The organism is Nocardia sp. NPDC051787 (assembly GCF_040681325.1).
Lineage (GTDB): Bacteria > Actinomycetota > Actinomycetes > Mycobacteriales > Mycobacteriaceae > Nocardia.
Genome location: NZ_JBFAYO010000004.1, coordinates 283655 through 330997, shown reverse-complemented (window position 1 = coordinate 330997; position 47343 = coordinate 283655). Strand labels below are relative to the sequence as shown.

The window sequence follows — 47343 nt, the reverse complement described above, 5'->3', positions numbered from 1 at the left end:
CCATTCCGAACCCGGAAGCTAAGCCTGCCAGCGCCGATGGTACTGCACTCGACAGGGTGTGGGAGAGTAGGACACCGCCGGAACATCCTTCACGAAAGGCCCTCGACACAGTCGAGGGCCTTTCGTCGTTTACCGGGAAAGCAATGGTTTGATGCGGTCGCGTCCACTGATCCTCGTTTACCCGTTTCGCCCGGCAGTCAGCGCGGCCGTCAAATCGCGCGCCGTCGCACGAGTCGCCTCGATGAAATCATCCCGTTCGCGTCGAGTCGTCGCCGTACGCAATGGTCCGAGCTGAACCTCGTACGCCGCACTGCCGTTCGCATCGAAAACCGGCGCCGCGAGATAACTCAGCGGCAGCACCTCATCCGAATCCAGCTCTGCCCGGCTGAACGGTCGTGACGTGAGTGCCGCGAGCTGACGAAGAGCGCGAGTACGTAGATGCGGTTGCAACAGCTCGGATCCCACCGCGCCGAGCAGGTCGGCGAGCAAGTCGACCATGCCCGCGTCGTCGGCGCGGGGTCGGAACACGGCGACGCCGCGATCGCGCACCAGTGCCAGCAGAGCGCCGGCGATGCGCCGATCCGTGTCGGTCGCGGTGCCAAGCCACGTGTTCTGCTCGCTGGCCGAACGCCACGGCATCACACTCGCCCCCGCCGGGAACTGCAACGGAATGCGATGTCCCACCGGGATTCCGGGCACCACGCGGTCGGAACCATGTCGTACGTCGAGCACGGTGAGCCGATCGGGCTCGATGCGGCTGAACGTCGCGCCATACCCGGTGCGGGCGGCCAGGGCGCCGAGGATGTCGCCGACGCCGCGGGGCAGCGCCGCACCGTGCAATCCCGCCAGCGCGGGTCCGACGCCGTAGCCACGAGCAGGGTCGCGCACCACCCAGCCCGCCGCGTCCAACTCGGTCAGGATCGCGGTCGCGGTCGCCCTGGCGATGCCGAGCCGCTCGGCGATGCCCGCGACGCTGATCGGCTCACCGGAGGTCGCCAGCAGCGAGACGATGTCGACGACTCGCCGTGTCGGCGGCGACGCGGAGCGATCAGGCATGGCGAAACCTCTTGTCCCAGCTCTGGCGAGCGGCTTACGATGACGAATATTAGATCACGAGCTGTCGAATATTCGACGGGTAGGGAGCCTGGATGATTCTGGATCGGTTCCGGATCGATGGACAGGTCGCCATCGTCACCGGCGCGGGCCGAGGTCTCGGCGCGGCGATCGCCGTCGCGTTCGCGGAGGCGGGCGCGGACGTCGTCATCGCCGCGCGGACCAAGAGCCAGCTCGACGAGGTCGCCGAGCGCGTTGCCGCCGCCGGACGGCAGGCCCACGTGGTGCCCGCGGACCTGAGCGACATCGACGCCACGGCGGCTCTCGCCGCGACGGCGGTCGAACGCTTCGGGCGGCTGGATATCGTGGTCAACAACGTGGGCGGCGCACTGCCGTGCCCGCTGCTGGACACGACACCTGAAGCACTGACCGATGCGTTCACCTTCAACGTCACCAATGCGCATGCCTTGGTTCGTGCCGCGGTGCCGCGGATGCTGGAAACCGCTGGTGGCGGTTCGATCGTGAACATCACCTCCACCATGGGTCGCCTACCCGGGCGAGCCTTCGCCGCGTACGGCACCGCCAAGGCGGCCCTTGCCCACTACACCAAGCTCGCCGCACTCGACCTGAACCCGCGTATCCGGGTGAACGCGATAGCGCCCGGCGCGATCCTGACCTCGGCGCTGGAGATCGTCGCCGGCAACGACGCGATGCGGACCGAGCTGGAATCCAAGACCCCGCTGCACCGCATCGGCGAACCCGACGACATCGCCGCCGCCGCGCTCTATCTGGTTTCGCCCGCGGGGAAGTACCTCACGGGCAAGATTCTCGAGCCCGACGGCGGCTTGATCATCCCGAACCTCGACCTCCCCATCCCGGATCTGTGACATGACATATCGCGTAGTGCAATGGGGTACCGGCAATGTCGGCAGGCATGCTTTGGCGGGCGTCATCGCCCACCCCGACCTGGAATTGACCGGCGTATGGGTCTCCGGTCCCGCCAAAGACGGAGTGGACGCGGGAACGCTTGCGGGCCTGGATCGTTCGGTGGGCGTCACCGCGACGACCGATGCCGAGACCTTGCTCGCGTCGCGGCCGGACTGCGTCGTCTACTGCTCGATGACCGACAACCGGCTGTTCGAGGCCGTGCAGGATCTGCAGCGCATTCTCGCCGCGGGAATCAATGTCGTCGCCTGTGCCCCGGTGTTCTTCCAGTACCCCTATGGCGTGCTTCCGGACGAACTGCTGAAACCCGTGCAGGAGGCTGCCGCCCAAGGGAACTCGTCGCTGTGGGTCAACGGCATCGATCCGGGTTTCGCCAACGACTTGCTTCCGCTCGCGCTCGCTGGCACCTGCCTGCGCATCGACCAGGTGCGTTGCCTGGAAATCGTCGATTACGCCAGCTACGACAATCGCGAGGTCATGTTCGACATCATGGGCTTCGGCAAGCCCGTCGACGACATCCCGATGCTGTTGCAACCCGGCGTGCTCTCCCTGGCTTGGGGCGGCACGGTCCGCCAGCTCGCCGCGGGAATCGGCGTCACCCTCGACGCCGTCACCGAGACGTACGAGCGTATCCCCGCGCCGGCGTCGTTCGATATCGCGACCGGGCATATCGCCGAAGGCACCGCTGCCGCCTTGCGTTTCGAAGTGCGCGGCATGGTCGGCGACGCGCCCGTCACGGTGCTGGAGCACGTGACCCGCCTGCGGCCCGACCTGTGCCCGGACTGGCCGCAGCCGGCCCACCCCGAGGGCTCTTACCGGGTCGAGATCACCGGCGAGCCCAGCTACGCGATGGACCTGGTGGCCTCGAGCCGGAACGGTGACCACAACTACGCGACCCTGCTGGCCACCGGCATGCGCATCGTCAACGCCGTTCCCGCCGTAATCACGGCGCCGCCCGGGATCCTGACCGCACTCGACCTCCCATTGATCACCGCACCGGCGGACCGCCCGAGCCGTTGAACCGCACGGGCTGTGCCGGGTGATTCGGCACGCCCGGTTCCCTCGTCCGCCTGCCTGGCGAGCAGCGCCGATGACAGGTCCGGCGCACAGCGCGCGCTTTCGGACTATCCGGCGGCTAACGCGGACAGTGCCCGTTCGACGTCGTCGGTGCTGTTGTAGAAGTGGAAGGCGAACCGCAGCCCGCCTGCCCGCGCTGAGGCGATCACATTCGCCTCCTCCAGCCGCGCTGCCGCATTTGCCGCGCCGGGCACGGAGACGATGGGGGAGCGCGCCACGACGGGCTGGAATCCGAGTTCACGCAGGCCTTCGCGGAATCGGTCGGCCAGCTCCAGGTTGTGCGCGCCGATCTTGTCCATGGTGAGTTCCTCGATCAGCGACAGTCCTGCCAGCGCGGCGATGACGCCGAGCCAGTCCGGGGTCGCGTCGAAGCGCCGTGCCGTCGGAGGCAACGCGACCGGACGATAGAGCTCGGCCCAGCGGTTCTCGGCGGCGTACCAGCTGGACCCGACCGGCCGCAGTTCGGTGACGAACTCCGGCGCCGTGGCGAAGAACGCGACGCTGCGCGCACCGATCAACCACTTGAAACTGGCGCAGACCCAATAGTCCGCGTCGGCGAATCGCAGCGGCAGCCAGCCCGCGGCCTGAGTGGCGTCCACCAGCAGCCGCGCGCCATTGGCCCGGGTGGCAGCGCACAGCTCTGCCAGATCGGTGACGCGGCCGTCCGCGGACTGGACCACGCTCACCGCGACCAGCGCGGTCTCCGGTCGCACCTGCGCGGCCAACTCCGGCAACGGAACGAAGCGCACGACGAGATCGCCGCGATACACGAAGGGCATGGAAACCGAAGAGAATTCGCCCTCCGGCAACAGCACCTCGGCCCCCGGCGGCAGTGCCGCGGCCACCGGAGCGATCAGGCCCGCGATACCGCCGCCGAGCGCGATGTCGTCGGCGGTCGCGCCGTCGAGCAGGCGGGCGAACCCGGCCCGCAGGTCGGGCACCAGGAGATCCAGCGACGACCCCGGCCCGCTTCGGCCCGTGGCCCAGCCGGCGCCGGCGTCGCGCACGGCGGTGAGCGCTCGGGCGGAGGGCAGACCGTAGGAGGCCGTGTTGAGGTAGGTGGTTTCGAGCGTGTACTCGTCAGGCGCTAGGGAGGGCATGTCCGCAGCATCCGCCCGGCGCACCGGTGCCGTCCAGCGCCACCGCCGGGATAGTGGACCGATTTTCCGGCTCGGCGCGCCCGCTATTTCTCGGATGCCCACATGTTGGATAGCAACTGGAAGCTGGGTATGTCCGACAGTGCCTGCATGGATTCGTAGATGCGCTCGTACCCGGTGGAGGTGATACGCCACCGGCCATCGGCGTCCCGGCGGTAGGTGTCGGTGTAGTACCCGGCTCCCCTGATCAGCACGCCGTACTCGGTGGCGATCACGGTATCTTCGAAAGCCCATGAGCCTGTGGCAGTTTCGCCGTCGACACGGATCTCCGGATGGTTGGCGACGTGCACCGTGACGACCGAGGGCCCGAGATTCTCCCGCATGAACGCGGTGATGGCGTTGCGGCCGTCGAGGTGCAACGGCCGGCCCATGGCGTGGGTGCCGTAGCGTCCGGTCGCGTCCGCGGCGAGGGTGTCGGCGAACTCGTCCCACTTCTTGAGATCGAGGGTGCGAAAGTAGCGGTACTTCAGCTGGCGGACGGCTTCGATGACGTCGAGATCCATCCGTCGAGCCTGGCACGCGGGGCCACGTCAGACAAGAACGCGTTCTATTGCTCGGCGTCCGCCGGAGTGTCGAAGCCGGGAGTGATCCGGCCGGTGTCGAATCGGCACGATCGGGTACCCGGATCATGGGCGCCGTCGTGCGGCCACGAGGGCGTCCGTGGAGCCGACCTCGTCACACAACCAGGGGAACTCGTGATGACCCACCGTCCCACCACCCACGACGCACACCGGGACACCACCATTGATCAGGACCTCGCCCTGAAAGCGGCCGCCGAGCGCTTGGAGGACGAATTCGACGGCGTGGTCAGCGAAGCGGCGATCGAGGATCACCTCCACTCGTCGTACGACCATTTCGCCGATCACGCCTCCGTCAGGAATTACTTGCCGCTGCTCGCCGAGCGTTACACCCGCGAGTGCCTTGTTCAACCTTGCGGAGTCCGCACAGGGATCCGATTAGCCGCGGGCAGGTCCGTACCCTGCACCGACCGCTGGGCGTAGCCGTCCGATCGCTGGTGGCTCGTCGAAATGATCCGTGAATCGCCCCTGCGCGAGGCGATTACTTCTAAGCTCTACGCGAGCGCGTGTGGAGGTTGGTTATGGCGGTCGAGGCGACGACCGAGCCCGAGTCCGAGGAATTATCGACCGGATCAGGACCGGTCCCGGCCAGGACCGGCCAGCCTCCGGTGTCGATGATCGAGCGGATGACGCTGATACTGGACGCTTTCGACGGCGCGACGCCGACGCTCACCCTCGTGGGACTCGCCGAGCGCACCGGGCTGCCGCGGTCTACGGTGCACCGCATCCTGGACCAGCTGATCCGGTTGCGCTGGCTGGCGCACGCACCCGGCGGTTATCGGCTCGGCATGCGTACGCTCGAACTGGGTGGACTTGCCGCCGATCACAACGAGATCCGTGATGTGGTGAATCCGCTGCTGCACGATCTGAGTCAGCAGACCGGCATGGTCGGTCACCTCGGCGTCCTGGACGGGCTCGAGGTGCTGTACCTGGACAAGGTCGGCCGGTTTGCCGCGACCGTGCCCACACGGCTCGGCGGCCGGATGCCCGCGCACAGTACGGCACTCGGCAAAGCGTTGCTGGCCACGCTGGAACCGAGCATCGTGGAGGCGTCCTTCCGTGATCGCCTCCCGCAGCTGACCGCTCGTACCCTGGCCGACCGTGCCGAACTACACCGCGAACTCGGCCGCATCCGCAATCGCCAGGGTATCGCCGTTGACAATGAGGAGTCGGTTCCGGGTATCGCGTGTGTGGCCGTGCCGATTCGGCGGCGCGGTGCGGCCGTGGCGGCGGTGTCGTTATCGGGTCGGATCGACCGGACGACGTTGGATACCGCGTGGCTGGCCCAGGTGCTGGTCGAGGTAGCCCACGAAGCGGGACGCTTGCTGTTTCCCCGGCACGTGCGCTGGCGTTAGCGTTCCTGGGCTCGGCCGGAAGAGTGGCGGCCAGAGTTCTTCCGAATCATTTCCGATCGACAGCGATGCCGTGGGGCGAAATGCTCGAAATTTGCCTGTCACTTGCTGAACGGTGTGTCTTTCACTGTGAAGAATTTTCGTTCGCGGTGTGTGCGGGCGGCGGGACTGCTTTCCTGGAGAAGTCAGGATCGACAGTCCGCGAGTAGGTGAGCCGGAGTCGGGGAGCGATGCACCGGATACCGATCCAACAGCGACCATTCCGATCCGAATGGCTATGGTTCGCGGCAGGTGTGCTGGGCACCGTCGCCGCCGTGGTCTGGCTGGCGCGGCCGTCGGCGCCCGGGTGCGGCGCCAACCACGAGGCGGCTGCGACGTCGCGATTACCCGTGGTAGCCGTCACTTTTGCGCCGGTGGTGTCCGGCGAGGAACGGTACTCCGAGTTCGGCCGGACGGTGTGTTGGCTCCGCGACCTGCCGACGGACAGCTCCCATGCCGGAGTGTCGACCGCGGAGTACGGCCGCGCCGATCGGTGTGGCGGGTATCTCGACCTCCAGGCTCGGCACGGGCACGTGCCTTCGCTCGTCGGCGGCTGCTCTGAATGCGCTGCGAACCAACGGGATGCGAGTGCGTCGACCTTCGTGCGGATCGCCGATTTCTCCGACGGTGTGGCCGGAGTCCGGTACCGCTCGGTGGGCGACCCCCGACCGGCGCCGGACCCGAGCTACCAGATGGCGCCGGACTCGTCCGCCTTCTGGTTCGCCGTCCTGTTCGGCGGCACGGAAAACGGCGGGAGATGATTCGGCCTCAGGCCAGTTTCGCGGCCAGCGCACGCCCGGCGGCGCGGCCGGAGAAGATGCACCCGCCGAGGAAGGTGCCCTCCAGCGCGTTGTAACCGTGCACACCGCCGCCGCCGAACCCGGCGACCTCACCCGCGGCGTACAGGCCGGGGAATGCGGTGCCGTCCGGCTTGATCACCTGCGAATCCAGATCGGTCTGCAAGCCGCCGAGGGTTTTCCGGGTGAGGATGTTCAGCCGCACGGCGATCAGCGGACCGGCGGCCGGATCGAGGATCCGGTGCGGTTTGGCCACCCGGCCCGCCTTGTCGCCGAAGTACCGGCGCGCGTTGGTGATCGCCATCAGCTGACTGTCCTTGGTGTACTTGTTGGACAGTTCCCGGTCGCGGGCGATGATCTGGCGTTCCAGGTCGTCGTAGTCCAGCTGAGGTCCGCGAGCGATCTTGTTCATGCCGTCGACCAGCTCGCGCAGCGTGTCCGCGACGACGAAGTCCACACCGTGCTGTTTGAACGCCTCCACCGGCCCCGGTGCGCCTTTGGCGACTCGGCTCTTCAGCGTGAGTTTGAGGTCCTTGCCGGTGATGTCCGGGTTCTGCTCGGAGCCCGAGAGCGCGAATTCCTTCTCGATGATCGACTGGGTGAGCACGAACCAGGAGTAGTCGTAGCCCGACTTCAGGATCTCCTTCATCGTGGTGGTGGTGTCGAATCCGGGAAAGCACGGGGCCGGCAGGCGTTTTCCGTTCGCGTCGAACCACATCGAGGACGGGCCCGGGATGATCCGGATGGCGTGGTCGGGCCAGATCGGGTCCCAGTTGACGATGCCCTCGGTGTAGTGCCACATCCGGTCCCGGTTGACGATGGCGCCGCCCGCCGCCTCGGTGATGCCCAGCATCCGCCCGTCGACATGCGCGGGCACTCCGGAGATCAGCGTCTCCGGGCATGGGCCGAGCCGCTCGGCGGGCCAGTTGCGCCGGATCAGCTCGTGGTTGTGACCGATCCCGCCGGAGGCCACGATCACGGCCTTCGCGCGGAACTCGAACTCGCCCACTTTGTTCCGGGACGAAGCACGGCCCCGCTCCAGATCGGTGTCCTCGAGCGCGGTGCCGCGTACGCCGACTACCGCGTCGTCGGCCACGATCAGCTCGTCCACCTGGTGGCGGAAGCTGAACTGGACCAGCCCGCGGCGCTCGGCCTCGAGCACCGGCTCGGCGAAGACCCGGACCACTTCGGGGCCGGTACCCCAGGTCAGGTGGAAGCGCGGCACCGAGTTGCCGTGCCCGTGGGCCAGGCCGCCGCCGCGTTCGGCCCACCCGACCAGCGGCGTCACGCGCAGGCCGAGCTCACGCAGGTAGTCCCGCTTCTCGGTGGCCGCGAACCGCACGTACGCCTGCGCCCACTGCCTGGCCCAGTGATCCTCGTCGTCGCGGTCGAACCCGGCCGAGCCGAGCCAGTCCTGCAGGGCGAGATCGTAGGAATCCTTGATGCCGAGGCGGCGCTGCTCGGGACTGTCGACGAAGAACAGCCCGCCCAGCGACCAGAACGCCTGGCCACCGAGATTGTTGCGGTTCTCCTGGTCGAGCACATGCACGGAGCGACCGGCCTTGACCAGTTCGTGAGTGGCGACCAGGCCGGCCAGCCCGGCGCCGACGACGAGGACATCGGCCTCCGGCGCCACATCGGGACTGCTGTGGGACATGTTCATCCTTCGGTTGCGGTGCTGTAGGCCAGCACGACGTGGTGGAAGAGTTCGGTGCGCCGCTCCCGCGCGACGCGGCTGTCCGGCTCCAGCAGCACCTGCACGCTGGTGCCGTCGTGGACGGCGATGAGCGCCTGGCCGAACGCGTCCGGGTCCGGCACCGTGCGGCCGCTGCGCGCGAGCGCCGCGACGATCGTCGGCATGAGGGCGGCGACGATCGCCTCTTCGCGCGCGGCCATCACCCGGCGCAGTGCGGGAGTGCGCAGCGCGTGCGCGGTGAACTCGGCGGTGATCCGGTACCAGCCGTCGTCGATCGGCACCGCTCGTTCCAATCGTTCGACGGCGGTGCGGACATCGTCGGTGCCGTCTACCGCGATCTGGTCGAGGATGGCCCGCGCCTGGGCGAGCATCGCCGTCGAGCGATCCTCCCACATAGCCAGGAACAGCTCGTCCAGCGAGCTGAAGTTGGAGTAGAACGCGCCACGGGTGAAACCGGCGCGATCGCAGACCCGCTCCACGGTGGCGCGGCCGAATCCCTCTTCGGCGAAGGCCTCGTAGGCGGCGGTGAGCAGCCGGTTCCTGGTTTCCGCGCGCCGGCGGGTGGCCCGGGCGGGGGCGGCCCGTACGGCATCGGACGTCATCGGGCACCTCCTCGGGTCGCCGGAACCGGCCACTGGATACACAAATGTATTCGATACGGAAACGTATCAGACTTGGTTACAGGGTGGGACCGAAATCGCCGAGTAGGGTGAGTCCGGCGTATCCGGCCTGGTCGGATGCCCCTTCCTGGTGGAGTCGATCGTGGGAGGTGATCCGACGATGAGCGAGCGAACGATCAGCACAGCCGAGCACTTGCTTGTAGCGGAGCAGAGCGTTGGGGAGGTGCGGGCATGAGTGAGCGCAGCGAGCGAACGTCGGACGCGGCCGAGCGCTCGCTGGTGGCGGAGCCGAGCGTCGGCGAGGTGCCCCAATGAGCGAGGTTCGCGGCGGTGCTGCCGAGATGCGCTGCTGGCGGGTGCGCAGACCCGGGCCGATCGCCGCCGGACCGTTGGACGCGGAGCGCGCACCGATCCCGGAACCGGCCCGCGGCGAGCTACTGGTCCGTGTGCTCGCCTGTGGTGTGTGCCGGACCGACTTGCATGTGGCGGAGGGTGACCTGCCGGTGCGCCGTGCGGGGGTGGTGCCGGGGCACGAGGTGGTCGCCGAAGTCGTCGCGCTCGGGGTGGCGGCCGAAGGGGAGGGGTTCGCCGTCGGGGATCGGGTTGGCATCGCCTGGCTGCGGCATACCTGCGGGGAATGCAAGTTCTGCCTGCGCGGGGCCGAGAACCTCTGTCCGCGTTCGGCCTACACCGGCTGGGACGCCGACGGCGGCTACGCGGAGTTCGCCTGCGTGCCCGCGGCGTACGCGCTGCGTCTGCCCGCCGGTTACACCGATGCCGACACCGCGCCGCTGCTGTGCGCGGGCATCATCGGGTATCGGGCCCTGCTGCGGGCGTCCGTGCCGCCGGGCGGGCGGCTGGGGATCTACGGCTTCGGCGGCAGCGCTCACATCGCGGCCCAGGTCGCCGCCGCGCGTGGCGCCGAGGTGCACGTGATGACGCGCGATGCCGCCGCGCGCGAACTCGCCACCGCCCTCGGCGCAGCATCGGTGCAGGGCGCGGCCGATCCGCCCCCGGTGCAACTCGACTCGGCGATCCTGTTCGCACCGGTCGGGGAGCTGGTGCCGCCCGCGCTGGCGGCGCTCGATCGCGGCGGGGTTCTCGCCATCGCGGGTATCCATCTCAGCGATATCCCTCCGCTGAACTACCAGCGGCATCTGTTCCAGGAGCGGGAGATTCGCTCGGTGACCGCCAACACCCGCGCCGACGCCCGCGAATTCCTCGCTTTCGCAGGAGAACACCGGATACATCTGACCACGCACGGGTACTCCCTGGATATGGCGGATCGGGCGCTGACCGATCTCGCGCACGGACGATTCACGGGCGCAGCGGTTCTCGTTCCGTAAGTGGGCAGAACACGATTCGGCGCTGAGTCCGTATCGGTCGGGTCGCATTCCTTGACGGGGTTTGGAGACGTTCTTACCTTCGCGTATATAGCCGAGCAATAGTCACTGACAACAGTCACTCGGCTATCTCACAACGGCGTGAGTGTAGGTGAGTACGATGGCCAACCGGAAGGTAATTCATTTCGAAAAGTGGCGTGTGGTAAGGGCATTCGCTGTGCTGCTGCTCGTCGCGGGGTTCGGAGCGGCGACCGGATTGCACGCATGGGCGATGCCATGTGCGGCAGTCGATGTCGTCGTCGCCAGGGGCACCCATGAACCCGGGCATCTGGGTTCGGTGGTGGGCGACCCGCTCTATGCCACACTCCGGCAAGCACTTCCGGTGAGTTCGGAGTCCTACCGGGTGAACTATCCCGCGGATCTGCTCGATCCGTCCTCGATCAGCCGGGGCACCCAGGACATGACCGCCCACCTGCTGTGGCAGGCCGAGATGTGCCCGGGCCAGCGGTTCGTCCTGGTCGGCTTCTCGCAAGGGGCCGTCGTGACGCACGGGGTACTCGGCACGGGCATCGTGACCGCGCTCGGTGGCATCCACTCGCTTCCAGGGGAGCTGGAATCCCGGGTGGCGGCGGTGCTGCTGTTCGGCGACCCCGTCCATCTGCTCGGGTGGGGCGTTCCCGGGCACTACGCTTGGCGGACCGGAAACTACTGCACCAGCGGTGATCCCGTCTGCGAGGGCGGCATCCATCCGGCCGCGCATACGAACTACGGGTGGGCGATGTGGCCCGCCGTGCAGTTCGCGGCGTCCCGGGTGTGAATCCGCGGAATCGGGGATGCGCGGTTGGGGGCCGCCCTCGGGCGGCCCCCAACCATGGCATAGCCAACTCAGCCGGGACGCTTACCTCTTCCGCACGCGGGTGGCCTGGAAGCGGAAGCTGTCCTGTTGGGCGGCCTCGTAGTCGAACTCCATGGCCTACCTACCACTGCAACCCGGGGACGACGCGGGCGACGCGCGCCGCGGGCGTGGGCAGGGCCATGAGCGGCATGAACACCGGGGCCAGTACGGACAGCGGGCTGCGGTCCGGCGCGGTGTCGGAGTCGGCGGGTGCTGCACCCGCGGGCGCGTGCTTGTTCTCGCCTTGCGCGGCACGCGATTCCCCGAACATGCGGAAGCCTTGGTGCATGATCTGCCGCTTGACCGACGGCATGAGCAGCTCGACCGCTTGGGCGAAGGTGCCGACCGGCGTGTCGATGCGGTGCGGGCGATCCTCCAGCGCGCGGATCACGATGGCGGCGGCCTGCTCCGGGTCTGGAACCGGAAGCGAGCGGTACAGGTCGGTGGGCGCGATCATCGGCGTGCGCACCAGCGGCATCCGCACCGAGGTGAACGTGATTCCGGCATCCCGATTCTCGACCGCGGCGATCTCGCTGAAGTTGTCCAGCGCCGACTTGCTCGCCACGTACGCGGCGAACCGTGGCACCTTGGTCTGCACCGCGATCGAGGAGATGTTGACCACGTGCCCGAACCGGCGCGCCCGCATGGACGGCAGCAGGCCGAGGATGAGCCGCACGGCGCCGAAGTAGTTCACCGCCATGGTGCGCTCGAAATCGTGCATCCGGTCGGTGGAGTTGAGCACCGAGCGGCGGATCGAGCGGCCCGCGTTGTTCACCAGGTAGTCGACGTGACCGTGGTCGTCGAGCACGCACTGCACGAGCTTCTCGACCGCTTCGGAATCGGTGATGTCGCACGGATAGGTATGTGCCACACCGCCTTCCGCGCGCACGGCCTCGGCGGCAGCGGCCAAGTCGTCGTGTCCGCGGGCGACCATGAGCACGGTGGCGCCGCGCCGGGCGACCGCGTGCGCGGTGGCCAGTCCGATCCCGGAGGACGCGCCGGTGATCAGCACGACGCGGCCGGCGAGCGGGTCACCCTTGATCGACACGCGACCGCGCTGCGGATCGAGGTGCTCACGCCAGTACTGCCACAGGCGCTCGGCGTAGCTGTCGAACGACGGCACGGTCAGGCCGGCGGCGCGCAGCTGGGCGCGGGTGGAGTCGCTGATGAACTCGGCGGAGAACGAGGTGTGCGGAGCGACCTCGGCCGGAATGCCCAACTGCTCCAGCAGGAAATCGCGCACGGCGGGCAAGCCCGGGATCTGCGCCAGCCCGCTGAGCGCCAGCCCGCTGCCCGGCACCGTGCCGACGCCGGTCGGCGCACCCGCCGCCGCGGCGAGCGCGCCGTAGATCTCGCTGAACGGCTGCGGCTCCGGGTTGACCAGGTGGAATGTGCGCCCGTCCAGGCCGGGACGGCGGATCAGTTCGACCATGGCGGCCGAAACGTAATCGACCGGAACGATATTGGTCGCGCCGAGATCGGGCAGCGGCATCGGCAGGTCGGACGGCAGCGCGCCGAGTTTCGCGATGGCGCTGAAGAAGTAGTACGGGCCGTCGATCTTGTCCATCTCGCCGGTGCGGGAATCGCCCACGATGATGGCGGGCCGGTACACCCGCCACCGCACGCCGCGCGCCTGGCGCACGAGCTTCTCGGCGGCGAACTTGGTGCGGTGGTACGGCGAGGTCAGTCGCTGTCCGAGGTCGAAGTCCTCTTCGAAGAACTTGCCTTTGTGGTCGCCCGCGACGGCGACGGATGAGACGTGGTGCAGCACCGCGCCCAGCTCGCGGGCCAGCGCCAGCACCGAGCGGGTGCCGGTGACGTTGGCGGCGTGGGCGGTGTCCTCGTCGGCGGTCATGTCGTAGACGGCGCCCAGGTGGATGACGTGGTCGGCGCGCGGCGCTTCGGAGGCCAGTCCGAGGCCCTCGGCGGTGAGATCGCCGATCAGCGCGTAGACCCGTTCCGCGCCGCGCCAGCCCCCGGCCAGCTCGGTGAACTTCGCCAGGGAGGTCTCGCGCACCAGCACGTGGACGATCGCTTCGGGGTCGTGATCCAGCAGATCTTGAACGACCCGCCTCCCCAAGAATCCGGTTCCGCCCGTCACGATGTAGGTCGCCATCGCACTTCTCCTGCCGTTCACTCGAACCATGTTGTCGCACAAGTCATCCGGCATGCGGCAGTGAATGCGGAGAGCTGTGATCCGGCCCCCGGTGAAGTCGTCGGGCCGAAAGTAGGAACACCTTCGTCCTGACTTATTACTGAACAGTAATCGACCGCGTGGGCAACCGGCAAGCGATCATGGTCTGTTCAACCTGTGGGACTGGTCACCGTCTGCCCAGGTCAAACGGTATGTGTTACAAAGATTTCCAGTTACCGCGATTCTGGTCAAGTGTCCAGCAACTTGGTAGCGTCCGGTGTGGCTACTTCCACTCGGCTACTTCTTCTCGACGCGGGCGGTCGGCGCCTGCAGCGGCGGCTTGTCGCGTAGGAAGGTTTCGAAGGCGTCCACGTCGGCCGGCCCCGCGGCGGTGTCGGTGCCTTCGGTGAAGACGGTGAACCCGTCGCCGCCGGAGGCGAGGAAGCTGTTGGTCGTGATGCGATAGGTGGCGACGGGATCGAGCGGCCGGCCCGCGACGCGAACGCTGTCCGCGATCACTTTCCGGCCTGGGGGAGCGGTGTCGGAATAGGCGTAGGTGAGACCAGCGGTGGACAGGACGGTCGGCTTGCCGGGATTGTTCCACTGCTGTTCCAGCAGGCGCAGGATCTGGCTGCCGGTCAGCGTGAGCGTGACGACCTGGTTGCCGAATGGTTGAACGGTGAAGATGTCGCCGTAGGTGATGGGACCCTGCTTCAGATCGGCGCGCACACCGCCGGGGTTCATGAACGCGGCGACGGCCGCGGCCGGGCCTGCGGTCACCGACAACATGGAATCGGCGATCACGTCGCCCAGCGGCGAGGTACCTGCGGGGCCCGGGCCGTGCGGGAGGGCGTCGGCGGTCGCGCCGACGACTCGGCCGGCGCGCGGCCGTGCCTGCTCGGTGTAGAAGTCGATGAGCGCGTTCGTCCGATCGTCCGGCGTCACCTCCCGCGACACCACTCGGTTGACCGCCGAAGCCTGGACGCCGTCGGCGTCGAAACGTAAGGTGATGTCGCTGATCAGCCGTCCGTACGAGGCCGCCTGGGTGACCACCTTGCCGCCGATGACGCACACATAGGGCTGATGGCTGTGGCCGGTGATCACCGCACGCACCGCCGGGTCGACCCGTTCGGCCAGCCCGGTGACGTTCGGCGTGATGTTCGCGCATCCGTTGTAGTCCAGCGGCGCGTCCCGCTCCGGCCGCTGGGAGCCGCCGTCGTGCACGAGCGCCACGATCGCCTCGGCGCCCGCGGCCTTCATCTCCGGCACGTAGCGGTTGACGGCGGCCGCTTGGTCGCCGAACAAATATCCCCGAATGCCCTCGGGCAGCACGATTTGCGCCGTTTCCGGCGTGACCGTTCCGATCACGCCGATCTTGTGCCCGCCGACTTCGAGCAATGTCCATGGGCGCAGCGCGGGCGGCAGGTTGCCCCGGGCGTCGGCGACGTTCGCGGCCAGGTACGGGAATCTCGCGCCGGTGAACGGCGCGCCGGGAGAACATCCGTCCAGAGCGCAGCCGCCCTGCTGCAGCCGCGCCAATTCCAGGACGCCGGCGTCGAATTCGTGATTGCCGACCGCGGATGCGGCCACTCCGGCGTTGTTGAGGAAGGTGATCGTGGGCTCGTCGTGGAACAACCCGGAGACCAAGGGGCTGGCTCCGATGTTGTCTCCGGCCGCCAGCACGACGCTCGCCGGATAGGCGGCCTTCAGACGCGCCAGATGGGTGGCGAGATAGGCCGCGCCGCCCGCGTCGTATCCCGTGACCTTGCCCGTGGACCCGGTCGGCGGCTGCAAGTGTCCGTGCAGGTCGTTGAAGCCGAACAGGTGCACCTCGTCCGGTTGCGCGGGACGCAGATCGTTCGTCGAGATCAGCGGCACGATCGGTGGTGCAGACGAGGCGGGACCCGCACTCGGATCGGACGCTGCGCCACAGCCCCCGAGCAGACCGATACCAACAAGACCGGCAAGAATCACGGCGATGCGACGGCGCGCTCTCATGCCACGACTGTCCCATGTCTCGCGCGTCCGCGCAGGGGAGCCGGAAGTCCCAGCGGCGCACGGCAATGCGGATGAGGCTACTGGGCGGCCGGGAACTCCTCGGCGAGCTCCTGGAAGACCGCGGTGTTCATCGCGAAGGCACGCTTGCCCTCGTCGAGCACGCGGCGGCGTTCCAGATCGTCGAGCGGGAGGCGGTCGAGCAGGCCGCGGTACTCCCGCTTGAACGCCGCGGGATTGCCGACGCCGTCGAAGACGTAGAAGCGGACGCCGTCGCCGCGGTGCGGCAGATTCCACAACTTCTCCGCGGTGCCGCGGATGACCTGTCCGCCGGACAGATCGCCGAGGTAGCGGGTGTAGTGGTGGGCGATATAGCCCGCGGGCCAGTCGCGGGCGCACTCGTCGATGCGCTCGGCGTAGGCCGCGGTCGCGGGCAGCGGTTCCAGGCCGGTGCGCCAGCCGGGACCGATGAGATGGGTGAGGTCGCGCTCGAGTTCGGCGGTGCGGGCGAGCTCGGGCCGGATGAACGGTCCGGCGGTCGGGTCGTCGGCCAAGATGTCCCAGCGCCGCTCGAGCGCGCGGTAGATGAACCAGAGTTGACCGGTGTAGCGGTGATAGGAGTCGACGCCGAGCGCTCCGCCGAGCATGTCGCTCATGAACCGCGAACTCTCGGCCTCGGCATGCTGATCCGCGGTGGCGGTGCGGATCTGCGTCGAGAACGGTACTGCTTCCGACATGCCGAACCACCTCACCTCAGACCGGGGCCGCTGTCGAATTCGGCTACCCTGACCAACTCGATTAGAGGGTACCGGCCGTGCGCTGGGCGCGCAGTCACCTCGCGGCTCACAGCGTGGGAGCCGGGCGGCGGCGACGCCGGACGATCGGGCGCCGCAGCGAGCCGAACCGGCGCAGTATCCGCGGTCTGCGTACGGTGCGGTCGAACCACTCGCCGAGGGTGACACCCGCCGCCAGCGCGCAGCCGATGCCGAATGCCGAGAGCAACTGATTGGCTCCGATCAGCAGCTCGTCGTTGAGTAACGCGTAGAGACCGCGGTAGACCTTGAGGCCGGGGAGCAGCGGGGTGATGCCCGCGACCGCGACGACCAGCGGGGGAGTCAGCGCCCGGCGGGCCATCAGGCCTCCGGCCAGGCCGACCAGCGTCGCGGCGACACCGGTGGAGATCACCGGACCGAATCCGGCGTCCTGCGCGAGCTCGAAGCAGATGGTGCCCGCCGCGCCGCTGCCCGCGGCCGCGGCGAGCGCACGGCGTTCGGCGTAGCAGGCGAGCGCGAACGCCAGCGCCGCCAAGGCGCCCGCCACGATCTTCACGGGCAGGTCGGTGATATCCCGCGCGGAGGTGAGGTAGACCGGCGGCACCGTGGCGTCGACGAGATCGGCGATGCGCAGCGTCAGCGCGATGCCCGCGATGATGCCGCCGGTCATCATCATCACCTCGAGCATGCGGGCCGTCGCGGTGATGGGGGCGCCGGTGATCGCGTCCTGCACCGCGCCGACCAGTTGTAATCCACTGAGCAGCACGGTGATTCCCGCCGCGATGATCAGCGTGGGGTCGACGTCGATGCGCAGCCGCGCCGCGAGACCGGCCAGCACGATCGCCGGAATCGCCGCGATCGCGCCGCCCACCATGTGCTGGAAGAAGAACGGCAGTCCGTAGCGATTGAGGACGCGATTGGTGCGGTCGATCGCCGCGGTGGTGGCGAAGCTGACCGCGGCGACGACCGCGCCGGCGCCGAGCAGCGCGGCGATCGCCGCCGCCATGAGCGACCACGCGGCGGTGGCGGTCCACCGGTGGTAGGGGTGCGGCGCCGAGGTGATCGCATCGAGCGCGGCGCGCGCCTGGCCCGGTGGGACCACCTCGTTGCGGATCCGGCGGGTGAGCCGGTCCACGGCGGCGAGCCGGGTGAAGTCCAGGGCGCGGTAGTGCACGATCCGCATGGTGCTGGCCGGCGGTAGCTGGGGTCCGCGGTCGGCCCAGATCCGGATGGCGTCGTAGGTGACGTCGACGCTGCATCGGGACAGGCCGTAGGTGGCGGCGATGAAACGGACCGTCGTGGTGGTGTCCACCACACCGGTGCCCGAGGCGAGCACCACCTCGCCGACCCGGACCGCGAGGTCGAGGACCTCGGCGACCCGGGCGTCGTCGGCGAGATCGATCGGCTGCAACGGCGCCGGCGCCGTGACGATGGTGTCCGCGGTCGCCTGGCGGTCCGCGACCAGCAGGCCGACGGCTTGGCTGACAACGGGGATCGGGCGGGCGCGCCGCAGGCGCAACCCGCGCCGCCAGCCGAGGTGATCCACCCGGTCGGTGGTGACATCGCCTCCGGTAGGTGCATCAGTAGCCATGGACGCGAACCTAGTCACCCGGCGTGTCGTTGGCATCCGCGCGTTCCGGGGCGGGCGTGTCGGTCCTGGCCGAGCCCTTGGCCGGACCGGCGAGCCGTGATAGAACTTGTTCTAATTTCGGCGATGGGAGCGCGTACCGTGCGGTACGGAATCGTGTTGTTCACCAGCGATCGGGGCATCACCCCCGCGGATGCGGCCGCGGCCGCCGAACGTGCCGGTTTCGACACGTTCTATGTGCCCGAGCACACCCACATCCCGGTGGTCCGGGCGGCGGCGCACCCGCGCACCGGTGACGCGAGCCTGCCCGACGACCGGTATCTGCGCACCCTCGACCCGTGGGTCGCGCTCGGCACGGCGGCTGCGGTGACCGAGCGCATCGGTTTGTCCACCGCCGTGGCGCTGCCTGCCGAACACCATCCGATCACGCTGGCCAAGACCATTGCCTCGCTGGACCATCTGTCCGGCGGCCGGGTGAGCCTGGGTGTCGGATTCGGCTGGAACACCGACGAATTAGCCCATCACGGCGTGCCCGCGGGCAAGCGCAGGACCGTGCTGCGCGAGCATCTGGACGCCATGCGTGCCCTCTGGACCGAGGAGGAGGCCGCGTTCGACGGCGAGTTCGTGACCTTCGGCGCCAGCTGGTCCTGGCCGAAGCCGGTGCGGAAGCGGATTCCGGTGCTGCTCGGCGCGGCGGGCACGGAAAAGAACTTCACCTGGCTGGCGAAGCACGCAGACGGATGGATCACCACCCCCACCGAGGACGGTCTGGACACGAAAATCGCGCTGCTGCACCGAGTCTGGCGCGAGCACGAGCGCGCGGACACGCCAGAGATCATCGCGCTCGCCGGTCGCCACGACCCCGGGCAGCTGGCGCGATGGGCCGGATCCGGGGTCACCGAAGCGGTTTTCGGACTGCCTGACCGCCCGGTGGACGACGTCCGCGCCTACCTCACCCGACTGGCCGGGAAGCTGGGTATCGAGCACACCCCGTGACGCGGTGTGCGCACCACCGCGTGTGCGGCGTCCGTTGCGACCGGACAAGCCACACCTCACCCGGAGGTTCTCGCTACCTCGACCGAGACAACACCACGAACCTGATGGCCGGGTGCAGCTAGCCGCGTCTGCGCAGCACGAGCAGGCCCACGATGGTGCCGACCACGACGACGGCTGCTGCGCCGAGACCCGCGACCAGCAGCCATTGACCGCGCGACCCGGTTTCCGCGTCGTCGGCGGCGGCCACGGCGTCCGTCTGGTGCGTGACGCGCGGTGCGGACGCCTTCTCCCCGAAGACGCCGTCGGCGACGCCGGAGGAGTACGTCGGTCCCGGTTCCTGCGCGCCGGTGACGGTCAGATCCAGCTGGATCGGCACCGGCGCCGCGTTGCCCTCTTCGAAGGTCGAGCCGACCTTCACCGCGATGTAGTACCAGCCCGGCACCGATTGCCTGCGGGCCTTGATGTCGTCGGCGGTCCGGTTGGCGTAGCGGATCGGGACCGTCGCGGCCGCGTCCTTGCTCGGCAGCACCGTGCCGGTGCCGGTGTAGGCGCCGGAGTCGAAGCCGATCTCCTCGCGGATCGGGCTGTAGAGCCCGGTGCGGACATTGGAGAGGTTGTCCAGGCCGCGTCCGCCGTTACCGCCGAAGTGCACCCGGTAGGCCAAGCCCTGGCCCCAGTCCAGCCGGACGCGGTAGAACACGAACTCGCCTTGCCGCAGGGTGTCGGTGTAGCGGCCGCTACCGGCGAGCGGCGCGGCCACATTGAACGATCCGCCGCCGGTCACCGGGGTGCCGGAACCGGTCGGCTCGGAGAAAGCCGTGAGGGTCGTCGTGGGGGCTTTGCCCGGATCGGCCGCCGGGGGCTCGATGCCGACCAGCAGTTCGATCGGCAGTCGCTCCGGGACGCCCGAGGAGACCTTGTCCCAGGTCAGGGCGAAGGAGTAGCGGCCACCGCCGCGGCATTTGTCGCCGCTGGCGCTGCCGGTCCGCTCCTTTGTCGCGCCGTCGAAGGCCTTGGCGACGGTAAGTGCCTCGCCGTCACTGGATTTGGTGGTCAGCTCGGATTCGAAGACGTGGCAGTCCTGACCGTCCGCGCCGTACACGCGCAGTTGGAGGGTGTTGAGGTCATCGGTCGGCCCGACGTCCGGGACGCGCGGAAACGACACCGTGCCACTGAAATAGGCGGTCGCCCCCGCGGGCACGTCCACCGCCCAATACCGGGTCTCCTTCTGGCCGATGGTGTCGAGATACTGGCCAGGGGAGGCGACCGGCGCGGTCTCATGACTGCCGGTGCCGGTGATGGGCGTTCCCGCGGCGCGGTAGTTGCGCAGGGCCGCGGCACTCACTCGCGGCAGGACACGTTCCAGCGCGCGACCGTCGGCCGCGTCGGTGTAGGTGCCGCCGGTGGCCTGCGCCATGCAGGTCAGCTGGGCGCGGGCCTTCGCGTCCACCGCGAAGCCGATCGCGTGCATCACCAGATCTATGCCGCGCTGCTTCACCTCACGCGCGACCTCGCACGGGTCGGGCGGGGCGCAGGTGTCGTCGCCATCGGAGACCAGCACGACCGAGCGCGGGCCGGCGCCGGGCAGGGCGTCGGCGGCCTGCCGCAGGGCGGTGCCCATGGGGGTCCAGCCGCGGGCCTGGATGCCGTCGGCGGCGGTGGTCAGCGCTGCCTTGTCGAGTGCGTCGGCGGGCCGCAGCAGCCGCACGTCCCGGCATCCGGTGATCTTCTCCGCCTCGGTGTTCCCGGTGCTCGTGCCGTAGGTCATGAGGCCGACCTTCGACTCGGCGGGCGCGGCCTCGACGAACGAGCGGACCGCGGTCTTGGCGGCGTCCATCATGGTGCCCGCCGGATCCGGTCGTTGCATGGACCCGGACGCGTCCAGGATCAGCATGGTCGGCGCGTACTGCGGCGGCTGTTCGGCGCGGTCCGGCTGTGCCGATACCCCGGGGGCGGCAAGTGCCGCGCCGATCAGGGCGGTGGCGAGCACGGCGGTGAACTTGGTGAATCTCGGCATGGTCCTTGTCAATGTGTTCGCCATATCGCAATGGCACGTAGGTACATCGTTCCTGTACACCGTATTGGGCAAACACTCCGCGAAGCGATCCGAACTGCCCCGCCACGGGAAGTGGCCCGCGCGAGGACGTTCGCGCGGGCCACGGGTGATGTGGATCAGTGCAGGTCGCGCCTGCGGAACGCGGCGATGCCGACGGCGACCAGAGCGGCGGCGATGCCGAGCAGCCACAGCACCGGCTCCGCCTGGAACTGCGCGCCGGGCAATTTCGGCGGATGGACGAACGGCACCAGATCGACCATCCACTGCGGCAGTCCGTCCAGCGAACCGACGAAGAAGATCACCACCATGGCACTGAGCACGGCCCAGGCGACCGGCGCGAACCGCGGCACGACACCGTACAGGGCCACCGCGATGCCGGTGACCACCCAGACCGCGGGCAGCTGCACGGCCGCGGCGGCGATCGACTGCGGCAGCCGCGCGCCGAGGTCGCCGTCGGAGGCGCCGTAGACGACGCCGATCGCCGCACCGGAGAGCAGTAGTGCCGCCGCGGGACCCAGCAGCGCGAAACCGATGTGGCTCAGCGCGTAGCGGGCGCGCCCTACCGCACCGGACAGCGTGGACTCGGCTCGGGTGCTGGACTCCTCGTCGTGCAGGCGCAGCGCCGCCGAAATCGAGTAGGCCGCCGCGGCCGCGGCCAGCATCGTGATCGCGTAGGTGATGAACGACTCCTGCAACTCCTGCGAACCGCCCATCCGGGTGACCATGTCGCGGACGGCCGCGCTGCCGTCGAGCATGTCACCGACGCTGTTCACCGCGCCGCCGATCAGCAGGCCGTACAGCGCGAAGCCGACCGTCCACGCCACGAGGGTGCCGCGCTGCAGCCGCCAGGCCAGCCCGAGCGGACCGGCCAGGCCCGCGCTCGCCATCGACGGTCCCGTACGTTCCGCGATCAGTCCCGAGCCGGTGTCGCGGTTGCCGAGCAACACATACGCTGCCGCGGTGGCGAGCACCGCGACGGCGGAGAGCGGGATCAGCACCCACCAGCGTTCCTCGGCGTACGGGCGGATCTGCAGACACCATCCGATCGGCGAGAACCAGGACAGCACGCCGTTTCCGGCGTCGCCGACCGCCCGCAGGGCGAACGCGGCACCGAGCGCGCCGAACGCGACGCCGCGCGCCACCCGTGCCCCCGCGCTCACCTGGGCGGCCACCGCGGCGATGGAGCCCCACAGGATGCCCGAGGTCGCCAGCGCGGCCCCGAAGGCCACCGACCCCGCACCGGGCAGGTCGGCGCCGTACAGCGCCAGGGCACAGGCGATCCCGGCGAGCAGCGCGCCCGCGTAGGTCATGATGAGGGTGGCGGTGAGGCCGGCGAAGCGGCCGATGCTGGTGGCGCCCACCAGTTCCGCGCGTCCGGTCTCCTCCTCGACCCTGGTGTGCCGGATGACCGTGAGCACCGTGGCGATGGCGATCATGCTGTACATGGCGCCTGCTTTCCAGGTGCCGATCGAGCCGAGTTCGGAGCTGAACACCGGGCCGTACATGGCGATCAGCGCCGGGCTGTCGGCGGTGGTCGCCGCGAAGCGGTCCAGATCGGCCTGGGCGCTGTACAGATCTTTGACGCTGACCACCTGCAAGGCGGGCATCAGGCCGATCAGCAGCGTCCACAGTGGCAGCACCACCCGGTCCCGCCGCAGATACAGGCGCAGCATCCTGGCGGTCCCCGCGAAGTCTCCGCCGCCGAATGCCGGTGCCGCGGCGGCGCGGTCGGCGATGGCGGTGGTCATGCTCGCACCTTCTCCCCGGTGGTCGTGGCGGACTCGGCGCTGTCGCCGTCGACGTGGTAGTGCCGCAGGAACAGCTCTTCCAGCGTCGGTGGCGCGCTGGTGAGACTGCGAACGCCGGTGTCGCCCAGCACCCGGATCAGCTCTCCGAGGTGCTCGCCCTCGACTTGGCAGCGCAGCGTGGCGCCGTCGAGCTCGATGTCCTCCACACCCGGGATACGGCTCAGATCGCCTGGGTCGCCGAGCAATTCGGCGGTGATCGAGGTGCGCGAGAGATGGCGGAGCTCGGACAGCGACCCGCTCTCCACCGTGCGCCCGGCACGGATGATGGTCACCCGGTCGCACAGCGCTTCGACCTCGGACAGGATGTGACTGGACAGCAGGACAGTTGTGCCGCGCTCCCGCGCCTCGTGCACGCACTCCCGGAAGACCTGCTCCATCAGCGGGTCCAGACCCGAGGTCGGCTCGTCGAGCAGCAGCAGCCGGACGTCGGAGGCCAGCGCGGAGATCAGGGCCACCTTTTGGCGGTTGCCCTTGGAGTAGGTACGCGCCTTCTTGCGGGGGTCGAGGTCGAAGCGCTCGATGAGCTCGGCGCGCCGCTGCTCGTTGATGGCGCCGCGCATCCTGGCCAGCAGGTCGATGGTCTCGCCCCCGGACAAGGATGGCCAGAGCGTCACATCGCCCGGGACATAGGCCAATTCGCGATGCAGGGCGACAGCGTCGGTCCATGGGTCACGACCGAAGAGCCGAACGCGCCCTCCTGTCGCCCGGAGGATGCCCAGCAACACCCGGATGGTGGTGGACTTGCCCGCGCCGTTAGGGCCGAGGAAGCCGTGGATCTCGCCCTCGGTGACCGTGAGGTTCAGTCCGTCCAATGCGGTGACATGGCCGAAGGTCTTGCGGAGGTCGCGGACCTCGATGATGTCGGACATCAGTTCTCCTTGGTGAATGTGTCCAAGATCGTGGAATCGGTGAGCAGACCCTGGGTGTAGAACTCCAGAGCCGGTGGAGTGAGTTCTTCGGTGAGTTCGCGAATCGCCTTGCGATAGTCGATCTGTTCGCCACGGTTCTGGCGGAGCTGCATGTACAGCAGGGTCGCGCCGACGTTCAGCATCATGAGGTATCTGGCGCGTGCCGCGGGGTCGCGGCTCGGTTTGATCGTGCCTGCCTCGACCGCTTTCTCGAGATACATCTCGGCGTCGGCGGCCATGTGCTCGAACAGTGATTCCGCCATCGGTCCGCCCGCCTGGAGGCTGCGCACCATGTAGGCCACCAGTGGTGCGTACGACTCGACTTCGGCGAGAGCGTTGAGCATGCCCGACGCGACGGAGGGGGCGGTGATCGCCTTGATCTTCTCGTCTCGGATCAGCTGCAGCACTCGGTCGTCGCAGGCGGCGCGCAGGCCGTCCTTCGAACCGAAGTGATGGTTGACCAATCCGGGGGAGACACCGGCGGCGGCGGCGATTTTTCGGACTCCGACTTGGAATCCGTGCTCGCCGAACACCTCGATCGCGGTATCGCGAATGCGGGCCGCGGTGCTCAGGTCCTCGGCGGATCCTTGCGGAACGGGCTGTCGGTCAAACACATGTTCAGTATATTAAACAGGTGTTCAATGTCTGGCAAGAGGTCCCGCGGACATGTCGCGTCAACCGTTTGGGCGCTGGGCACCGGGCTATCGTCGAGTTATGGCTACCGGCACGGAAACAACGGCGGATCACCTACGCGCGGCACTGGACGGCCCCTGGGCGGCGGTCCGGGAAGAAGCTCGAATCCTGCTGGCGGGCGATGAGTTCACCGCGGACCCCTACCTGGACTACAAGGCCGCGCGGGCGCGGGTGCTCGACCAGATGCGGGCCATCGCCACGATGGGATTGGCCGAGCGGGGATTCCGCCGGGAGCACGGCGGAACCGGCGAGCCGGGTGCGGCGGTGGTCGGGCTGGAGATGCTGGCCTACGCGGATCTGTCGCTGTGGGTGAAATCGGGTGTGCAGTGGGGACTGTTCGGCGGCGCGGTGGAGAATCTCGGCACCGAACGACACCGGGAGTACATCAAGCAGTTGATCTCGCTGGATCTGCTCGGGTGCTTCGCCATGACCGAATCCGGGCACGGCAGCGACGTCGCGAACCTGGAGACCACGGCGACCTACGATCCGGCGACCCAGGAGTTCGTGGTGCACTCGCCAACGCCGTCAGCGCGTAAGGACTACATCGGGGGCGCGGCCGAACATGCCAGGATGGCAGCGGTTTTCGCGCAGCTGATCACCAACGGCGGCAACCAGGGCGTGCATTGCCTGCTGGTGCCGATCCGGGACGAGAACGGTGCCGACCTGCCCGGCGTGACCACCTTCGACGACGGCCTCAAGGGCGGTCTGCCGGGAGTGGACAACGGGCGCATCGTGTTCGATCACGTGCGGGTGCCGCGGGAGAACCTGCTCAACCGCTACGCCGACGTCGCACCGGATGGCACCTACAGTTCCGAGATCGATAACCCCAGCCGCAGGTTCTTCACCACGCTCGGCACGCTGGTGCGCGGCCGGGTCAGCGTCGGCGGCGCCGCGTCGGCCGGTGCGCGGGTCGCGCTGAGCATCGCGGTGCGCTATGCGCTGAGGCGCCGCCAGTTCGCCGACCCCGACACCGGGGTGGAGACGGTGTTGCTGGACTACCGCAGCCATCAGCGCCGGTTGCTGCCGCTGCTCGCGAAGTCGTACGCGCTCGCGTTCGCGCAGAACGACCTGGTGCGCCGGATGCATCTGGTGCAAACCGGTCACGATCTCGAACCGGGCGCGCAGCGCGCGCTGGAGAAGCGCGCCGCGGGCCTGAAGGTCGCGCAGACCAGGCACGCCACCCGCGCCATCCAGGAATGCCGCGAGGCATGCGGCGGCGCGGGCTACCTCACGGAGAACCGGCTGGTCACGCTGAAAGCCGACACCGACGTGTTCACCACGTTCGAGGGTGACAACGTCGTGCTCACCCAGCTGGTGGCCAAGGAATTGCTCACCGCCTATGCCGACGAGGTGCGCGACCTGGACGCCTTGGGCTGGGTGCGTTTCGCCGCCACCATGGCCGGTGACGTGGTGCGCAAACGATCGGGTGTGCGCCAGCTGATCCAGACCCTCCGAGACCGCAGTGGCGAGTCCGTCGACGACGGTGACCTGTCGCGCCGGGCGGTGCAGCTGCAGCTGTTCGCCGACCGCGAGGACTACCTGGTCCGGACCGCGGCACACCGGCTGCGCGCCAGGGCCAAGGACACCCGCCCGTTCGAGGCTTTCAACAACGCCCAGGATCACATCCTTGCCGCGGGCTCGGCGCACATCGACCGCTTGGTGCTGGAGGCGTTCATCGAGGGCATCGCGGGCATCGACGATCCGGACGCGCGCGAACTCGCCGGATCGATGTGTGATCTGTACGTCTACTCCACCATCGAGGAGAACCAGGCCTGGTTCATCATGCACCGGTTCATGTCGGTGGAGCGGGCCAAGGCGGTGCGCCGCGGTGTGAACGAACTGGTCGACCGGCTGCGCCCGCACGCGCTGACCCTGGTCGAGGCCATGGGCGTACCCGAGTCGATGCTGCGCGCGGCAATGCTCGACGACGCCAGCGTGTACGACCGGACCTGATGGCGCGGCCGGGAACCTGTCCTCGGGTCGTGCCGCGGCCGACGAATTCGGCGGCCCAGCACAGCGATATCACCATTGTGATCGCCGCCGCGATGCCGCCGAGAACATCGGTCGGATGGTGATAGCCGAGGCCGACCATACCGACCGCTGCCGCCGGCATCGCCACGCCCGCCACCGCACAGACCACGCGCCGTGCGTGCGCCAGGTCCGACAGCAGCACGAAGGTGGCCGCGATCGCGACCAAGTGGACCGTGTGCCCGCTCGGGTAGGCGAGATAGTCGTGCCACTGTCGCCCCCATAGTGGTTTCAGCAGCCAGGTATTGATCGCAACGGCCAGCTCCGGCACGACGAGCATCGTCGCGGCGCGTCGTAGATCGCCACGGCGAGCGAACCGAACGCAAGCCAGGACCAGCAGCGGAAGCAGGATGTACTCATTGCTCGGGACGACCAGCGCTTCGTAGATACCTGCTCGCGCGTCGAGTGCCGAGTGGATGGGATCGGCGATTGCGCGATCGAGTGCGGAGGGTCCTCCGTCGGAGGGAAGAGTCGCAGGAACCGCCGCGGTGGCGACAGCGCCCGTGGCGGCGACACCGGCGCGGGCGGTTACTACGGGAGCGATCTTTCCTCGACCGGTCTGCCTGACTGCGAGCACCGGTCGACGATAGCGAGCCGGCGACCCGCACCAGCTGCCGAACCGGGTGGCGGCGCGGTGGGCCCTTCGATCGCTCAGCCGGGTCCGTAGGTCGTGATCGCAGTGACGACGAACCACAGGACCCAGACGAAAACGATGACCATGCCGATCGCCAGGACGGTGCGCATCACCGCGCGCCCGAAATCGAGATCGCCCGGCTCCCGCGGATACAGCTTCCACGGGCTGTACCAGGGCGCCCGGACGACGAAGGCGGAGGCCTGTGCGTCCCGTTCCAACTGCGCGAGCTCCTCGGCGTACGCCTCCGCCTGTGCCTGGTTGGGGCCGCCGTGCCACAGCTTGATGTCGATCGGACCGAGGAAGCCCTCGGCGAGCAGGTCCTGCGGGGCGGGCAGGAAGGGCAGGATGCCCAGCCCACGGAACGCGATGGCGACGTCGTTGGCGGTCCAGAGGAATTTCTCCTCCGCGGCGAGCGCGTCGAAATAGTGCCGCAGCCGGGACGGGTCGTCGCCGATGATCACGTCGAAACTCGGGTCGGCCCAGGCCTGCTCGAGCCGCAGCTGAGCGCCGGGCAGCGTGACCACCAGCGCGACGCCGTGCACGACGCGCTGTCCGAGACCGCGGGCGGCCAGCCATTCCTGCATTGCGAAGGTGTGCTCCCGCGACCTCTCCAGCGGCGTGCGGCGGTCGCGGCTCTCCATCGCCGCGGGCTCGCCGTTGATCGTCCACGGCCCGTTCAGCGGGACCTCCAGCACACCGTCCTGCCTGGCCATGAGCGCGTCGACCTCGATGATCACGCAGCTGGTCGGCGTCCAGATCACGGCATCGAACGGATGCAGCCGATCCTTGTGGAACAGGCTGCAGGTGATCGTCGCGACACCGTGTGGACTCTCCGGGTCCTTCCAGGTGCGCAGCCAATCGATGAGCGCGCGCTCGGCATTGGTGCCTGCGGCGTTCTGCACTCGCACGAGCATTGGCGACCGCCCTTCACGTCGACCCGACAGGGGACAGGATACGAGGTGCCGAACCGAGTTCGCCGCGCCCACGCCAACACTCGGCGTGTTGAACGGTTTCGCGCGGCCGGAGCGCTTGCCGCTACTGCGGCTCTTCGGCCGCGATGCGGCCCGCTCGGACCGCATCGACCAGTTCGGCGTGATCCGCCTCGGTCCGATCGGCGTACCGCACCGCGAAAGCGGCCACCGCGTCGTCGAAACGCTCGTCGCCGTCCAGATATCCCGACAACAGGCGTGGATCGAGCGAGCGCGAATGAGCCCTCGCCAGCAGCGCGCCCGCCAGTCGTCCGTAGTCGTCGAGGTCGTCCGCGGGCAGTTCGGCGGGATCGATGCTGCCCTTCAAATTACGGAATTGCCGTACTATGAACGGCAATTCGGCACCGTTCCCGGTCGGGTCGAATGTGGTCCAGCCCAGCAGGATGTCGGATTCGGACTGAACCAGCCTGGCTCCCTGAACGATTCGCTCGCCCTCGTGCCGCACCGCGCGGGTGGGCAGGAACGGGGCCAGTGCCGAGGGATTGGCCTGCTTCACCTGCAGTACCAACGACTCACCGTCGTTGCCGTGGAGCAGCGCGAGGTAGGTGTGCAAGCCGACGCTGCCGGTGCCGACGATCCGGAACGCGATGTCGGACACCGCGAATCGGGCAAGCAGATTACGCCGTGACTCGAGCAGGCTCTCGGCGTAGCGCTCCAGGCCGTCGGTCACCGCCTCGGCGACGTGCGCGTCCACCGCGGTGAGAATCGGGGGGTCACTGATGAATCGGTGCTTGCGGATGCCGGTCTGGTGGTCCTCGAGGTGCTCGGTCCACTTGGCCACCACCTTGGCGCTGGTGTTCTTGCGCGCCTTCTTCGCCGCCTTCTTGAAGTCGTCGAGCAGATCGTCGGCCTTGGCGCTGGTGATCACCGATTCGTCCGGAAGCGCGCTCCAGGATGCCATGAACGGCATCGCGGCGAGCGCGTCCACGGCGAGGCGGTAGGAGCGGGCGGCGTCCCGCGCCGCGGTACGGCAGTCGTCGGCATCGGCACCGGATTCGCGTCCGGCCAGCACCAGGCCGGCCGCGAGCCGCTCCAGATCCCATTCCCACGGCCCCAGCACGGTTTCGTCGAAATCATTGATGTCCATGATGATTTCGCCACGCGCCGTGCCGTACAGGCCGAAGTTGGCCGGATGCGCGTCGCCGCACAGCTGGGCGCGCAGACCACTGTCCGGGCCGCCGGCCAGATCGGCCGCCATCAAGCCCGCCGCGCCACGGTAGAAGGTGAACGGTGAGGCGATCATCCGCCCGATGCGCAGCGGTACCAGGTGCGGCAGCCGCCCCGCGTTGCTCGCCTCGAGGAAGGCGAGCACGTCCGGACGTCGCGCGCCGGTCGCCTCCCGGTCCCGTGCGGTGACCGGAACCCGCTGACGCAGCGCGCGCCCCTCGGCCAGGACCTCCTCCGCCGGGACGAAGGAGCGCAGGTCGATAGCACTGTCTGACACAACGGATCACGCTAGCCGGTGCGGGACGCGCGCCGGTGTGGGGCCGGCCTCAGTGTGCCGGGACCGACGGTGGTACCGGCTCGATCGGCAGCCGCAGCGCGCCGGGAGCCGCCGCGGGCACCGCGGGACGTGCGGGTGGCACCGGCGCGATACGCCGGTAGGCCGCGCCCAGTTCCGGCCGGGTATCGGGTTCGCCGCGGTTCGGCCAGAACGCCATCGCCCGCTCGGCCTGCGCGGTGATGGTCAGCGACGGGTTCACGCCGAGGTTGGCGGTCACCGCGGACCCATCCGCCACGTGCAGGCCGGGATGCCCGTAGACCCGCTGGTAGGGGTCGACCACGCCGGTCCGCGGACTGTCGCCGATGACGCATCCGCCGATGTAGTGGGCGGTGGCCGGAATGTTGAACACGTCCATGATCAGGCCGTGGGTATCCCCGTCGACCAACGCGGCGAACCGGCGGCCGATCTCGTGCGCCAGCGGGATCCAGGTCGGATTCGGCTCGCCGGTGCCCTGCCTGGTGCGCAGCAGCCCGCGGCTGCGGAACGAGGTCAGCGAGTTGTCCAGCGATTGCATGATCAGCAGGATCACCGACTTCTCCGACGCGTGCCGTGCGTTGAGGCTGCGCAGGAAGACCAGCGGGTGCAGCAGTATGGCCAGCAGGAAGCGCAGGAAACGGAACGCGCCGCCGTCCACGATCGGCACCGACATCGGGAACAGCGCGTTCTGCCCCTTGCCGTAGTGGCACACCTCGACGTGGGTGTCGGCCTCCGGGTGGATCGAGGAGGTGATCGCGATGCCCTCGGCGAAATCGCGGCGGGTGCGGCTGACCACGTTGAGGATCGCCTCGGAGTTGCTGCGGGTCAGCTCGCCGAGCCGGGGCGAAAGGTGCGGCAGCACCCCGTCGTCGCGCATCTTGTGCAGCAGCTTCTGGGTGCCCAGGGCGGCGCCGGCGAACACCACCTGCTCGGCGGTGAAGGTCCTGCGCTGCTTGCGGATCCAGCGGCCGGACCGCTCGGTGTCGACCGCGTAGCCGCCGCCGGACAACGGGCGGACGGTGGTGGCGGTGGTCAGCGGATGCACCTGCGCGCCCGCCTGCTCGGCCAGGTAGAGATAGTTGGTGGTGGTCGTGTTCTTGGCGTTGTGCGGGCAGCCGGTGAAGCAGCGCGCGCAGTGCACGCAACCGTTGCGGCGCGGGCCGGCGCCGCCGAAGTAGGGGTCGTCGACCTCAGCGCCCGGATCGCTTTCGTTGAAGAACACGCCGACTTCGGTCGGGTGGAAGGTGTCGGCGACGCCGAGGTCATCGGCGATCTCCTTGATCACCTCGTCGGCCGGGGTGGTGCGCGGATTGGGCGCGACGCCGAGCATGCGCTTGGCCTGGTCGTAGTACGGCGCGAGCTCCGCGCGCCAGTCGGTGACATGCGCCCACTGCCGGTCGGTGTAGAAGTTCGGCAGCGGTTCGTACAGCGTGTTGCCGTAGATCAGCGAACCGCCGCCGACGCCGGCGCCGGAGAACACGGCGCACTTGCCGAGCAGGCTGATCCGCTGCGGGCCGGTGAGGCCGAGGCGCGGGGCCCAGATCGATTTGCGCACATCCCAATTCGTGCGTGGGATGTCCTCCGGGTTCCACCGGCGACCGGCCTCGAGAACGCCGACCCGGTAGCCCTTCTCGGTGAGCCGCAGCGCGCTCACGCTGCCACCGAAGCCGGAACCGATCACTACCACGTCGTAGTCGAATGCGGACATTGCTTCCTCTCGCTCACCGGACCATACGGTGAGAAGTTTTTCTACTCATTCTGTCACGACCATGTTGTGGCGGAAAACATCGTCGCACGCGACCGGCCGCGCGGATATCCGAGAAATCGGCGCGTGGAGATGGCGAGGGTGGGGGTCGGTGGGGTATGCACGGGGTCGTGACAACCGAATCGGGTACCGCGGAACCTGAGGAACGCGCCGCCGCCGGGGCGGGGCGCGGCGTGTTCGCCGACCGCATCCTGACCGTGCCGAACGTGCTGAGCGTGCTGCGCCTGCTCGGCGTTCCGCTGTTCCTGTGGTTGCTGCTGATCGAGCGGGCCGATGGCTGGGCGTTCGCGCTCCTGGTCGCCAGCGGCGTCACCGACTTCCTGGACGGCAAGCTCGCGCGGCTGCTGGACCAGTCCTCCCGGCTGGGCGCGCTGCTGGATCCGTTCGTCGACCGCCTGTTTCTGGTGACCACGCTGGCGGCCTTCGTGATCCGCGGCCTGATCCCCTGGTGGGTGGCGGCGCTGCTGGTGGGACGCGACCTCGTGCTCACCGCGACGCTGTCGGTGTACAAGCGCCGCGAACTGCCCCCGCCCGAGGTGATCTATCTGGGCAAGGCGGCCACCTTCGCGCTGATGTCCGCGCTGCCGTGGCTGCTGGCCGGGCAGATGGACTGGGCGGCCGCCGGTTTCGGGCGGGCCTTCGGCGGGGCATTACTGATCTGGGGTACGGCGGTCTACCTGTGGACCGGCGTGCTCTATACCGGCAAAGCCATCGCCGTAGCAAGAGCGATACCGGCTGTGGGGCATCGGACGGCCTAGCCGATAGAGTTTGCGTGCAACGTTCAAACGAAAGGACGGCATGTGACCCAGACCCCCGAGGATCTGCGCTACACCGAGGAGCACGAGTGGGTTCGCCGGATCGCCCCGACCCGGGTTCGGGTGGGCATCACCGACTACGCCCAGTCTCAACTCGGTGACGTTGTGTTCGTGCAGCTGCCCGAGACGGACGCGGACGTGGCCGCCGCGGACAGCATCGCGGAGGTGGAGTCGACCAAGAGCGTGTCCGACATCTACGCGCCGTTGAGCGCGAAAGTCGTTGCGGTGAACGACAAGCTCAGCTCGGCGCCGGAGACGTTGAACACCGATCCTTACGGTGAGGGGTGGCTGTTCGAACTGGAGGTGAGCGATGCCGCGAGCCTCGACGTGACGCTCGGTGAACTGCTGGATGCCGCAGGTTATCAAGGAGTTATCGGGGGCTGAAGCAGCCTTCCCAGTTCTACCTGCACGGGTGCGGCCCGGCAGGGTACGGTCAATGCCAACAGATGCACCCGGCGGCTGTGCCGGGGATCTAGGGACTCGACGGCAGGTCGTGGTGCCAGAGGCATCACCTGCTTGCATGGATAATCAGGTTCGAGGAGGAGAGAAACGGTGAGCGAGAACAAAGACCCGGGTTACGGGGAGACCGCGGCCGAGACGACGTCGGTCTTCCGCGCGGATTTCCTGAACGAGGTCGACGCGTCGCGCGCCGGAGAGGTGACCGGCGAGCAGCCGGTCCAAGGGGTCGAGGGTCTGCCGGTCGGAGCGGCTCTCCTGGTCGTCAAGCGCGGCCCGAACGCGGGCTCGCGGTTCCTGCTGGATCAGCCGACCACGTCGGCGGGCCGCCACCCCGACAGTGACATCTTTCTCGATGACGTCACCGTCAGTCGTCGGCACGCCGAGTTCCGTCAGGACGACGATTCGTTCCAGGTCGTCGATGTGGGCAGCCTGAACGGAACATACGTGAATCGGGAGCCGGTGGACTCCTCGGAGCTGCAGAACGGCGACGAGGTGCAGATCGGCAAGTTCCGGCTGGTATTCCTCACCGGACCGCGCGCCCAGGTGACCGACTCGTCGGCGGGTGCGGGGAGTCTATGACAGCGCCGACGCTGGGTCTCACACCTCTGGAAAGGCTCGGGGTCATGAAAGACCTGGCGCGGTGACCGGTGCGGCGCAGTGGGCACGCGGAGGGATGTCGATCGGCTCCGTGCTCGACCTGCTGCGCCCCGAGTTTCCCGACGTCACCATCTCCAAGATCCGCTTCCTGGAAGCGGAGGGCCTGATCCGGCCGGAGCGGACGCCTTCGGGCTACCGCAGATTCTCCGTCGCGGATGTCGAACGGCTCCGGTTCGTGCTGACCGCGCAACGCGACCAGTATCTGCCGTTGAAGGTGATCAAGGAACAGCTCGAGGCAATAGACAGTGGTGCGGCGACGCTCGGCGTGCGGGAAGCCCGCGCCCGGGCGCACTCCGTGCGGACCGGAGAGACCGAGTCCGGGCACGTCTCGCCGGATGGCGAGCAGTCCACGCGGGGTTCCGACCGGGGCGCGCGCCCGGCCCCGGCGCCCCGGCGGCTGGGTGTCGTGCCGAACGAGATCTCCCCGGACGACCTGCGTTTCGATCACGAAATCCGGGTCACCCGGGCAGATCTGCTCGACCAGGCCGGGATCGATGACACTTTCCTGGGCGACCTCATCCGGGCCAACCTGATCACGCCGGGCCCGGCGGGGTACTTCGACGCCGACGCGGTGACGCTGGCCAAGACGGCCCGGGCGATGGCCGAATTCGGTTTGGAGGCGCGCCATTTGCGGGCGTTCAAGCTCGCGGCCGATCGGGAGGCCGCGCTCGTGGCGCAGATCGCCGCCCCGATCGCGAAGAGCCGCGACGCGGATGCCCGCGCCCGCGCGGAGGAGACGGTGCGCGAACTCGCCGCGCTGTCGCTGACATTGCACACCTGTCTGGTGAAGTCCTCGGTCCGGAGTTCGCTGGGGGGTTGACCCCTCGGCGGCTCGGGTTCCGGGTTTCGCCGACCCAACACGCTGATTTCGGCTGTGTAGACCGATCGCTGGACCGGTGCGGGTTCGCCTAGACTCGTGGTACGGCTAGCTCTGCAGCGGTCATGCCGGGCCGGCGGCGAGTATGGGAGGCAGTGCGATGAGCGAAATGCGCGTGATCGGCATCCGTGTCGAGCAGCCACAGAACCAGCCCGTGCTGTTGCTCCGTGAGGTGGCGGGCGACCGGTATCTGCCGATCTGGATCGGGCAGGCCGAAGCGACCGCGATCGTGCTCGAACAAGAGGGGGTGACTCCGATCCGCCCGCTGACGCACGATCTGATCAAGGTCCTGATCACCGAGCTGGGCCACACCCTCAAGGAGGTCAGGATCGTGGACTTGCAAGAGGGCACCTTCTACGCGGATCTGGTCTTCGAGAATGATCTGCGGATCTCGGCGCGGCCGTCGGATTCGGTTGCGATCGCCTTGCGGGTGGGTTGCCCGATCTACGCTGAAGAGTCGGTCCTCGAGGAAGCCGGCCTGGTCATGCCGGACGAGCGCGAGGACGAGGTGGAGAAGTTCAAGGAGTTCCTGGAGTCGGTGTCTCCGGACGACTTCAAGGCGACCGACAGCTGAAGTAGAGGTCGAGAGTTTTACCGCGCGTCGCGTTTGGCTGGACGACGCCGCTCCCTGGACAATCGGGGGAGTAATCTCGACAGTTGGGCCACGTCCGTTTCGGCCGAATCCGCACCGGTTCGGTCGGCGACGGAGCCGGGTCATCGATGAGGCTGGGAATGCGTCGGCGAAGCAAGGGAGTGGTCAGTGGCAGAGCAATCGCAGGATGTGGTACAGCCAGGCCTGTTCCCGGACGACTCGGTACCTGACGACCTGGTCGGCTATCGCGTCCCCAGTGCCTGCCAGGTGGCCGGGATCACCTACCGGCAGCTCGACTACTGGGCGCGCACCGGTCTGGTGGTGCCCTCCATCCGAAGCGCGGCGGGTTCGGGGAGCCAGCGGCTGTACTCATTCAAGGACATCCTGGTCCTCAAGATCGTCAAGCGGCTGCTCGACGCGGGCATCTCGTTGCAGAACATCCGCATCGCGGTCGATCATCTGCGCAGCCGCGGCGTACAGGACCTGGCGGGAATCACCCTCTTCTCCGACGGCACGTCGGTCTACGAGTGCACCTCGGCCGAGGAGGTCGTCGATTTACTGCAGGGCGGACAGGGCGTCTTCGGCATCGCCGTCAGCGGCGCGATGCGTGAGCTAACCGGCGCCATCGCGAATTTCCCCGCGGAACGCGCGTCGACGGTCACCGAACGACCCGAGGACGAGTTGTCGTTCCGCCGCAAGGCGCGGATGAACCGCAAGACGGGTTAGCCTCCGCGCCCGAGACAGGACGATCGACAGCGCTCCGACGGCCGGGCCAGGCGTGCAGCCTCCCGGCCGTGGTGCGGGGTAGTGCGGTCGCGGCGGAGGAAAGGGCCGCCACGGCAGCGAGGAGGGGGGGCGTCGTGCGGGCAGCCGATGACATCGCCGAGCTGGTCGGGACGATCGGCCGCATCAGCGCGTTCCCGACCGTCGACGAGCTGAACGAATTCGCCGACCTGCTTGCCGCCGATCATCCCGGCCGGGTGACGATCACCGAACTCGGGCGATCGCGCGGCGGTGATCCGATTCGCGAAGTACGGGTGGGATCCGGGCCGCGGCACATCCTGGTGCTGGGCAACCCGCACCCGAACGAGCCCATCGGCATGGCCACGATTCGCCATCTGCTCGGCAGGATGGTCACCGACGACGCCGCGACCTTGGGCGCCACCTGGCATTTCGTGCTCTGTGTCGACCCGGACGGGACCCGGCTGAACGAAGGGTGGTTCGCGGGCCCGCACACGAGGACCGGTGTGGCGCGCGGCTTCTACCGCCCGCCCGCGGCCGAACAGCCGGAATGGTGCTTTCCGACCGTGTGGCGCGGCCGGTCCGTCGGCGTCCCGCTGCCGGAGACGAAAGCCATGATGGCGCTGATCGACCGTACCCGGCCCGCGCTGATCGCGTCGCTGCACAACGCCGAGTTCGGCGGCGGGTTCTTCTACACCTCCGGCGGCGATGCCGAGTACTGGTCGGCGCTCACCGATCGGCTCTCGGTGGCGGACGTCCCGATCTACCACGGCGAACCGGACGCGCCGGGCGCTCGCACGCTGGCGCAGGGGGTCTTCGAGCTGCCGCTGTTCGGCGCGATGGCCGACCTGCTCGCGGCGAAAGGCCTCGACGCGGTCACCGCGCTGGGCGGGGGCGGCTGCCGGGACTACACGGCGCGCTACGGCTCGGCCATTCTGGTCTGCGAGTTGCCACTCTGGGTCGACGAGCGAATCGGCGACGGATCCGCGGGCGACCGTGTGCTCGGTGACCTGCTGGACGCCACCGCGGCCGACTACCGAGCCATGGCCGAGGTCGCCGCCGGCGTGCTCGCGCGAGTGACCGGCCGATTGAGCGGCCGCAGCCCGTTCGAGCGGTCGGTGCGCGCGTTGGTCGCCGGACTGCCCGGTCTTGCGGTGAGCAAACAGGCTGTGCCGGAACGGAATCGGATCGCGACCAGGGGCGAGATCTTCGTCGAGCAGTACGACTGGACCGCGATGCTGCGCCTGCGGTTGGGCGGGATGCTGCTGCGGCTGCTCGACGACGAATACCGCCGCGACGCCGCCCCCGCGCTGGTCACTGAACGCGACCGGTTCGCCGCGGTATTCGAGCAGTGGTGCGCCGACGTCGAGCAGAACGCGCCGGGCGTCGCGGTGCCCCTGGAGCGCCTGGTGCGGATCCAGTCGGAATCGATCCTGCTCGCGGCAACCAGGCTGCGTGACGGCCTGCCGATCTGACGCCCAGAACCCAGCCAGGTACCCGGCGCAGGACCTGAACGCAACTTCCGCGGCACCCGACTGGTACGGCCTGAAGACGCGGAAAGGTGGACAGCATAAACTGACGGTGCGTCGCCGCCGTGCGGGAGAGTCCCGGTCTCGAAGCGAGTCCGGGCGCCGAAGGAGCAGCACCTCCCCGTCAATCTCTCAGGCAACAGGGACCGTGCGGGCTTCGGCGCCTCTGGAAAGCGGTGGCTTCGAGCCGCCCGCCCATGGGGAAAGGGTCTCGGCCACCGGTCGCGGCACCCGAATCTCTCAGGCGCCACGACAGAGGGGGAGGGCCGGTACCCGTCGACCGCGCGGTCGACCCGACCCGACCTTGGGAGCTGTTGTGACTCGCTCATTCGCCGACCGCCATATCGGACCCGACCGGGAGGAACTAGCCCGGATCCTCGATGTCGTCGGCGTGCCGTCGCTCGACGAACTGGCGGACAGGGCACTGCCCGCCAGCATCCTGGACGGTGACGGCCTGACCGGACTGCCCCCGGCGGCCACCGAGCACGAGGCGCTCGCCGAACTCGCGGAACTCGCACAGAGCAACATCGTGGCCACCTCGATGATCGGCCTCGGGTACTACGACACGCTCACCCCGCCGGTGCTGATGCGCAACCTGCTGGAGAATCCGGCCTGGTACACCGCCTACACCCCGTACCAGCCGGAGATCAGCCAGGGCAGGCTCGAGGCGCTGCTCAACTTCCAGACCATGGTGTCGGAGCTGACCGGAATGGACGTCGCGAACGCTTCCATGCTGGACGAGGCGACCGCCGCCGCTGAGGCGATGACGCTGCTGCGTCGCGCAGGCAGAGCCAAGTCCGCGCGGCTGCTCATCGATACCGATCTGTTCCCGCAGACCAGGACGGTGCTGTACACCAGGGCCGAGCCGCTGGGCCTGGAGATCGTCGAAGCCGACCTGTCCACCGGCGTGCTGCCCGACGGCGAGTTCTTCGGTGTGCTGGCGCAGACACCAGGGGCCTCCGGCCGCGTCGTGGACCGGACCGGCATCATCACGGCGGCGCACGAGCGTGGCGCGCTCGTCGCGATCGGCGCCGACCTGCTGGCGATGACGCTGATCACGCCGCCGGGTGAGCAGGGCGCCGACGTGTGCTTCGGCACCACCCAGCGCTTCGGCGTCCCGCTCGGCTTCGGCGGCCCGCACGCCGGATACCTCGCCGTACGTCAGGCGCAGGCCCGCCAGCTGCCCGGTCGCCTGGTCGGCGTCTCGGTGGACGCCGACGGCGACATCGCCTACCGGCTCGCGCTACAGACGCGTGAGCAGCACATTCGCCGGGAGAAGGCGACCTCCAACATCTGTACCGCGCAGGTGCTGCTGGCCATCGTGGCCGCGATGTACGCCGCCTACCACGGCGCCGACGGCCTGCGCGCCATCGCTCGCCGGGTGCACGGGCACGCCGCGGCGATCGCACGCGGGCTCGACGGCGCGGTTGTGCACGACAGTTTCTTCGACACGGTGCTCGCGCACGTGCCCGGCGGCGCCGAAGCCGTGGTGGCGAAAGCGAAGTCACGCGGGATCAACCTGCGCCTGGTCGACGCCGACCACGTCGGCATCGCCTGCGACGAGGCGACCACCGACGCGCATATCGCGGCCGTGCTCGAATCCTTCGGTACCGCGGTGTCGTCCGAGCCGGGGGCGCCCGCACCGGTCGCCGCGATCGAGAACCGCACTTCGGAGTACCTGACCCATCCGGCGTTCACGAAATACCACACCGAGACGGCCATGCTGCGCTATCTGCGCTCGCTGGCCGACAAGGACATCGCCCTGGACCGCAGCATGATTCCGCTCGGCTCCTGCACGATGAAGCTCAACGCCACCGCGGAGATGGAAGCGATCACCTGGCCCGGCTTCGCCCGCGTGCACCCGTACGCTCCGGTGGAGGACGCACCCGGTCTGCTGCGGGTGATCGCGGACCTGGAATGCTGGCTGTCGGACATCACCGGCTACGACTCGGTGAGCTTGCAGCCCAACGCGGGCAGTCAAGGCGAGTACGCCGGACTGCTGGCCATCCGCCGCTACCATCTCGACCGCGGCGACACCCATCGCGACACCTGTCTCATCCCGTCCAGCGCGCACGGCACCAACGCGGCGTCGGCGGCCATGGCCGGGCTGCGCGTCGAGGTGGTGAAGTGCCGCGACAACGGGGACGTCGACTTGGACGACCTGCGCGCCAAGATCGCCGACCACGCCGACCGGCTGGCCTGCATCATGATCACCTACCCGTCCACGCACGGCGTGTACGAGCACGAGGTCGCCGAGTTGTGCGCGCTGGTGCACGACGCGGGCGGCCAGGTCTACGTCGACGGCGCCAACCTCAATGCTTTGGTGGGTCTGGCCAGGCCCGGCCGGTTCGGCGGCGACGTGAGTCACCTGAACCTGCACAAGACGTTCTGCATCCCGCACGGCGGCGGCGGTCCCGGTGTCGGCCCGGTCGCGGTCCGTGCGCACCTGGCGCGCTACTTGCCCGGCGATCCGCTGGAAGCGGGGTCGCACGCCGTGTCGGCGGCGAAGTACGGGTCGGCGTCGATCCTGCCGATCACCTGGGCCTATATCCGCATGATGGGCGCGGACGGGCTGCGCAGGGCCACGTTATCGGCGATCGCGTCGGCGAACTACATCGCGCGGCGGCTCGACGAGTACTTCCCGGTGCTCTACACCGGTGAGCACGGCATGGTGGCGCACGAGTGCATCCTGGACCTGCGTGATATCACCAAGCAGACCGGCGTCACGGTCGACGATGTGGCCAAACGTCTCGCGGACTATGGATTCCACGCGCCGACCATGAGCTTCCCGGTGGCGGGCACGCTGATGGTGGAGCCCACCGAGAGCGAAAACCTCGCCGAGCTGGACGACTTCATCGAGGCGATGATCGCCATCCGCGCGGAGATCGACCAAGTAGCCACAGGCGTGTGGCCGGTGACCGACAACCCGCTGCGCGGCGCGCCGCACACCGCGGCATCGCTGGTGGGGGAGTGGGAGCACCCCTACAGCCGAGAAGTCGCCGTCTATCCGCGCGGCCTAGGCCACGCCAGGGCGAAGGTGTGGCCACCGGTGCGCCGGATCGACGGTGCGTACGGCGACCGAAACCTGGTGTGCTCGTGCCCGCCGCTGGAGACGTACGCGGACTGAGTCCGGCAGACCCCACCTCGAGTTGTGGTGCCCACCGTATCCCTTCGAGACCGGCCGCTACGGTTGATCACCTGCCGGCGCCCACCCGCCGCGGCCGGGCCCGCCCGCATTGCGCCAGTACCCCTGCATCGCAAGCCGGACAACAAATTTCACCCGCGCCAGGCGGATCTCGACGCGAACCGCGTCGACCTCTACTGTGACCATCAATGCCTCTCGCGCTACGCACGGCACCCCGGTCAAGATCCGCCAAGTCCGACGAACGGGGGTGCCGCGCACCCGATCTCGTCGTCACCTTGACTTGCAGACCATCCCGATCAACCCCCAACTGACGCCGACCACCCCACCGGCAACCACGATGACAGCTCAGCCGCCGTGATCGTCATTCCTGGTGACGCTCAACACCGGGTCGCCTGGGGGCACCGACCAAAGACGGATTCCAGAAACGCCACCGACTCAGCTCGCACGAATCGCCGAGGCTAGCTTCCTCTTTCGTCGTGTCGGTAGTAACTGCTCGTGATCAGGGTTCCAACTGTAAGCCTGTGCCAGCTACGAGGTTGTTCCTGCTGCCGGCTGCTGGTGATGCCATTCAGCGGTCGCGCGCGTTCGGCTCTGAGTGGAGGTGGCGGCCCGAGCGGGCAGAGCAGACATGCAGGGTCTGCCCAATTTGATGGCCGAATGCCGTGGTTACCTCAGGCTCATTGGCAACGCCCCTGATAAACCACCCTCGACGTGCACCGATTCTTCGAGGTCGTCAAAGCGGAAGTCGCGGGCTGCGACACGATCTCGTTCGTGGTGGGCTATCTGGTCGACATCACTGCCTGTCATGCCTATAGACCTGTGCTGTGATCTACGATACGCTATCTATGCGCACAGAATGTGCGCATAACGCACATGGAGGTGTGCATGGCGTCAGAAGTCTGCAAGCCGCTTGCGGGGATGTTGGTGGTCGAGGTCGGTGCTCGGCCCGCCGTCGGTGCGTGCGGGTCGCTACTGCGCGACCTCGGGGCGCGTGTCGTCGTGGCCGAGGATGAGTGCAGCGCGACAGCCGCGACCCGTCCGGTACGCCTTGCCGGCAAGGAGAGCGTCCGTGCGACAGCGACGGCGATCGAGCAGTTGCTCGACGTGGCCGACATCGCTATCACGAGCTCAGATACCACCGCGACTGTCGCCTTCCCCGAGCGCCGTAACTGCCAGGTGCGCTGTGACATCACCGCGTTCGGCGGGTCCGGCCCGCTCAGCGGTATCGCAGCTAGCGAAGCCCTGGTGCAGGCATGGGCAGGCACGGCGGAGGTGACCGGCCGCCGTGACGGTCCGCCGCTGGTGACTCCCGCGCCGCTGCTGGAAATGGAGGCAGGTGCGTACGCCGCCGCCGCCGTTCTCGCTGCCATTCGCGTGCTTCGTCGGCACGGCATCGGTCAGGAGATCGACATCGCCCTCTACGACGTCGGCGTCAATGCGTTGGCGGCGTTTCTACCCCTGGCTTTCGCGGGACGTGAGGCCAGCCGCGATGGCAACCGGCATGCGATCCTCGCTCCCTGGAACAGCTACCCGACCCGGGACGGCTGGGTGATGGTGTGCGCCCCGACCGACGACCAGTGGCGGCGGCTGTGCGATGTGGTCGGCGCGCCCGAGGCTGCCGTGTCACTCGATCTTGCCACCTCTGGTGGCCGCCTCGAGCACCTCGAGCAGATCGACGGCATCGTCAGCGCGTGGACTCGGGACCGCACTGTCGCCGAGTGCTTGGATGCACTGGCAGCGGCCGGGATACCGAGCGGGCCGATTATCGATATCGACGACCTCGAGCACGAGCCCAACCTGCGACACCGTGGCATGGTGGTCCGTGCCACCGACCCGCAGAACTCAGTCGGGGTCCTGGTGCCGGGACCTCTTCTCGGGGAACGGGTTCAGACTGCGCCTGCGATCCCGCCGTACGGTGCTACCGAACTTGCGGAGACGTATCGAGCACCGCGACGCGGAACGGCTGACGGAACTACCACCTTCGGTGGATTCCCCCTCGCGGGCATTCGAGTGATCGAGATCGGGATGAACACGGTCGCACCTCTCGCCGGTCGCCAGCTCGGCGCACTCGGAGCCGACGTGATCAAGATCGAGCCTCCTACCGGCGACGTCAACCGGTCCAACGCCCCTTTTCGGGAAGGTGCCGGCACCTACATTTTCGCCGTCAGCAACACCGACAAGCGCGGCATGGTCCTCAACTTGCGTGATCCTGAGGACGCCCGCACACTCCACGCCCTGTTGTCGACTGCGGACGTGCTGATCGAGAATCTCAAACCGGGCTCCTTGGGCCGTCTCGGCTTCTCCGCCGAGGACCTGCGGCGAGAGCATCCGGGGCTTGTCTACTGCTCCATGACCGGATTCGGACATGACTCGGCGTACAACGGTAGACCGGCGCTGGACACCGTCGTCCAGGCCATGTCAGGAATAATGGCGGCGACCCGGCAGGGCGGCATGCCGACCAAAGCGGGGATCTCGGTCGCCGACCAGCTCGGTGGCCAGGTCGGCCTGGTTGCCGTGCTCGGCGCGCTCCTCGCCCGCGACGCAGATGGCTCCGGAACTCGGCTGGACATCGCGATGCAAGACGCAACCGTGTGGGCGGGCCAGCACATCTGGAACGGCGCCTCCCCCGAGCCGTGCGAGATCATCGGCGCCGCCGACGGTCACGTGGCCGTTGTCGGGCTGGACCGCGCCCACATCGCGGCGGTGCTCGGCGTCGGGGAAAACGAGCTCGACACAACGACACGTGCTCTCACGAGGGATGAGCTCGTTGCCGCAGTTGACCCCACATTGACCCGGATCGCTCCTGTGCGGACTGTCGTCGAGGTCATCGAGGCCGACCAGACTGCGGCACGAGGACTGCTGGTGTCCCGGCCGACGATCGACGGCGACGCGTGGACAGTCCTCGAGTCGCCGCTTCGCCTTGCCGCCACTCCTGCGCGGGTGCGAACCGCGATGCCACGGCTCGGCGTCGTCGACATCGCACTTCACGCCGAGCTGACAGCGGCGCACGCCACCTCGGCCGAGCGCGCTGGTATCAGGGCAGGTGCCTGATGCCTGACTACCAACGTCTGTCACTGCTTCGCGACGCCGCCGCTGTAGTCGGCGTCGGTGATACCGACTACTATCGGGACAACGTCGCGGTCCGTGCCGGTGCGCCACCCACAGACTCTTACGGGTACGCCGCCAGCGCTCTGCGTGCAGCACTGGACGATTCTGGGCTGCGGCTCTCCGACATCGACGGCTTGATCGCCGGGCCGCCGCTGGCCATCGAACGCCTCGGTGAGGTACTCGGCCTTGATACGACCTGGGCCGATCAGGCAGACGCGGCGAGCGCCGTAGTCAAGGGCGCAATGGCGCTGCATGCAGGGCTCGCTGAGTGTGTCGCGTTGGTCTATGGAAACGACCAGCGTGCCGCCGGAACTCAGTACGGCGGGCCGTCGGCGGTAAGCACGGATAAGCACCTGGCCTACCGCTATTTCGCGCCATGGGGGCTGACATCACAGGGAGCCCTCTACGCGCTGATGGCGAACGCGTACATGGCCGATCACGGGCTGTCCGAAGCCGAACTCGGCGGCTACGTTGTGGCGCAGCGACAATATGCCGAACTCAACCCCCATGCCGTACTACAACGGCCACTCGGTCTCCAGGACTATCTGGCGGCGCCCACGATCTGCGACCCACTGCGAAGGCACGACTACTGCCTGATCAACGACGGAGGCGTCGCGCTCATCATGACGACGACCGAGCGCGCGGCGACGCTGAATGCGAGACCGGTCAGCGTGCGCGGGATCGGGCGCAGTGACCAGAACGAACGCTCGACCAGCCTCGCTCCGAGGCTGCTCGACTTCTATCTGCCATCGCATCGGAAGGCGGCGTCACAGGTGTACGAGATGGCTGGCATCGGCCCCCAGGACGTCGGCGCCGTTCAAATTTACGACAGCTTCAGCATTCATGTTCCGGTGGCTCTCGATGGATTCGGGTTCTGCCCGCCTGGTGATCCGGGCGCACTTGTCCGTGAAGGTGCCCTCGGGCCTGGCAGACGGTTGGCGGTCAACACCTCTGGTGGTCATCTCGCCGAAAGCTACATGCAGGGCTGGAATCTCCAGGTCGAGGCGGTCCGGCAGGCACGCGGCGACGCTGGCGACCGCCAAGTGCCCGATGCCCGACACACGCAGTTCATTTCCGACGTCGCAGGCAAGACGACGAGCATCGTGTATGCGGGAGCAACGGCATGACCGCCTCGGCGCGTCCACCCCGCGTGCGGGGATGGTACGAGGATAAGCTCTGGGAGTTCGTGGCGGAGGGCGAGTTGCGGCTCCCGGAGGACCCCGTCACCGGGGAACTGGTATTTCCACCCGCAGCGGTCGCCCCGAGGACACTCGAACCCGCCGTTCGGTGGCGAAAGCTGTCCGGAGCGGGAGAGCTGGTGGCATGGACGGTCTTCCGGCGGCCGTACTTTCCCATGATTCCAATCCCTTACACGGTTGTCGTAGTTCGCAGCGCAGAGGGCCCTATGTTCGCGGGACATCTCGGCGGTGACCAGAGCGCCCGACTTCGGCACGGCATGCCGATGCGTCTCGTCTTTGAACACGCCGACCTGGAAGCGCAGCCGACGCAGATCTTCAACTGGGTCCCTGCTTCGGGCCCTCCCATCGAAACATCACACGATCTAGAAGGAGAACGATGACCACTGCCGCACCCAACCAGTCCACGGAAACCCACTTGCTCACGCGCGGAAGAGATTTCGATGTCGCTGGCCGAGTAGTGATCATCACCGGTGGTGGCCAGGGGATCGGCCGCGAGTACGCGCGGCAGTTCGGCGCCGCGGGTGCAATTCCCGTGATCGCCGAGATCAACCAGGAAGCAGGCGAGAGCGTCGCCGCCGAGATCACGGCGGCAGGGGGCACGGCGTGCTTTGTCCAGGTCGACGTCTCCGACGCAGACTCGGTCGCGAACCTCGTCGAGCACGCCATATCCAAGTTCGGTCGGATCGATGCGTTGGTGAACAACGCCGCGATTTTCTCCAGCCTCACCATGCGGCCCTTCGATGAGATCCCGATCGACGAGTGGCGCGCTGTCCTCGATGTCAACGTCACGGGGACCTTCCTGTGCGCCCGCGCGGTCGCCCCTGCTATGCGCCAGGCACGCTGGGGGCGGATCATCAACATTGCCTCGGGCGCCGTCCCACTCGGCGTACCGAACTACCTCCACTACGTGGCATCGAAGGCGGCGGTGGCCGGCTTGACCAACTCGCTGGCGCGCGAACTCGGACCGTCGGGAATCACAGTTAATGCGGTGCAGCCGGGCGGGACATTCCACGAGGTCCCTCGAGAGACGGTCACCGAGGCGGGCAAGGCGCGATTGATCGAGAAGCAATGCATTCCGCGGGAAGAGATTCCGGCCGATCTGGCCGGAATGGTCATCTTCCTCTGCTCGCCCGCCGCTGAGTTCGTCACCGGCCAGACACTGGTCGTCGATGGCGGCCTCACCCACAAGTAACCGCTCGCAAGACCACCAGGAGACCACATGACCCATACAATGACGCCGCGAACCCGCGGCTTCGACCTTTGGATCGAAGGTCAGCCGCGTCCGGCGTCGTCCGCGGCTACCTTCGACCGGATCAATCCTTACGACGGCTCGATCGCCGGGACGTATGCCAACGCCGATGCTGTGGACGCTGAATCGGCGATCCGGGTTGCCCGTGCCGCCTTCGACACCGGTGTTTGGCCGCGGAGCACCAGTCGCACCCGACACGATGTGCTGATGAGGGTTGCCCGGCTGGTCGAGGAACACGCGCCCGAAATGGCGATGCTGATGGTCATCGAGTCCGGCAAGCCGATCAGCCTCGCCCGCGGTGAGGTGGTCGGGGCGGTGCGGACACTCGAGTACTACGCCGGGCTGGCGCTGAGCGACGAAGGCACCGCCGTTACCGATCGGAACCACTCCGCACTCGGCCTCGTGATCAAGGAGCCGGTCGGAGTGGCCGGGCTGATCACTGCGTGGAACTTCCCGCTGCTCGGCCTGGTCAACAAGGCGGCACCGGCGCTGGCTGCCGGATGCACTGTGGTGGCGAAGCCCTCGCCGCTGTGCTCCGGCCCGTCGGTGCTGTTCGCGGAGCTGTTGAGCCGGGCCGGTCTTCCGGACGGCGTCTTCAATCTGCTGACGTCCGATATCGAGGGTGGGGCAGTCGTCGGTGCGCACTTGGCGGCATCGGATCTGGTCGACAAGATCGCGTTCACTGGCTCCACGGGCAGTGGCCGCGCGGTCCTCGCCGCCTCTGCAGGAAACGTCAAACGAGTCTCGCTCGAGCTCGGTGGTAAGTCGGCGAATATCGTCTTCGCCGATGCGGACCTCGATGAAGCCGCCTCCACGGCGATCACCGCTTTCTGTTTCAACAGCGGCCAGCAATGCTCGGCTGGCTCGCGGTTGCTCGTCCAGCGTGAGATCTACGAAGACTTCGTTGCGATGGTGGTCGAGCAGGCTGCCAAGCAGCGGCTCGGTGATCCCTCGGTTGAGGACACCACGATGGGTCCGCTGATTACCCCCGCGCAATACGACCGCGTCGCCGGTTACATCGAGACGGGATTCGAGGAGGGCCGGCTGGTCTATGGCGGGCTGAGCGCGCCGGTCCCGCCGGATGGCGTCGGGCGGTTCGTGCCGCCGACCGTGTTCGCGGACATCGACAATGCTTCCCGGCTCGCGCAGGAGGAGGTCTTCGGCCCGGTGCTGGCCGTGATCTGCTTCGAGGACGAGCGCGACGCGGTGAGGATCGCCAACGACACGCGGTACGGCCTCGCTGGTGGTGTGTGGACATCCGACGTGAGCCGGGCGTTCCGGGTCGCGAAGGCGCTGCGAACCGGCAAGGTATTTGTCAACGCCTACAACACCGCCGGCATCGACGATATGCCGCACGGTGGCTACAAGGAGAGCGGATTCGGGCGGGAGTTCGGCCGGGCCGGTCTCGACGAGTTCGTCGAGCTGAAGACGGTGCAAGTGAAGCTATGAACATTGCGGAATGGCTGAGAGCGGCCGCCCGGGACCGAGGTGGGGCCGTGGCGGTGCTCGACGGTACGGATCCCTTGTGGACGTATGACGAGCTCTTGGATCGGTGCCGCAGTGCCGCTGCCGT

The 47343-nt window shown here is 68.2% G+C and carries 39 protein-coding genes, 1 pseudogene and 1 riboswitch (1 of these 41 running past the window's edge); of the genes and pseudogenes, 23 read left to right on the top strand and 17 right to left on the bottom strand.

Translation table 11 applies throughout. The features are described from left to right. Window positions 1-177: 177 nt before the first annotated feature. Window positions 178-1056 (bottom strand): helix-turn-helix domain-containing protein, encoded by an 879-nt coding sequence (locus AB0M45_RS06750; RefSeq protein ID WP_364323655.1) that lies wholly within the window; start codon window positions 1054-1056, stop codon window positions 178-180. Window positions 1057-1148: 92 nt separating this feature from the next. On the opposite strand from AB0M45_RS06750, the gene AB0M45_RS06745 reads away from it, so the two are divergent. Further along, a complete protein-coding gene (locus AB0M45_RS06745) occupies window positions 1149-1940 on the top strand; it encodes an SDR family oxidoreductase (RefSeq protein WP_364323653.1) in 792 nt (263 codons plus the stop codon). Between the two features lies 1 nt (window position 1941). Beyond that, window positions 1942-3018 (top strand): diacylglycerol kinase, encoded by a 1077-nt coding sequence (locus AB0M45_RS06740; protein ID WP_364323651.1) that lies wholly within the window; start codon window positions 1942-1944, stop codon window positions 3016-3018. A 104-nt stretch (window positions 3019-3122) separates the two neighbouring features. On the opposite strand, the gene AB0M45_RS06735 is transcribed toward AB0M45_RS06740, so the two are convergent. Both AB0M45_RS06735 and AB0M45_RS06730 read right to left on the bottom strand, forming a co-directional pair. Further along, complete coding sequence (locus tag AB0M45_RS06735) at window positions 3123-4175, bottom strand: aminotransferase class V-fold PLP-dependent enzyme (RefSeq protein ID WP_364323649.1); 1053 nt, start codon at window positions 4173-4175, stop codon at window positions 3123-3125. 83 nt (window positions 4176-4258) lie between these two features. Further along, complete coding sequence (locus AB0M45_RS06730) at window positions 4259-4735, bottom strand: nuclear transport factor 2 family protein (RefSeq protein ID WP_364323647.1); 477 nt, start codon at window positions 4733-4735, stop codon at window positions 4259-4261. Between the two features lie 195 nt (window positions 4736-4930). Here AB0M45_RS06730 and AB0M45_RS06725 point away from each other — a divergent pair, with 195 nt between their 5' ends. From AB0M45_RS06725 to AB0M45_RS06715, 3 genes are all read left to right on the top strand, one after another. Beyond that, complete coding sequence (locus tag AB0M45_RS06725; protein WP_364323645.1) at window positions 4931-5233, top strand: three-helix bundle dimerization domain-containing protein; 303 nt, start codon at window positions 4931-4933, stop codon at window positions 5231-5233. Window positions 5234-5331: 98 nt separating this feature from the next. Beyond that, window positions 5332-6165 carry an IclR family transcriptional regulator gene (locus AB0M45_RS06720; protein ID WP_364323643.1) on the top strand — a complete coding sequence of 278 codons (834 nt, stop codon included), beginning with the start codon at window positions 5332-5334 and terminating at the stop codon, window positions 6163-6165. 290 nt (window positions 6166-6455) lie between these two features. Continuing rightward, window positions 6456-6962 carry a hypothetical protein gene (locus AB0M45_RS06715; RefSeq protein WP_364323641.1) on the top strand — a complete coding sequence of 169 codons (507 nt, stop codon included), beginning with the start codon at window positions 6456-6458 and terminating at the stop codon, window positions 6960-6962. A 7-nt stretch (window positions 6963-6969) separates the two neighbouring features. On the opposite strand, the gene AB0M45_RS06710 is transcribed toward AB0M45_RS06715, so the two are convergent. After that, window positions 6970-8661: an FAD-binding dehydrogenase gene (locus AB0M45_RS06710; protein WP_364323639.1), complete on the bottom strand. Its 1692-nt coding sequence runs from the start codon at window positions 8659-8661 to the stop codon at window positions 6970-6972. Continuing rightward, on the bottom strand, window positions 8658-9296 hold the full coding sequence (locus AB0M45_RS06705) for a TetR/AcrR family transcriptional regulator (RefSeq protein ID WP_364323637.1): 639 nt from the start codon (window positions 9294-9296) through the stop codon (window positions 8658-8660). The genes AB0M45_RS06710 and AB0M45_RS06705 overlap by 4 nt, the downstream gene beginning before the upstream one ends. A 359-nt stretch (window positions 9297-9655) precedes the next feature. Here AB0M45_RS06705 and AB0M45_RS06700 point away from each other — a divergent pair, with 359 nt between their 5' ends. Both AB0M45_RS06700 and AB0M45_RS06695 read left to right on the top strand, forming a co-directional pair. Beyond that, a complete protein-coding gene (locus tag AB0M45_RS06700; protein WP_364323689.1) occupies window positions 9656-10660 on the top strand; it encodes a zinc-binding alcohol dehydrogenase family protein in 1005 nt (334 codons plus the stop codon). Window positions 10661-10817: 157 nt separating this feature from the next. After that, complete coding sequence (locus AB0M45_RS06695) at window positions 10818-11474, top strand: cutinase family protein (protein WP_364323635.1); 657 nt, start codon at window positions 10818-10820, stop codon at window positions 11472-11474. A gap of 160 nt (window positions 11475-11634) precedes the next feature. Here AB0M45_RS06695 and AB0M45_RS06690 read toward each other — a convergent pair whose 3' ends face one another. From AB0M45_RS06690 to AB0M45_RS06675, 4 genes are all read right to left on the bottom strand, one after another. Further along, on the bottom strand, window positions 11635-13668 hold the full coding sequence (locus AB0M45_RS06690) for an SDR family oxidoreductase (protein WP_364323633.1): 2034 nt from the start codon (window positions 13666-13668) through the stop codon (window positions 11635-11637). Between the two features lie 315 nt (window positions 13669-13983). After that, entirely contained in the window at window positions 13984-15684 is a 1701-nt protein-coding gene (locus AB0M45_RS06685) for a 5'-nucleotidase C-terminal domain-containing protein (protein ID WP_364323631.1), read from the bottom strand. Window positions 15685-15761: 77 nt separating this feature from the next. Then, complete coding sequence (locus AB0M45_RS06680; RefSeq protein WP_364323629.1) at window positions 15762-16418, bottom strand: biliverdin-producing heme oxygenase; 657 nt, start codon at window positions 16416-16418, stop codon at window positions 15762-15764. A 106-nt stretch (window positions 16419-16524) separates the two neighbouring features. Further along, complete coding sequence (locus tag AB0M45_RS06675; protein WP_364323687.1) at window positions 16525-17949, bottom strand: threonine/serine exporter family protein; 1425 nt, start codon at window positions 17947-17949, stop codon at window positions 16525-16527. Window positions 17950-18183: 234 nt separating this feature from the next. Between AB0M45_RS06675 and AB0M45_RS06670 the strand changes: the two genes are divergently transcribed. After that, window positions 18184-19038, top strand: a complete 855-nt coding sequence (locus tag AB0M45_RS06670; protein ID WP_364323686.1) for an LLM class F420-dependent oxidoreductase — start codon at window positions 18184-18186, stop codon at window positions 19036-19038. A 118-nt stretch (window positions 19039-19156) separates the two neighbouring features. Here the strand turns inward: AB0M45_RS06670 and AB0M45_RS06665 are convergent, their stop codons facing one another. The 4 genes from AB0M45_RS06665 to AB0M45_RS06650 all read right to left on the bottom strand — a co-directional run bounded on the left by AB0M45_RS06665 (window position 19157) and on the right by AB0M45_RS06650 (window position 24424). After that, entirely contained in the window at window positions 19157-21079 is a 1923-nt protein-coding gene (locus tag AB0M45_RS06665; protein WP_364323627.1) for a VWA domain-containing protein, read from the bottom strand. Between the two features lie 131 nt (window positions 21080-21210). Further along, window positions 21211-22842 (bottom strand): ABC transporter permease, encoded by a 1632-nt coding sequence (locus tag AB0M45_RS06660; RefSeq protein WP_364323626.1) that lies wholly within the window; start codon window positions 22840-22842, stop codon window positions 21211-21213. Beyond that, window positions 22839-23771 carry an ABC transporter ATP-binding protein gene (locus AB0M45_RS06655; protein ID WP_364323624.1) on the bottom strand — a complete coding sequence of 311 codons (933 nt, stop codon included), beginning with the start codon at window positions 23769-23771 and terminating at the stop codon, window positions 22839-22841. Before AB0M45_RS06655 ends, AB0M45_RS06660 begins: the two co-directional genes overlap by 4 nt. Then, window positions 23771-24424: a TetR family transcriptional regulator gene (locus AB0M45_RS06650; RefSeq protein ID WP_364323622.1), complete on the bottom strand. Its 654-nt coding sequence runs from the start codon at window positions 24422-24424 to the stop codon at window positions 23771-23773. The genes AB0M45_RS06655 and AB0M45_RS06650 overlap by 1 nt, the downstream gene beginning before the upstream one ends. Window positions 24425-24524: 100 nt before the next feature. On the opposite strand from AB0M45_RS06650, the gene AB0M45_RS06645 reads away from it, so the two are divergent. Then, window positions 24525-26456 carry an acyl-CoA dehydrogenase gene (locus AB0M45_RS06645; protein WP_364323620.1) on the top strand — a complete coding sequence of 644 codons (1932 nt, stop codon included), beginning with the start codon at window positions 24525-24527 and terminating at the stop codon, window positions 26454-26456. Between the two features lie 73 nt (window positions 26457-26529). Here AB0M45_RS06645 and AB0M45_RS06640 read toward each other — a convergent pair. The 4 genes and pseudogenes from AB0M45_RS06640 to AB0M45_RS06625 all read right to left on the bottom strand — a co-directional run. Then, window positions 26530-26811 (bottom strand): annotated as a pseudogene (locus AB0M45_RS06640) (phosphatase PAP2 family protein); the annotation flags it as partial. 371 nt (window positions 26812-27182) lie between these two features. Continuing rightward, on the bottom strand, window positions 27183-28067 hold the full coding sequence (locus AB0M45_RS06635) for a nuclease-related domain-containing protein (protein ID WP_364323618.1): 885 nt from the start codon (window positions 28065-28067) through the stop codon (window positions 27183-27185). Window positions 28068-28200: 133 nt separating this feature from the next. Further along, complete coding sequence (locus AB0M45_RS06630) at window positions 28201-29598, bottom strand: DUF2252 domain-containing protein (protein WP_364323616.1); 1398 nt, start codon at window positions 29596-29598, stop codon at window positions 28201-28203. A gap of 49 nt (window positions 29599-29647) precedes the next feature. Beyond that, window positions 29648-31342, bottom strand: a complete 1695-nt coding sequence (locus AB0M45_RS06625) for a GMC family oxidoreductase (RefSeq protein WP_364323614.1) — start codon at window positions 31340-31342, stop codon at window positions 29648-29650. Window positions 31343-31572: 230 nt separating this feature from the next. Here AB0M45_RS06625 and AB0M45_RS06620 point away from each other — a divergent pair, with 230 nt between their 5' ends. The 14 genes from AB0M45_RS06620 to AB0M45_RS06555 form a co-directional block, all read left to right on the top strand. Beyond that, window positions 31573-32157: a CDP-alcohol phosphatidyltransferase family protein gene (locus AB0M45_RS06620; protein WP_364323685.1), complete on the top strand. Its 585-nt coding sequence runs from the start codon at window positions 31573-31575 to the stop codon at window positions 32155-32157. Window positions 32158-32199: 42 nt separating this feature from the next. Then, a complete protein-coding gene (gene gcvH, locus AB0M45_RS06615; protein WP_364323612.1) occupies window positions 32200-32598 on the top strand; it encodes a glycine cleavage system protein GcvH in 399 nt (132 codons plus the stop codon). 168 nt (window positions 32599-32766) lie between these two features. Beyond that, window positions 32767-33252, top strand: a complete 486-nt coding sequence (locus AB0M45_RS06610; protein ID WP_040777937.1) for an FHA domain-containing protein — start codon at window positions 32767-32769, stop codon at window positions 33250-33252. Window positions 33253-33346: 94 nt separating this feature from the next. Then, window positions 33347-34150: a MerR family transcriptional regulator gene (locus AB0M45_RS06605; RefSeq protein WP_364323609.1), complete on the top strand. Its 804-nt coding sequence runs from the start codon at window positions 33347-33349 to the stop codon at window positions 34148-34150. A gap of 157 nt (window positions 34151-34307) precedes the next feature. Continuing rightward, window positions 34308-34781, top strand: a complete 474-nt coding sequence (locus tag AB0M45_RS06600; RefSeq protein ID WP_040777944.1) for a bifunctional nuclease family protein — start codon at window positions 34308-34310, stop codon at window positions 34779-34781. A gap of 186 nt (window positions 34782-34967) precedes the next feature. Then, window positions 34968-35525 carry a MerR family transcriptional regulator gene (locus AB0M45_RS06595; RefSeq protein ID WP_067479230.1) on the top strand — a complete coding sequence of 186 codons (558 nt, stop codon included), beginning with the start codon at window positions 34968-34970 and terminating at the stop codon, window positions 35523-35525. A gap of 134 nt (window positions 35526-35659) precedes the next feature. Continuing rightward, entirely contained in the window at window positions 35660-37015 is a 1356-nt protein-coding gene (locus AB0M45_RS06590; protein ID WP_364323607.1) for a M14 family zinc carboxypeptidase, read from the top strand. 112 nt (window positions 37016-37127) lie between these two features. Further along, a riboswitch (glycine riboswitch) is annotated at window positions 37128-37228 on the top strand. A gap of 157 nt (window positions 37229-37385) precedes the next feature. After that, a complete protein-coding gene (gene gcvP, locus AB0M45_RS06585) occupies window positions 37386-40196 on the top strand; it encodes an aminomethyl-transferring glycine dehydrogenase (protein WP_364323605.1) in 2811 nt (936 codons plus the stop codon). A gap of 903 nt (window positions 40197-41099) precedes the next feature. Further along, complete coding sequence (locus AB0M45_RS06580) at window positions 41100-43265, top strand: CoA transferase (RefSeq protein ID WP_364323604.1); 2166 nt, start codon at window positions 41100-41102, stop codon at window positions 43263-43265. A 191-nt stretch (window positions 43266-43456) separates the two neighbouring features. After that, window positions 43457-44449: a thiolase family protein gene (locus AB0M45_RS06575; RefSeq protein WP_364323602.1), complete on the top strand. Its 993-nt coding sequence runs from the start codon at window positions 43457-43459 to the stop codon at window positions 44447-44449. Next, window positions 44446-44901, top strand: a complete 456-nt coding sequence (locus tag AB0M45_RS06570) for an OB-fold domain-containing protein (RefSeq protein WP_364323600.1) — start codon at window positions 44446-44448, stop codon at window positions 44899-44901. The genes AB0M45_RS06575 and AB0M45_RS06570 overlap by 4 nt, the downstream gene beginning before the upstream one ends. Then, window positions 44898-45713 (top strand): glucose 1-dehydrogenase, encoded by an 816-nt coding sequence (locus AB0M45_RS06565; RefSeq protein ID WP_364323598.1) that lies wholly within the window; start codon window positions 44898-44900, stop codon window positions 45711-45713. Before AB0M45_RS06570 ends, AB0M45_RS06565 begins: the two co-directional genes overlap by 4 nt. Before the next feature lie 27 nt (window positions 45714-45740). Beyond that, the gene (locus tag AB0M45_RS06560; RefSeq protein ID WP_364323596.1) at window positions 45741-47219 is read left to right on the top strand and encodes an aldehyde dehydrogenase family protein; all 1479 of its coding nucleotides are present in this window, start codon (window positions 45741-45743) and stop codon (window positions 47217-47219) included. After that, window positions 47216-47343, top strand: the beginning of a protein-coding gene (locus tag AB0M45_RS06555; RefSeq protein ID WP_364323594.1) for an AMP-binding protein. The gene runs 1390 nt beyond the window's last position; 128 of the gene's 1518 nt are visible here — the first part of the coding sequence; it begins with the start codon at window positions 47216-47218; its stop codon lies beyond the right edge, outside the window. The genes AB0M45_RS06560 and AB0M45_RS06555 overlap by 4 nt, the downstream gene beginning before the upstream one ends.

Bases quoted from the DNA above. Each gene is read 5' to 3' on its own strand.
- AB0M45_RS06680 (WP_364323629.1), bottom strand. From the start codon at position 16,418: ATGTCGGAAGCAGTACCGTTCTCGACGCAGATCCGCACCGCCACCGCG.
- AB0M45_RS06660 (WP_364323626.1), bottom strand. From the start codon at position 22,842: ATGACCACCGCCATCGCCGACCGCGCCGCCGCGGCACCGGCATTCGGC.
- AB0M45_RS06685 (WP_364323631.1), bottom strand. From the start codon at position 15,684: ATGAGAGCGCGCCGTCGCATCGCCGTGATTCTTGCCGGTCTTGTTGGT.
- AB0M45_RS06695 (WP_364323635.1), top strand. From the start codon at position 10,818: ATGGCCAACCGGAAGGTAATTCATTTCGAAAAGTGGCGTGTGGTAAGG.
- AB0M45_RS06700 (WP_364323689.1), top strand. From the start codon at position 9,656: ATGCGCTGCTGGCGGGTGCGCAGACCCGGGCCGATCGCCGCCGGACCG.
- AB0M45_RS06605 (WP_364323609.1), top strand. From the start codon at position 33,347: ATGTCGATCGGCTCCGTGCTCGACCTGCTGCGCCCCGAGTTTCCCGAC.
- AB0M45_RS06625 (WP_364323614.1), bottom strand. From the start codon at position 31,342: ATGTCCGCATTCGACTACGACGTGGTAGTGATCGGTTCCGGCTTCGGT.
- AB0M45_RS06570 (WP_364323600.1), top strand. From the start codon at position 44,446: ATGACCGCCTCGGCGCGTCCACCCCGCGTGCGGGGATGGTACGAGGAT.
- AB0M45_RS06705 (WP_364323637.1), bottom strand. From the start codon at position 9,296: ATGACGTCCGATGCCGTACGGGCCGCCCCCGCCCGGGCCACCCGCCGG.
- AB0M45_RS06600 (WP_040777944.1), top strand. From the start codon at position 34,308: ATGAGCGAAATGCGCGTGATCGGCATCCGTGTCGAGCAGCCACAGAAC.
- AB0M45_RS06690 (WP_364323633.1), bottom strand. From the start codon at position 13,668: ATGGCGACCTACATCGTGACGGGCGGAACCGGATTCTTGGGGAGGCGG.
- AB0M45_RS06710 (WP_364323639.1), bottom strand. From the start codon at position 8,661: ATGAACATGTCCCACAGCAGTCCCGATGTGGCGCCGGAGGCCGATGTC.
- AB0M45_RS06665 (WP_364323627.1), bottom strand. From the start codon at position 21,079: ATGGCGAACACATTGACAAGGACCATGCCGAGATTCACCAAGTTCACC.
- AB0M45_RS06750 (WP_364323655.1), bottom strand. From the start codon at position 1,056: ATGCCTGATCGCTCCGCGTCGCCGCCGACACGGCGAGTCGTCGACATC.
- AB0M45_RS06725 (WP_364323645.1), top strand. From the start codon at position 4,931: ATGACCCACCGTCCCACCACCCACGACGCACACCGGGACACCACCATT.
- AB0M45_RS06720 (WP_364323643.1), top strand. From the start codon at position 5,332: ATGGCGGTCGAGGCGACGACCGAGCCCGAGTCCGAGGAATTATCGACC.
- AB0M45_RS06730 (WP_364323647.1), bottom strand. From the start codon at position 4,735: ATGGATCTCGACGTCATCGAAGCCGTCCGCCAGCTGAAGTACCGCTAC.
- AB0M45_RS06565 (WP_364323598.1), top strand. From the start codon at position 44,898: ATGACCACTGCCGCACCCAACCAGTCCACGGAAACCCACTTGCTCACG.
- AB0M45_RS06655 (WP_364323624.1), bottom strand. From the start codon at position 23,771: ATGTCCGACATCATCGAGGTCCGCGACCTCCGCAAGACCTTCGGCCAT.
- AB0M45_RS06560 (WP_364323596.1), top strand. From the start codon at position 45,741: ATGACCCATACAATGACGCCGCGAACCCGCGGCTTCGACCTTTGGATC.
- AB0M45_RS06645 (WP_364323620.1), top strand. From the start codon at position 24,525: ATGGCTACCGGCACGGAAACAACGGCGGATCACCTACGCGCGGCACTG.
- AB0M45_RS06740 (WP_364323651.1), top strand. From the start codon at position 1,942: ATGACATATCGCGTAGTGCAATGGGGTACCGGCAATGTCGGCAGGCAT.
- AB0M45_RS06580 (WP_364323604.1), top strand. From the start codon at position 41,100: ATGGCGTCAGAAGTCTGCAAGCCGCTTGCGGGGATGTTGGTGGTCGAG.
- AB0M45_RS06735 (WP_364323649.1), bottom strand. From the start codon at position 4,175: ATGCCCTCCCTAGCGCCTGACGAGTACACGCTCGAAACCACCTACCTC.
- AB0M45_RS06745 (WP_364323653.1), top strand. From the start codon at position 1,149: ATGATTCTGGATCGGTTCCGGATCGATGGACAGGTCGCCATCGTCACC.